The 57,671-nt window shown below is 46.6% G+C and carries 51 protein-coding genes and 2 riboswitches (2 of these 53 cut by a window edge); of the genes, 31 read left to right on the top strand and 20 right to left on the bottom strand.

The window, feature by feature from the left end; all coding sequences use genetic code 11:
• Positions 1-93: the start of an NADP-specific glutamate dehydrogenase gene (gene gdhA, locus ACFODW_RS11825; RefSeq protein ID WP_390306672.1), read on the bottom strand. Its footprint begins 1,287 nt before the window's first position; 93 of the gene's 1,380 nt are visible here — the first part of the coding sequence; it begins with the start codon at positions 91-93; its stop codon lies beyond the left edge, outside the window.
• Positions 94-227: 134 nt separating this feature from the next.
• Here gdhA and ACFODW_RS11820 point away from each other — a divergent pair, with 134 nt between their 5' ends.
• From ACFODW_RS11820 to ACFODW_RS11805, 4 genes are all read left to right on the top strand, one after another.
• Positions 228-1,133, top strand: coding sequence for a LysR family transcriptional regulator (locus ACFODW_RS11820; RefSeq protein ID WP_390306670.1), 906 nt, complete (start codon positions 228-230; stop codon positions 1,131-1,133).
• A gap of 86 nt (positions 1,134-1,219) precedes the next feature.
• Positions 1,220-1,413: riboswitch (cobalamin riboswitch) on the top strand.
• A gap of 154 nt (positions 1,414-1,567) precedes the next feature.
• Positions 1,568-3,802, top strand: a complete 2,235-nt coding sequence (locus ACFODW_RS11815) for a ribonucleoside-diphosphate reductase subunit alpha (RefSeq protein ID WP_390306668.1) — start codon at positions 1,568-1,570, stop codon at positions 3,800-3,802.
• Positions 3,799-4,269 (top strand): flavodoxin, encoded by a 471-nt coding sequence (locus ACFODW_RS11810; RefSeq protein WP_390306666.1) that lies wholly within the window; start codon positions 3,799-3,801, stop codon positions 4,267-4,269. The genes ACFODW_RS11815 and ACFODW_RS11810 overlap by 4 nt, the downstream gene beginning before the upstream one ends.
• Positions 4,214-5,257, top strand: a complete 1,044-nt coding sequence (locus ACFODW_RS11805) for a ribonucleotide-diphosphate reductase subunit beta (RefSeq protein ID WP_390306663.1) — start codon at positions 4,214-4,216, stop codon at positions 5,255-5,257. Before ACFODW_RS11810 ends, ACFODW_RS11805 begins: the two co-directional genes overlap by 56 nt.
• Positions 5,258-5,606: 349 nt before the next feature.
• On the opposite strand, the gene ACFODW_RS11800 is transcribed toward ACFODW_RS11805, so the two are convergent.
• The 3 genes from ACFODW_RS11800 to ACFODW_RS11790 form a co-directional block, all read right to left on the bottom strand.
• Complete coding sequence (locus ACFODW_RS11800; protein ID WP_390306661.1) at positions 5,607-6,872, bottom strand: hypothetical protein; 1,266 nt, start codon at positions 6,870-6,872, stop codon at positions 5,607-5,609.
• Positions 6,873-7,253: 381 nt separating this feature from the next.
• The gene (locus ACFODW_RS11795) at positions 7,254-8,351 is read right to left on the bottom strand and encodes an N-acetylmuramoyl-L-alanine amidase (protein WP_390306659.1); all 1,098 of its coding nucleotides are present in this window, start codon (positions 8,349-8,351) and stop codon (positions 7,254-7,256) included.
• 164 nt (positions 8,352-8,515) lie between these two features.
• Positions 8,516-8,917 carry a GntR family transcriptional regulator gene (locus ACFODW_RS11790; protein WP_390306657.1) on the bottom strand — a complete coding sequence of 134 codons (402 nt, stop codon included), beginning with the start codon at positions 8,915-8,917 and terminating at the stop codon, positions 8,516-8,518.
• 374 nt (positions 8,918-9,291) lie between these two features.
• Here ACFODW_RS11790 and ACFODW_RS11785 point away from each other — a divergent pair, with 374 nt between their 5' ends.
• Together ACFODW_RS11785 and ACFODW_RS11780 are read left to right on the top strand one after the other, a co-directional pair.
• A complete protein-coding gene (locus ACFODW_RS11785; RefSeq protein WP_390306655.1) occupies positions 9,292-9,801 on the top strand; it encodes a DoxX family protein in 510 nt (169 codons plus the stop codon).
• Between the two features lie 106 nt (positions 9,802-9,907).
• Positions 9,908-10,573 carry a superoxide dismutase family protein gene (locus ACFODW_RS11780; protein WP_390306653.1) on the top strand — a complete coding sequence of 222 codons (666 nt, stop codon included), beginning with the start codon at positions 9,908-9,910 and terminating at the stop codon, positions 10,571-10,573.
• Between the two features lie 222 nt (positions 10,574-10,795).
• Here ACFODW_RS11780 and ACFODW_RS11775 read toward each other — a convergent pair whose 3' ends face one another.
• Entirely contained in the window at positions 10,796-11,170 is a 375-nt protein-coding gene (locus ACFODW_RS11775) for a PH domain-containing protein (protein WP_390306650.1), read from the bottom strand.
• 232 nt (positions 11,171-11,402) lie between these two features.
• On the opposite strand from ACFODW_RS11775, the gene ACFODW_RS11770 reads away from it, so the two are divergent.
• The 3 genes from ACFODW_RS11770 (at position 11,403) to ACFODW_RS11760 (ending at position 16,302) form a co-directional block, all read left to right on the top strand.
• Positions 11,403-12,590: an MFS transporter gene (locus ACFODW_RS11770; protein WP_390306647.1), complete on the top strand. Its 1,188-nt coding sequence runs from the start codon at positions 11,403-11,405 to the stop codon at positions 12,588-12,590.
• Positions 12,591-12,687: 97 nt separating this feature from the next.
• Entirely contained in the window at positions 12,688-15,900 is a 3,213-nt protein-coding gene (locus ACFODW_RS11765; RefSeq protein ID WP_390306644.1) for an SNF2 helicase associated domain-containing protein, read from the top strand.
• An 84-nt stretch (positions 15,901-15,984) separates the two neighbouring features.
• Complete coding sequence (locus ACFODW_RS11760; RefSeq protein ID WP_390306642.1) at positions 15,985-16,302, top strand: hypothetical protein; 318 nt, start codon at positions 15,985-15,987, stop codon at positions 16,300-16,302.
• 155 nt (positions 16,303-16,457) lie between these two features.
• On the opposite strand, the gene ACFODW_RS11755 is transcribed toward ACFODW_RS11760, so the two are convergent.
• The 5 genes from ACFODW_RS11755 to nikC form a co-directional block, all read right to left on the bottom strand.
• Positions 16,458-17,750, bottom strand: a complete 1,293-nt coding sequence (locus ACFODW_RS11755) for a hypothetical protein (RefSeq protein ID WP_390306639.1) — start codon at positions 17,748-17,750, stop codon at positions 16,458-16,460.
• Positions 17,751-17,918: 168 nt separating this feature from the next.
• Positions 17,919-18,929: an ABC transporter ATP-binding protein gene (locus tag ACFODW_RS11750; protein WP_390306637.1), complete on the bottom strand. Its 1,011-nt coding sequence runs from the start codon at positions 18,927-18,929 to the stop codon at positions 17,919-17,921.
• Positions 18,901-19,941, bottom strand: a complete 1,041-nt coding sequence (locus ACFODW_RS11745) for an ABC transporter ATP-binding protein (RefSeq protein WP_390306862.1) — start codon at positions 19,939-19,941, stop codon at positions 18,901-18,903. Before ACFODW_RS11745 ends, ACFODW_RS11750 begins: the two co-directional genes overlap by 29 nt.
• Before the next feature lie 30 nt (positions 19,942-19,971).
• Complete coding sequence (locus ACFODW_RS11740; protein ID WP_390306635.1) at positions 19,972-20,928, bottom strand: ABC transporter permease; 957 nt, start codon at positions 20,926-20,928, stop codon at positions 19,972-19,974.
• 19 nt (positions 20,929-20,947) lie between these two features.
• Positions 20,948-21,850, bottom strand: a complete 903-nt coding sequence (nikC, locus tag ACFODW_RS11735) for a nickel transporter permease (RefSeq protein ID WP_390306633.1) — start codon at positions 21,848-21,850, stop codon at positions 20,948-20,950.
• A 299-nt stretch (positions 21,851-22,149) separates the two neighbouring features.
• Between nikC and ACFODW_RS11730 the strand changes: the two genes are divergently transcribed.
• From ACFODW_RS11730 to ACFODW_RS11690, 9 genes are all read left to right on the top strand, one after another.
• A complete protein-coding gene (locus ACFODW_RS11730; RefSeq protein WP_390306630.1) occupies positions 22,150-23,778 on the top strand; it encodes a glutathione ABC transporter substrate-binding protein in 1,629 nt (542 codons plus the stop codon).
• A gap of 242 nt (positions 23,779-24,020) precedes the next feature.
• Positions 24,021-25,025, top strand: coding sequence for a TAXI family TRAP transporter solute-binding subunit (locus ACFODW_RS11725; protein ID WP_390306627.1), 1,005 nt, complete (start codon positions 24,021-24,023; stop codon positions 25,023-25,025).
• 121 nt (positions 25,026-25,146) lie between these two features.
• Positions 25,147-25,692, top strand: a complete 546-nt coding sequence (locus ACFODW_RS11720) for a DUF1850 domain-containing protein (RefSeq protein ID WP_390306624.1) — start codon at positions 25,147-25,149, stop codon at positions 25,690-25,692.
• Positions 25,685-27,679: a TRAP transporter permease gene (locus tag ACFODW_RS11715; protein ID WP_390306621.1), complete on the top strand. Its 1,995-nt coding sequence runs from the start codon at positions 25,685-25,687 to the stop codon at positions 27,677-27,679. The genes ACFODW_RS11720 and ACFODW_RS11715 overlap by 8 nt, the downstream gene beginning before the upstream one ends.
• Positions 27,680-27,880: 201 nt before the next feature.
• Positions 27,881-29,224, top strand: coding sequence for an MATE family efflux transporter (locus ACFODW_RS11710; protein ID WP_390306618.1), 1,344 nt, complete (start codon positions 27,881-27,883; stop codon positions 29,222-29,224).
• Positions 29,225-29,228: 4 nt separating this feature from the next.
• Positions 29,229-29,690, top strand: a complete 462-nt coding sequence (locus ACFODW_RS11705) for a hypothetical protein (RefSeq protein ID WP_390306616.1) — start codon at positions 29,229-29,231, stop codon at positions 29,688-29,690.
• On the top strand, positions 29,671-30,288 hold the full coding sequence (locus ACFODW_RS11700; protein WP_390306614.1) for a lysozyme family protein: 618 nt from the start codon (positions 29,671-29,673) through the stop codon (positions 30,286-30,288). The genes ACFODW_RS11705 and ACFODW_RS11700 overlap by 20 nt, the downstream gene beginning before the upstream one ends.
• A gap of 51 nt (positions 30,289-30,339) precedes the next feature.
• Positions 30,340-30,717: a RidA family protein gene (locus tag ACFODW_RS11695; protein ID WP_390306612.1), complete on the top strand. Its 378-nt coding sequence runs from the start codon at positions 30,340-30,342 to the stop codon at positions 30,715-30,717.
• Positions 30,718-30,734: 17 nt separating this feature from the next.
• The gene (locus tag ACFODW_RS11690; protein ID WP_390306609.1) at positions 30,735-31,904 is read left to right on the top strand and encodes an iron-containing alcohol dehydrogenase; all 1,170 of its coding nucleotides are present in this window, start codon (positions 30,735-30,737) and stop codon (positions 31,902-31,904) included.
• 61 nt (positions 31,905-31,965) lie between these two features.
• Here ACFODW_RS11690 and ACFODW_RS11685 read toward each other — a convergent pair whose 3' ends face one another.
• Together ACFODW_RS11685 and ACFODW_RS11680 are read right to left on the bottom strand one after the other, a co-directional pair.
• Positions 31,966-32,211, bottom strand: coding sequence for a DUF1450 domain-containing protein (locus ACFODW_RS11685; protein ID WP_390306606.1), 246 nt, complete (start codon positions 32,209-32,211; stop codon positions 31,966-31,968).
• Positions 32,212-32,667: 456 nt separating this feature from the next.
• Positions 32,668-33,873, bottom strand: a complete 1,206-nt coding sequence (locus ACFODW_RS11680) for an MFS transporter (protein ID WP_390306860.1) — start codon at positions 33,871-33,873, stop codon at positions 32,668-32,670.
• A gap of 231 nt (positions 33,874-34,104) precedes the next feature.
• Here ACFODW_RS11680 and ACFODW_RS11675 point away from each other — a divergent pair, with 231 nt between their 5' ends.
• Together ACFODW_RS11675 and ACFODW_RS11670 are read left to right on the top strand one after the other, a co-directional pair.
• Complete coding sequence (locus tag ACFODW_RS11675) at positions 34,105-34,983, top strand: DUF1002 domain-containing protein (protein ID WP_390306858.1); 879 nt, start codon at positions 34,105-34,107, stop codon at positions 34,981-34,983.
• A 308-nt stretch (positions 34,984-35,291) separates the two neighbouring features.
• On the top strand, positions 35,292-36,077 hold the full coding sequence (locus tag ACFODW_RS11670) for a LysM peptidoglycan-binding and 3D domain-containing protein (protein ID WP_390306604.1): 786 nt from the start codon (positions 35,292-35,294) through the stop codon (positions 36,075-36,077).
• Positions 36,078-36,189: 112 nt separating this feature from the next.
• Here the strand turns inward: ACFODW_RS11670 and ACFODW_RS11665 are convergent, their stop codons facing one another.
• The gene (locus ACFODW_RS11665; RefSeq protein ID WP_390306602.1) at positions 36,190-36,321 is read right to left on the bottom strand and encodes a hypothetical protein; all 132 of its coding nucleotides are present in this window, start codon (positions 36,319-36,321) and stop codon (positions 36,190-36,192) included.
• A gap of 246 nt (positions 36,322-36,567) precedes the next feature.
• Here ACFODW_RS11665 and ACFODW_RS11660 point away from each other — a divergent pair, with 246 nt between their 5' ends.
• The 5 genes from ACFODW_RS11660 (at position 36,568) to ACFODW_RS11640 (ending at position 41,430) form a co-directional block, all read left to right on the top strand.
• A complete protein-coding gene (locus ACFODW_RS11660) occupies positions 36,568-37,758 on the top strand; it encodes a glycine C-acetyltransferase (RefSeq protein WP_390306600.1) in 1,191 nt (396 codons plus the stop codon).
• 25 nt (positions 37,759-37,783) lie between these two features.
• Positions 37,784-38,722 carry an L-threonine 3-dehydrogenase gene (locus ACFODW_RS11655; RefSeq protein WP_390306598.1) on the top strand — a complete coding sequence of 313 codons (939 nt, stop codon included), beginning with the start codon at positions 37,784-37,786 and terminating at the stop codon, positions 38,720-38,722.
• A 352-nt stretch (positions 38,723-39,074) separates the two neighbouring features.
• Positions 39,075-39,218: a cytochrome c oxidase subunit 2A gene (locus ACFODW_RS11650; protein ID WP_390306596.1), complete on the top strand. Its 144-nt coding sequence runs from the start codon at positions 39,075-39,077 to the stop codon at positions 39,216-39,218.
• Positions 39,219-39,245: 27 nt separating this feature from the next.
• A complete protein-coding gene (locus ACFODW_RS11645; RefSeq protein WP_390306594.1) occupies positions 39,246-39,749 on the top strand; it encodes a cytochrome c oxidase subunit II in 504 nt (167 codons plus the stop codon).
• Positions 39,750-39,819: 70 nt separating this feature from the next.
• The gene (locus tag ACFODW_RS11640; protein ID WP_390306592.1) at positions 39,820-41,430 is read left to right on the top strand and encodes a b(o/a)3-type cytochrome-c oxidase subunit 1; all 1,611 of its coding nucleotides are present in this window, start codon (positions 39,820-39,822) and stop codon (positions 41,428-41,430) included.
• 143 nt (positions 41,431-41,573) lie between these two features.
• Here the strand turns inward: ACFODW_RS11640 and ACFODW_RS11635 are convergent, their stop codons facing one another.
• Positions 41,574-43,199 carry an ABC-F family ATP-binding cassette domain-containing protein gene (locus tag ACFODW_RS11635; protein WP_390306590.1) on the bottom strand — a complete coding sequence of 542 codons (1,626 nt, stop codon included), beginning with the start codon at positions 43,197-43,199 and terminating at the stop codon, positions 41,574-41,576.
• A 283-nt stretch (positions 43,200-43,482) separates the two neighbouring features.
• On the opposite strand from ACFODW_RS11635, the gene ACFODW_RS11630 reads away from it, so the two are divergent.
• Positions 43,483-44,118: a hypothetical protein gene (locus ACFODW_RS11630; protein WP_390306588.1), complete on the top strand. Its 636-nt coding sequence runs from the start codon at positions 43,483-43,485 to the stop codon at positions 44,116-44,118.
• Positions 44,119-44,876: 758 nt separating this feature from the next.
• On the opposite strand, the gene ACFODW_RS11625 is transcribed toward ACFODW_RS11630, so the two are convergent.
• The 4 genes from ACFODW_RS11625 to rarD all read right to left on the bottom strand — a co-directional run bounded on the left by ACFODW_RS11625 (position 44,877) and on the right by rarD (position 49,879).
• A complete protein-coding gene (locus tag ACFODW_RS11625) occupies positions 44,877-45,512 on the bottom strand; it encodes a YpmS family protein (protein ID WP_390306586.1) in 636 nt (211 codons plus the stop codon).
• A 5-nt stretch (positions 45,513-45,517) separates the two neighbouring features.
• Positions 45,518-46,423 (bottom strand): SGNH/GDSL hydrolase family protein, encoded by a 906-nt coding sequence (locus ACFODW_RS11620; RefSeq protein ID WP_390306584.1) that lies wholly within the window; start codon positions 46,421-46,423, stop codon positions 45,518-45,520.
• 320 nt (positions 46,424-46,743) lie between these two features.
• Positions 46,744-48,453, bottom strand: coding sequence for a PLP-dependent aspartate aminotransferase family protein (locus ACFODW_RS11615; RefSeq protein WP_390306582.1), 1,710 nt, complete (start codon positions 48,451-48,453; stop codon positions 46,744-46,746).
• A gap of 114 nt (positions 48,454-48,567) precedes the next feature.
• Positions 48,568-48,689: riboswitch (SAM riboswitch) on the bottom strand.
• Positions 48,690-48,958: 269 nt separating this feature from the next.
• Complete coding sequence (gene rarD, locus ACFODW_RS11610) at positions 48,959-49,879, bottom strand: EamA family transporter RarD (RefSeq protein ID WP_390306580.1); 921 nt, start codon at positions 49,877-49,879, stop codon at positions 48,959-48,961.
• Positions 49,880-50,116: 237 nt separating this feature from the next.
• Between rarD and megL the strand changes: the two genes are divergently transcribed.
• Positions 50,117-51,301 (top strand): methionine gamma-lyase, encoded by a 1,185-nt coding sequence (megL, locus tag ACFODW_RS11605; protein WP_390306578.1) that lies wholly within the window; start codon positions 50,117-50,119, stop codon positions 51,299-51,301.
• 256 nt (positions 51,302-51,557) lie between these two features.
• On the opposite strand, the gene ACFODW_RS11600 is transcribed toward megL, so the two are convergent.
• On the bottom strand, positions 51,558-53,090 hold the full coding sequence (locus ACFODW_RS11600) for a multicopper oxidase family protein (protein ID WP_390306576.1): 1,533 nt from the start codon (positions 53,088-53,090) through the stop codon (positions 51,558-51,560).
• A gap of 285 nt (positions 53,091-53,375) precedes the next feature.
• Here ACFODW_RS11600 and cls point away from each other — a divergent pair, with 285 nt between their 5' ends.
• The 3 genes from cls to ACFODW_RS11585 all read left to right on the top strand — a co-directional run bounded on the left by cls (position 53,376) and on the right by ACFODW_RS11585 (position 56,923).
• On the top strand, positions 53,376-54,815 hold the full coding sequence (gene cls, locus ACFODW_RS11595; RefSeq protein WP_390306574.1) for a cardiolipin synthase: 1,440 nt from the start codon (positions 53,376-53,378) through the stop codon (positions 54,813-54,815).
• Positions 54,816-54,847: 32 nt separating this feature from the next.
• Complete coding sequence (locus tag ACFODW_RS11590) at positions 54,848-55,366, top strand: acyl-CoA thioesterase (protein ID WP_390306572.1); 519 nt, start codon at positions 54,848-54,850, stop codon at positions 55,364-55,366.
• 132 nt (positions 55,367-55,498) lie between these two features.
• The gene (locus ACFODW_RS11585; protein WP_390306570.1) at positions 55,499-56,923 is read left to right on the top strand and encodes an alanine/glycine:cation symporter family protein; all 1,425 of its coding nucleotides are present in this window, start codon (positions 55,499-55,501) and stop codon (positions 56,921-56,923) included.
• A 97-nt stretch (positions 56,924-57,020) separates the two neighbouring features.
• Here ACFODW_RS11585 and ACFODW_RS11580 read toward each other — a convergent pair whose 3' ends face one another.
• On the bottom strand, positions 57,021-57,356 hold the full coding sequence (locus tag ACFODW_RS11580) for a winged helix-turn-helix transcriptional regulator (RefSeq protein ID WP_390306568.1): 336 nt from the start codon (positions 57,354-57,356) through the stop codon (positions 57,021-57,023).
• 212 nt (positions 57,357-57,568) lie between these two features.
• Here ACFODW_RS11580 and ACFODW_RS11575 point away from each other — a divergent pair, with 212 nt between their 5' ends.
• Positions 57,569-57,671, top strand: the start of a protein-coding gene (locus ACFODW_RS11575; RefSeq protein ID WP_390306566.1) for an aminopeptidase. It continues 1,142 nt past the right edge of the window; the window shows 103 of its 1,245 coding nt (coding positions 1-103); its start codon is at positions 57,569-57,571; the stop codon falls past the right edge of the window.

The raw sequence follows: 57,671 nt of genomic DNA, 5'->3' as shown, positions 1-57,671 counted from the left end.
AGGGTTTCTTTCTACAATATTAGAATAGACTTCGTCTACATATTGCTGTACTTTCTGATTCTTTTCTGGGGCTACGTTCGTTAAATTCGTCATAATAGCATCTGTGACCTCCTTGTTTGTAGTTGAAACAATATACTGTTAATTTTACATGTTATGATAGATATCAACAATATGAATTATAGATTGCTTTAATGCTTTTTTGAGATGAATGAAATGAGGTGCTTTCTATGGAATTGAAACAGATCAAATATTTTCTGGAAGTGGCTAAGCGGGAGCACGTGACGGAAGCGGCCAATGCTTTACATATTGCCCAGTCGGCTGTAAGCAGGCAAATTTTCAACCTGGAGCAGGAACTTGGGGTCTCCTTGTTTATCAGAGAAGGCAGAACGGTCAAACTCACTCCAATCGGCAGGGTATTTAAAGAGCATATGGAACAGGCTATCCATGCCATCGATGATGCTGCCCAGGTGATTGAGGAATATACCGACCCGGAGCGAGGCACAGTGCATGTCGGATTCCCCAGCAGCCTGTCGGCATACATGCTGCCGACCGCTGTTTCAGGCTTCCGGGAACGTTACCCCGATGTGAAATTCAAACTAAAACAGGGGTCCTATCATGAACTGAAGAAGGCCGTAACGAACGGGGAGATCAACATGGCCCTCCTTGGGCCGGTGCCCACGAATGAAAAGAAGCTGAAGGGGGCTATTCTGTTTACCGAAAACATGGTGGCTCTTCTGCCGGCAAGCCATCGATTTGCCCAATCGCCATCCTTGACCTTGAATGATCTGCGAGGCGACCAGTTTATCCTGTTCCCGGAAAATTATATCCTTAGGACATTGATCATCAATGCTTGCAACCAGCTGGGATTTGATCCGGAAGTCTCCTTTGAAGGGGAAGATATTGATGCCATCAAAGGGTTGGTTTCTGCGGGTCTTGGTGTTACTCTGGTACCAGAGATTACACTGGTGGACAGTCTGCCCAGAGCTACCGTTAAGGTTCCAGTAAGAGAACCAAACGTGGCAAGGACGGTGGGCGTCATTATACCAAAAGACCGGCAGCTCCTGCCTACTGAGAAAGTATTCTATGACTTTCTGAAAGAATTCTTTACCAGACTGGAGCGGTTTCAGAATTAAGGAAGGGTATTTGTTGCATATATGTTTACCCATAAGCTAATTTAGGGTACGATATATTGTGAATCATTAATATTAAAAATACTATATGTAGTGTAGTGAGTTATGGTGGCATGTGATGCCTTAATAGGGAATCCAGTTGGAATCTGGAACTGCCCCCGCAACTGTAAGTGTGGACGAAAGGGAATGGCCACAATGCAATCTGCTGATAAGAAGATTGTGTTGGAAGGCCCCTGGAGGTGGAAGCACGAGTCAGGAGACCTGCCGTAACTCCATGTTTCATTTCTCCGGGGTGCGGGATTATTGAAACGGCCGACGTCAATGGTCACGTATGCCGTTTTATGCCGTTTATCCTGTGAGGGTGAGCGGCTTTTTATGTTGCGCCGGACCCTGGGGGCGGTCTCCTGCAGTAACAAGTCTATCAGAGGAGGATATACATGATTACAGAGAAAGCGGTCATCCAGGAAGAGTTGATCGAGCGAATCAATCAAGCGGCAGCTGGCCTATCTATCGATACGGAAAGGTATATGGAGAAAGCCAAACAATCAGTCAACCCAGGGGATACAGCAAGTAAAACTTCAGAAATTCTAATAAAGCAGGCATTGGAAAACATAGACGAGGCGAACCCGGATTGGACCTTCCTGGCATCCAGGCTCTATTTGGATAATTTGTATAGGGAAGCGGGAAAGAACAGGGGATTTGAACCTTCCCTGAAATATGGCGGTTTTTATCAGTTGCTGGATACCTTGACAAAAAAGGGCATCTATTCGCCGCATCTCCTTGAGACATACAGCAGGGAAGAGATTGAAGAACTTGAAAAGATTATAGACCCGGAAAATGATCTGCTTTTCCACTACCTTGGCCTCTATACGCTGGCGACCCGCTATTTGGCCACGGATCATGAGAAGAATGTGTATGAACTTCCACAAGAACGCTGGATGGTCATCGCGATGCATCTGATGCACCAGGAAGTGCCCGGGCAGCGATTGGAGCTTGTAAAAGAAGCTTATTGGGCCTTGAGCAATCTATACATGACAGTGGCTACTCCTACATTGAATAATGCAGGCAAAACACATGGGCAGCTTTCCAGTTGTTTCATAGATACAGTGGATGATAGCCTCCAGGCGATTTACGACAGCAATACCGATATTGCGAAGCTCTCTAAAAATGGCGGCGGCATTGGAGTTTATATGGGGAAAATCCGGAGCCGCGGAAGCTCCATCAAAGGATTCAAAGGGATGTCGAGCGGTGTCGTTCCATGGATTAAACAGCTGAATAATACAGCAGTGAGTGTGGATCAGCTGGGGACAAGAAAGGGCGCCATCGCCATTTACTTGGATGTATGGCATAAGGATATTGAATCCTTCCTAGATCTGAAGCTGAACAATGGGGACGACCGGATGAGAGCCCATGATATTTTCACTGGTGTATGCCTTCCAGACTTGTTTATGGAGCAGGTGGAAGAGCGGGGTGATTGGTATTTATTCGACCCGCATGAGGTACGCCGTGTCATGGGCTATTCTCTTGAAGATTTTTATGATGGGACTCGTGGGGATGGCGAATGGAGGAAAAAATACAGGGAATGTGTGGAATCGAAGGAGCTGTCGAAAAGGAAGGTTCCTGCCATCGATATCATGAAAAGAATGATGAAGTCACAGTTGGAATCAGGCACTCCGTTCATGTTTTATCGGGACGAAGTGAACAGAAAGAACAGCAACCCACATGAAGGGATGATCTACTGTTCCAATCTCTGTACGGAAATCACACAGAACCAGTCTCCGACAGAATTTGTCGAAGAGTGGCTGGAAGAGGAAGGAAGCCTCATGAAGAAATATAAGCCGGGGGATTATGTGGTCTGCAATTTGAGCTCGATCAACCTTGGCAGAGCGGTGCCGGACAAAGTGCTGGAGAGGCTGATCCGCATCCAGGTACGCATGCTTGATAATGTAATAGATATCAATACACTGCCCCTGCCTCAGGCAGAGCGTACCAATAGGAAGTACCGTGCGGTAGGATTGGGGACTTTCGGGTGGCATCATCTTCTGGCTAAGCTGAATATTGAATGGGAATCCGAAGAAGCTGTCCGTTATGCCGATGAACTGTATGAGCGGATTGCCTATACAGCCATCAGACAGAGCCAGGAATTAAGCAGAGAAAAAGGGAGCTACCCAGCCTTCTCCGGCAGCAAGTGGGAAACAGGCGAGTATTTCCGCGAGCGGGATTATACGGGTGATGACTGGGAGGAATTGCGGCAGCTGGTTCAGGAAAACGGCATACGGAATAGTTACCTGATGGCAGTCGCACCGAATTCATCGACATCTATGATAGCCGGTTCTACTGCAAGCATCGATCCGGTATTCAAGCCGTTCTATCACGAGGAAAAGAAGGATTTCAAGGTCCCGGTAACTGCCCCGGAACTGGATCACCGCACATATGATATCTATCGCCGCTCCGCGTATATAGTCGATCAACGCTGGTCGGTGAGACAGAATGCGGCAAGGCAGAGGCATGTTGACCAGGCTATTTCATTCAACTTCTATGTACCGAATACGATTCGGGCTTCCGTGCTGCTGGACCTTCACCTTCAGGCATGGAAAGAAGGCTTGAAAACGACCTATTATGTCCGCTCCACTTCGAATGATGTAGAGGAATGTGAGTGGTGTGAGAGTTGAAGGTGCTGGTTGCCTATCTTTCCTACAGTGGAAACACCGAGGAAATAGCGGAAATGATTGCCGAAAATTGTAGACAAGCATCCATCGAGGCGGAAATGCACCGAATTGGAATTGACCCACCGATTGATCCGCGTAACTATGAGGTGATTTTTGTTGGAACCTTTACTTGGGACAGGGGAAGTACGCCGGATGAAGTGAAGGATTTTGTCTTGGAAATTGGATACAAGCCGAATCATATGGCCATCTTCGGCTCAGGTGATACTCAATTTGGGGGAGATGAATTATTCTGCCGATCTGTGGATAAGTTGTGTACATTTTATAAGAGCAAGTGGCCTGGGCTGAAAATTGAACAGTCTCCCAGAGGGGGGCAGGAAAAGAAAATAATAGAATGGACGGAAGGAGTGCTGGATGATGTCCGAAGCATTGCTGGAAAGAGCAAAAACACTGGAGCCCCGCCATCCAAATAAGTCTACGGCACTATTTGGAGGAAAATCAAGCGGAATATTAAATTGGAACGATATAGCTTATCCACACTGGTATAAACTATATAAGCGGCTTGTGGGCAATTACTGGCAGGCGGATGAGGTTAATATGTCCGCAGATGTGAAGCAGTTCCCCACATTAACAAAGGAAGAACAGGATGCTTACCTGAAGATCATTGGATTGTTATCCACATTGGATGGCCCCCAAACAAGAACAGCCCTTCTGCTTTCTTTGTACGCGACAGATCCGGCTGTACAGTCTATTATGGCAGTCATCTCCCAACAAGAGGCTGTGCATAATGAGAGCTATTCCTATGTGCTGTCTTCGGTAGTGTCGCTTGATGAACAGAACGAATCCTTCCAATTGGGCAGAAGGGATCCCGTACTGCTGAAGAGAAACGAGCATCTGATTCAGCAGTACAACCGATTTGTCGAAGAGCCAACCATGGAGAATATCTTGAAAACGCTGGTGTATACTTCCTTATTGGAAGGGATGTTCTTCTATTCGGGATTCGCCTTTTTCTATAACCTGGCACGGAACAATAAAATGGTCGGTACTTCCACGATGATCAGCTATATCAACCGGGATGAGCTGGAGCATGGCCGGTTCATATCGGAGCTGTTCCGTGCGGCTCTTGCAGAACGGCCGGAGTACAATACAACAGAGCTGACAGGATGGGTATATGAGCAGTTCCGCCTGTCGGTGGATTTGGAGATAGAATGGTCCTCCTACGTATTGAAGGAAATAGAGGGAATCGATTTGGAGGAGATGAAAGGGTATATTAAATACCGTGCGAATAAAATGCTGCGGATGATGGGGTTGAGTGAGATTTATCCAGATTATGTGGATAACCCCATGAAATGGATCCGCGCATATGTGGATAACTTTGATGATACGAAAACGGATTTCTTTGAGCAGAAATCCAGGCAATATACGAAAACAAGTGATTTAAATGGATTTGATGACCTGTAGATGGAGAGGTTGATTGAGAGCCATGTAACATCTTCCTCATCAACAAAGGCGCCAAGCTGCTGTGGGGTAATATACGGACCGGACAGCTGTAGGTAAAATATTTAATTTAGAGGTTGGGACATAACTAAACTGTTTAATGAAGGAAGACGAATGAACGGATTTAGCGGAGGAAATATGCGCAGACTCCTACGGGAGGAAAGGCCTAGGCGAGACACCGCAGTGCGAAAGCACAAGGTGGCTCACCAGCCGCCCGTGGAATCGGAGCATATTTCCGTAGCGGCTAACTCCACTATTAAGTTTCTAGTCAGTTCGTATTTCTTTTGTTAAAACACTTTTGTCCCAACCTTTTTTATAATTCATTCAAGGCAACGAGTTCACCTGTCTGTGCATCCACACCATACTCGGAGTCGATTTTGCCGCATAGGATATAGGAGGAATGATCTGCATCATATACATACACCGGAGTAACTTTGATATGGTTCTTCAATGTTTCGAATGCCTCTTCTGTGGATAGTTTCACTGGGCCAGCCGGGTCGAATTGGCTGAAGATATCCACAATCACCTGATTATCAAGATAGCTTACAGCATGGAGGTCCTCTTTATCCAGAACAAGCCTAATTTTCCGCTCAACTACCCTGTTGCTTGGCTTAGATGGCTGCAGCTCGACAAATACATAGCCATTCTGCCTGTAGATACTGGTAAGTCTCCAATTTCCACTGTCATCAGGAAATACGCGTTGAAGGAAACGGACAGCCTCTTGGACTGCTTTATCTTGCTCCCCTTCTGTCAGTGGGTGGGCATCCGGGTCCGGTTTGCGGGCGAGTGCTTGTTCTTCGTTGACTTCCAAGGAGAAGTCCACTTCCTCTTCAGCGAATATGTCGTCTGCAGGTTCTTTCCACATTAAAAGCTCATCTTTCTCCACGAAAGAAACACGTTTTTCCACTTCTTCGAACGAGAAGCTGCGTTTTCCATCATTGGTCAAGAAGGCGGTTGTCGGGCCGTAGACAGGCAGCCATCTTTTTTCTGCTTCAACAGGAATTTCCAGCAGTTTTATTTGCTGCCTGGAAACAGGTTCTGTTTTCTCAAGTGTCAGGTTGAAGGGCTCCCAACGGATCTGGTCCTCCTGTGGGAAAGTGCCGTCTATGGAAAAGAGTGTGAGCTCGCCTTGAGCATTAAACTGGATTTCAATCGTGCCGGACGGATAAACAGGGACATTGTCCACAGCTGCTTGGAAAAGCAAGTTATCCTCACCTTCATCCACAAGGCGGAATTGCCGTCCAAACTCCAGGCCGGTCATCTCCTCCATCCATTCGATGGCCGTTTCCTTCTGTGGATCAGGGAAAAATCCACTTTCTGCATAGGTTGTATCTTCTGAGAAAATGATCCGTCTGATACGGCCACTGTGGATATCTGCATCAATAACAGCTGTGCCAGGCGGATTGAAGCCATCCTCGCTGTGTGGAGAATTATTGGGGAACCATTCCATATTTAATATATAGATGGTTTCGTTGAACACATTCGATTGTCGAAAAATGGAATGGTTCTTCAAATGGTATTGCTGGAGCCCGAATTGATCGGCAATTCGGTCCGTCAATTTTTGCAGGTGTTCATTCATCTTATAACCTCCATTTTTTGTTCATTGAACAATGAAGCAGCATTTCAAGCGTTCTTCCACTTGTACAGGAACAGCCACATGCAGTTATTGCTAAGTAGCATGCCAGCATTTTTTTCAGTATAACATGACTCATCATCCCGAAAAATAAAAGACTGCCAAGTGAGAAAGCTGTTCTTACCTGTTATTTCCTACATGGCTATCCAGCTAAAAAGGGATACTGACCGGCATGCGGTTAGTATCCCTGATTTGTATGTTGTTTATTGATTTTCTCTTCATCCATTCATTCGTTACTACTGTATAAGCAGCAAAATTTCTAAGATGATGAGCAACCCATTCAGAGGTACCCATCTTCCACTACCAAAATCTGCTCCAGTTTAGAATTTAGTTGAAATACTGTTTCAGTCCATTGGTAATGGCCTGAGCCGCATTCGACTGGTAGTAAGGTGTTTGAACTTCCTGCAAATCATTTGGGTTGGAGATGAAGCCAAGTTCCAAAAGGACTGCAGGTGCAGCAGTATTACGCAGAACCCGGTAGTCTCCATAATGGGTTCCCCCGTTATCTAACGGTAGATTAGAAGCAAGGGATCCTTGAAGCTGCTGAGCAAGAGTTTGCCCATTGCTGTTATAGTAGGTACGGATTCCGTTCGCGGCCAGTATTGGAAAAGAATTGTAATGCAGACTGATGAAGGCATCTGCCGCTTGAGTATTGCTGATGCTACTCCGCCTGCCTAACGATACAAAATAATCACCGTTTCTGGTCAAGGTTACATCTGCTCCGGATCTGCGGAGTTCCTCGGCTACATATTCGGCAGTAGACGTGATCAAATCTTTTTCATGGACGCCATTTAAGCCAATAGCACCCACATCCTTTCCACCGTGCCCGGGATCTACGACAATCTTCAATCCGGATAGAGACCCATTAGAGGTCTGAGCCGATGCAGGGGAAGGGACTGCTTGACTGTTTGCTCCACCTGCCGGAAAATCAGTCAGCCAGGAGGCGACCCAGCCGGCAGATCCATTTCCAAGTACTATCTTATGCCACTCGCCGTCTGTCCCGGAAATTTGAAATGTATCGCCTGCAGCAGCAATATCAATAACCCGATAGTCCGTTCCGGGGCCTGTACGGATTCGGACCCCATTTGCCTGTATAGTAGCCGATTCATTATAGGACTGCCTGGTAGATTGGCTCTTTTGTGACGAGTGAGTCAAAGGGATCAGGTAGTGCTTGGCTACCCAGGCCTCTTTTCCGCCATAATATGTTTGGACCCATCCGTGTTTCTCCTGAAAAACAGTTATGGTATCACTGCCGCTCAAGGTTCCGATGATGTTTGCATTCCTTGATGGGGCTTCTCTTACGTTTAGTACCTGATTGCCTACTTCGTATGTTTCTTTGCTGTTTGCACTGCTCTCTGCCGGGGAGAATAAAATAAATAATAACAGTAAACCTGCCCCGAACATCCAGTATTTTCTCCAGTACATCAAATCCTCCTTTTAGTGCCTATACTTGTAGCTGATAGATATATATTAATATGTTCGCTGCCAGGCCACAAGAAATAAGGGAAAAACATGGAAAATATCGAACGACCGACCCAGCAGCTTATGCAGAATCTCCTTCGAATTACATGAGAATTGGGTCCTATATGTCATATGCTGTTTTTCTGTGCGCGCAATATCTCACGCATTATTTCTTCTATTTGTTCAATGGTGTAATCGTAGGAGATGGCAGTGGCGACTGCTTGTTCGAGGGCTTGATATACCGTTGAGATTTTGAGCTGCTGTTTCAGGGTGGAATCTAGATGGGCTGTGAATGTCCCCTTTCCCTGGATGGTCCGTACAAATCCTTTATGTTCTAGGTTCTGATAGGCACGGCGGGCAGTAATCATGCTGACTTCCATATCCTTGGACAACATGCGGATAGAGGGCAGCGGCGTTCCTGGGGGAAGCTGCCCACCGGCAATCAAAGCTTGTAGCTGCTTTTCTATCTGATGATAAATAGGTTCACGGGATTCACGGGACAGCTGGATCGGCGGGATGATCATCTTCATTCCTCCCTATTAGGATATAGCAAAAGTTTAAATAGGATGTTGTCGGAGTCTAGCGAGAACAAAGTATATGTTCATCTGTTATACTGTGTATATGTTTATACACAGTATATAACAGTCTGAAAATTACAGCAATAATATATTGCAACTTTACCCTAAGTTTAGTGATAGGCACTTCTTTCGTTTAGAAAAGCTCAACCAGAAAATCTAATGGGTAACGGGCCCTAGATGAGGAAATAGTGAACAAACTAATATACAGCAGGACAAATCGTGGTATTCTATACATGTACCAAGGAGGTACCTTTACAATATATTGTGAAACGTTGAACAATTTAATTAATCAATCAATTAAATTATAAGATAGGGAGATGACAGCAATGATGGAATTCATTCGAAACAACAAGGCAATGGCAGGTATTTTAACCTTTTTAAGGATCTATATCGGCTATCAATGGATAACAGGAGGGTACGGGAAAATAACTAGCGGCGAATTTAATGCAGGAGGATTCATTCAGGGAGCGATCGCCCAGGCGGGCGGAGAACATCCGACAGTACAAGGCTGGTGGGCTGCATTCTTGGAAACAGTAGCCCTTCCAAACGCAGAAATATTCAGCTTTATGGTGATGTGGGGCGAACTGTTGGTAGGTATTGCACTTATCTTGGGGATCTTTACCAACTTTGCAGCATTAATGGGTATTACGATGAACTTCGCTTTCCTATTCAGTGGCACTGTCAGCACCAATGCCCAAATGGTATTGATTACCGTATTCTTGATCATAGCAGGATATAATGCCGGACGATTTGGGCTGGACAGATGGGTCGTACCTTTCTTGAAAAACCATACACCAATTATGAAGAATAAAGAAAAGAAGGTAGCAGTTGCATAAGGAAGATCAAAGGCTGGTCCGGGAGCGGGCTGGCTTTTTCTATGTTTAAAAATACTGCTATCCGTGAAGTATATTGATAACTTGTTTATGGAAGGAGATGGAAGTAGTGAAACGTTGGTTCCTGCTTATCACGGCCTTGTTACTTACTGTTATTCTAAGTGCTTGTGGAAACGGTGGGCAAGAAGAACAAGAAGGGCAAGAAGGACAAGAAGGACAAGAAAAGTTGAATGAGGAAAATGAGGGAAGTATCCAGCAACAGGAAGGCAATGAGGATCTGGAAGGGTCAGAAGAAAATAATGCTGCCCAAGATTCCGGCCAGTCAGAACAGCAGGCCCTTGTATCGCTTGAGGATCCTGATGGAAACATAGTCGCTACGGCAACATTGGAAGAAAGCAATGAAGAAGTAACCATCCAATTAGAAGGAACGGATCTCCCAGCAGGTACCCATGGCTTCCATATCCATGAAACTGGCGCTTGTGAAGGGCCTGACTTTGAATCGGCAGGCGGCCACTATAACCCTACCGATGCCAACCATGGCTTTGACGACCCTGAAGGACCGCATGCCGGAGACTTGAAGAATATAGAGGTCGCTGAAGATGGAACAGTAAATACGGAAGTGACAGCGGACATGGTGACTTTACAAAAGGATGGGGAGAATACCCTGTATACGGACGAAGGAACAGCGTTGGTCATCCATTCAGAAGCAGACGACTATCAATCTCAGCCGTCAGGTGATGCAGGTGAACGTATTGCGTGTGGTGTCATTGAATAACTCCTATAAGTGGGGAAGTTAGCTTGTCTAACTTCCCCACCAGCGTGAGGAGCCTCGAATATAGGAGCGGAAAAGCTAAAAAAGCTGGGACAAAACTGTAATACCGTTTATTGTTCACCTTTTGAGCAAAACGGTTTAGTTTTGTCCCAACCTTTTGAGTCGCCAGTTCGCCGATTGACATGTTAACGGCAGGTGGTTTGTGTGCAGCTGACTATTCGGTGATCAGCAAACATATTCAGCAAGCACGCTTTGGACGTGGTAGATGTTCAACTGTTTATTGAAGGTTTTTTCGATTGGCGCCGAGCTTCCAGATACCCAAATTTTTAATTCCGCGTCCAAATCGAAGGTGCCGGCTGTTTCTACGGAAAAGTGATTGATATGTTTATAGGGGATGGAATGATATTCCGCTTTTTTCCCTGTCATCCCCTGTTTATCAATCAAAATTAGGCGTTTGTTGGTGAAAATCATCAAATCGCGGACAAGCTTATAGGCATGTTCTACACGTTCCCCGCTTGTCAATAGATCCGTGAGATCCTTTTCTGCCTTATTCACGTCCATTTCGGATGCGTGCCCCATCATACTATCAAAAATACTCATACATACCCTCCTTCATCCTTTCCTACATTATAAGCGACAGGAAGTGGTGCTTTCCAGTCATAGCGGAGTTCCGGACGGTTTTCCCTTCGTCATTGGTAAGCATTTTATCCATTTTATAAGTCATAAGCCCCCTTTCTTTCGGGCTGAATAACGGTAATGGCTATCAGTTTGTTTCAATCAATCTATTGGTGAGGTATAATATATTTCGAGTATCGAAGAGAGGGAGTTATTGATGGATGCTGCAAGCAGTAAAGTAGAAAGTAAAACAGGTAGGATTTGGACGCGTGATTTTGTACTGATATGTTTGGCCAACTTTTTTGTGTTTTTAGGTTTCCAGATGACATTGCCTACCATTCCCTTATTTGTAAAAGAGCTGGGTGGGAATGATCAGCTGGTGGGCATGATTGTCGGTGTCTTCACCTTTTCCGCATTGCTCCTGAGACCTTACGCTGGGCATGCATTGGAATCCAAGGGACGTGGATTCGTCTTGATGACCGGCCTGTCCGTCTTTGTGTTATCTGTCGGTTCCTACGGTTTCATCGGCAGTATCTTGTTATTATTCATTATTCGTGTGATCCAAGGGGCCGGCTGGGGATTTTCCACCACAGCAGGAGGTACGGTAGCAACGGATTTGATTCCACCAAAGCGGCGGGGAGAAGGAATGGGGTATTTTGGCCTGTCGGGTAATATTGCGCTGGCAATCGGCCCTTCCCTTGGTCTGGCGCTTGTCGGGGTCATATCATTCAGCAGCCTCTTTTTGCTTTGTGCGGCATTTGGACTGATCGCCTTATTATTAGCTTCCCGTATCCGCTATAAAAAGGTGGAGGTCACAGAAAAAACGACAACGGTTCGGTTTGATATTTTTGAGAAGACGGCCTTGGAGCCGTCCATCCTGCTTTTCTTTATTACAGCTACCTTTGGCGGGATTGCCACTTTTCTTCCGCTTCATGCGATCGAGCAGGGTGTTGCCGGCATTGAACTGTATTTCCTTGTCTATGCCATCTTTTTGATGATTTCGCGTACGTTTGCGGGGAAAATCTATGATAAAAAGGGGCATCTATATGTGTTTCCCCCTGGCACTTTGATGGTATTTGCAGCCATGCTTTTGCTGGCGTGGCTGCCAAGTACGCTGGTATTGCTGGCTGCTGCCGCTTTGTACGGGTTGGGATTCGGCAGTATACAGCCCGCACTGCAGGCATGGGCAGTGGATAAGGCGGCCGATAATAGAAAAGGAATGGCCAATGCCACCTTTTTCTCGTTTTTTGATTTGGGAATAGGGATTGGGGCCATTGCCTTTGGGCAGTTGGCATATATCTATGGGTATGGGTCCATCTATATCGTTTCCGCATTATCTGTGCTCGCTTCCTTGTTCATTTATGGATATCTTTATGTCCGCGCAAGGAAGAATTCCAATCTATAGGAAAGATGCCTTTCCTAAAAGGGGAAGGTACAGGCGGTGAAATATCGCCACTAATAGTTTAAAAACGTGCATTTCTCGTTTACAATAGAGGTAATGAATGGAGAAGGCAGGTATAGGTATTTTGAAAAGCATTAGTGAAATCAATGTCCAAAAGCTATTTCCATCCGTCATCTACCGACGGGGATTAGAGTATGTAAAACAGAATAGGGTCAGCGATCTATTGTATGACGTTAATTTTAAGGTGTGGACGGCTACTGTTCAAGGGACGGAGGACTACTTCGTCGAAATAAATATGCAGGAGTATGACCAAGGTTCGATTGATACCTACTGTGATTGTCCGGCGTTCGATACATTCGGGTCCTGCAAGCATGTCGCCGCAGTCTTAATCAGTGTTGTCCACAAAGAGGCGGAAAAAGACGGGAGCAGGCCGAGGAACACTCCGATCACCGAGAGCTATAATTATTATCAAGCAGACCGTTTCATCCAGGCGGTCGCCTCGATAGACCACGCGGGAACGGCAGATGACATCCTGCCGAGAAAAACTCCGATGCGGGTGGAATATATATGCAGATGGTCCTATGACCGCAGCCTGCTCATCGAGATGAAGGCCGGTGTGAAACGGGCATTCGTCGTCAAGGATTCCTATGAATTCCTGGAGGCTGTTCTCGGACATGAGGAACACTACTTTACCAAAACATTTACCTATAGTCCGGAAAAGCATTACTTTCTGCAGGCGGATTTGGAAATATTTGAACTTCTTCATTCCATCAAGAAGAATGAGCAGGTGTTTCAGAATTTCACTTTTTACAATCATGAAGGAAATAAAGAGAAGAGGTCCATCATTCTTCCGCCGCTTGCAGCCAAGGAATTGCTGAAAAAGCTTACTGAACGAGATTTGACAGTGGAAACGCCGGGAAAGACCTACCATCGTCCGTCCATAGAGGAGGAAGAGCTGCCGTTTCAGTTCGCTGTCACAAGGAACGAACGGAAGGACCTGCTGCTTAAGATGGCGGAGACCGAAGAGATCACCTATTTTCCACCGTATGAACTATTGTTTTATCAAGGTACTTTCTATTTTCCGAAGAAAGAACAGATTCCGATTCTGGAACAGGTCAGTCAATTTGGCATGCAGAATCTGCAATTTCCGATTTCGCCATCCAAGGCAGACACCTTCCTTTCCGAAGTGTTGCCATCCTTGAAAAAATTGGGGGAAGTAGAAATCGAAGACGAGGTGGCCAAAGAGATTATTCAGGTGCCGCTCCGTGCCAAGCTCTACCTTGAGGTAAAGGGCGAGTCGATTACTGGCAGCTTGGAGTACCACTATGGCAGCCAAGTGATTGATCCTTTCAACGGTCGGGAAACCAATGATCAAATCATCATTCGTGAGGTAGAGAAGGAACAGCAGATCATGCGGCTCATTGAACATGCCAACTTCCATTACAATGGAAAGGAATTATATATAGACTTGGACGAGGAAGAAATGTACGACTTTCTTTATCATGTGATGCCATTATTGGATGAGTATGTGGAGCTTTATCTGACTTCTGAAATCCGGAATATGATGGTGGAGAATGATCCTGTTCCAAGTACAAGTGTCCAGCTGGAGTCTGCTACTAATTTACTGGATATCGGTTTTGAAATCGACGGAGTAGATGATTCGGAAGTCGATAAGATCATTGAGGCGATGATTGAGAAAAAACGGTATTACCGGCTTGGAAATGGGGCGCTGCTTTCCTTGGAAGGGGAAGAATTCACTGCGATGAAGCAGTTCTTTGATGAAATGAACCTGGATAAGGACGATGTACACGAGGGGAATGTACAGATGCCCGTCTACCGGGGCGCCCAGGTAGATGAGCTGATCGGGACAAAGAAAGATTATGGTCCGGCATTCCGGAAGTTGCTGCACCAGCTTCGGAACCCGGAGGAACAGGAATACCCGCTCCCTGAAAATATCCAGGCAAGCCTCAGGAGCTATCAGCAGACAGGATATCAGTGGTTCAAGTCACTTGCTGAATATCATCTCGGCGGTATTCTGGCAGATGATATGGGACTCGGGAAAACCCTTCAATCCATAACCTATATCGCTTCCGATCCAAGCGACAGGCCGCATCTGATTGTAGCACCCTCCTCTGTGGTGTATAACTGGAAGAATGAGTTTGATAAATTTGTCCCGGATATGCAGGTGGCTGTATTGACGGGCACCCCTTCTGAACGCAGAAAATATATCTCGGAGGGGCCGAAAAAAGATGTGTGGATCACTTCCTATGCTACTTTAAGGCAGGATATCGAGTGGTATAGGGAGATTCCTTTTCGCAATTTAATATTGGATGAAGCACAATTTATTAAGAACTATGCCACTAAAACATCGAAGGCTATCCGGGAGATCAAGGCAGCAAGGAAATTTGCCCTTAGCGGGACACCGATTGAAAATTCAATTGATGAGCTATGGGCCATTTTCCAGGTAGTCCTTCCCGGCCTGATGCCGAGCCAGCGGGAATTTAAACAATTGTCGAATGAGAAGATATCCGTGATGACCAGACCGTTCATTCTCCGGCGTCTGAAGGAAGATGTACTGAAGGAGCTGCCGGAAAAAATTGAGTCTGTCAGCGTCTCAGAGCTGACAAAGGAGCAGAAGGATCTCTATATAGGCTATCACCGACGTTTGCAGCAGGAGGCCGCCCAGTCTATGAAGGATAACGGCTTCCAGCAGAACCGGATGAAGATATTGGCTGGTCTTACCAGGCTGCGACAGATATGTTGCCACCCTTCCTTGTTCCTGGAAAATTATGAAGGGAAGTCCGGCAAGCTGGACCAGTTGATGGATACTGTGCGAAATGCTGTAGGGAATGGCAAGCGGATGCTGATTTTTTCCCAGTTCACCAGTATGCATGACATTATCCGGCATAAACTGGAGGAGGAAGGGATCGGCTATTTCTACCTCCATGGGGGAACCTCTTCTAAAGAAAGAATGGAAATGAGCGAACGGTTTAATGGTGGGGAGAATGAAGTATTCCTCATCTCCTTGAAAGCCGGCGGCACCGGTCTGAACTTGACCGGCGCCGATACAGTCATCCTCTTTGACCTATGGTGGAACCCTGCAGTAGAGGACCAGGCGACTGGAAGGGCACATCGATTCGGACAGAAGAATGTCGTTCAAGTGATTCGCATGGTCACGGAGGGGACGATTGAAGAAAAAATATATGAATTGCAGCAGCGGAAACGCGAACTGATTGATCAGGTGATACAGCCGGGAGAAACAATGCTCTCCAGCCTGAGTGAAGAAGATGTCAGAGAGCTGCTCAGCATCTAAGAAGGCGCCGTACAGGTGTCTTCTTTTGTTTTTTACCTGCAAATGAGGGGAACATAGTTAAAAAGGAGAAAGGATGATTTCTTCATGAAACCAATCCAAGCGTACTTTAAATCAGAAAATGACGCAGAGGCTGCACGGACAGCCCTTCAACGCTTGAAAACGGAGCATGTCATGGTCGATTCCATCCCCAATGATCAGAAACAAGCAAGACTTATACCATTGAATAACCCCGGTGCTGGAGCAGGAACGGTCGGTTTTATGGGTCGTGCAGAAGCGGAGATGCTGCAAGGTGACGATCAAACCAGTATTACCCATGTGTTGGAAGGTGAGGTCGGTGAACAGGAGTATGAACAGGCCACCGAGATATTGAAACAGCATAATGGCTACGATCTGGAAAAATGATGACTCTCCGAGCGTATTTCAAGCCCTGCTCGTTCGTAATCAGGAATGTTTAGTTCCTAATGCCAAGGATTGGGGCCAAGTCGCCCAAAATAATAAAAGCCGGGCTTACGTAAGCCGGCTTTTGAGTAGAGGACTTGCTGGGTTGTTCTGCACTCTTATTGATTTAAGGAAAAAAGCTTCCTAGGCCTTCCTTTCACGTATGGTTTCTCTTCCCCGACTACTTTGATTACATCGCCTGTCAGCAGTTTATTGATGGTTCTTTCTGCACTTCGCTTGGTCACACTGTAATAAGTGGCAATGTCGTTGGAAGAAAATGGTTCATTATTTCTCACCTTGATGAAGTCGATGAAATTATATGACAGTTCATTGTTCAATCTGGCTTTATGAATGAGCTGCTGGTAAAGCTTGGAGGTATTGAATTGCTTTTTCACTCCTAGCGGCCCGATGGTGTCCTGTCGGTCATTTACAATGTAACAGCTGCTTCCCTCGGTTTTTTCACATTTTTCCAGAGCGAGCTTTGCGTGGTTTTCCGCCTGTTTAGCCGTTAGCCCCAACCCAAACCCGATATGGACTGGGATGGTGAGGTTCCGTTCCACATCCCGAATCAACGGAAAGTCGCGATAGTGGTTGGTAATATGGTCGAGCATCCCCCTTGTTCCTAGCAGGGCAAACTCATCATCATTACAGGCCAGCACAGTGGCATAGGTTTTCTTTCCAAAATTATCCAAAATACGATGCAGATCTTCCTTGATGGCTGCGGCTTCTCTTTCTCCTTTCATTTTCTTCAAGGCCGGATAGTCTTTAAGCCGTACATAACCAGCTACAATTTGGGAGCTCTTGCTTTGATTCAGGTTTGCTATCGATTTGGCTTTTTCGATGGAGCGGGTAATATTCAATTTGGGGACAGACATCCGGATGACTGGAATATTCCTTGCTATCAGCTGTTCTTCTACCTGCTCAATGGAAGTGATCACGTAATCTATTTTATTCTCTGTCCAAAGCTCTTCATGGTGAGCAACAATCTTCTCCAAGTCCGATGCCCCTTGTGCTGCATAACTGTATGTATAGATTTCCTGTGGGTCAATCTCCAATTCCCGGAGAACACCGTCTACGCAAGACTGCTCCAGAATATCGATGGAAATACGGGTGAGTTGTAAGTTGTGGTGGTTCTTAGCCCGGTAGAAAGAGGAAAGAATCATATATTCATCAAATGCCACCTGAACTGCTGGAAGACGCTTCGATTTTATCTTATCGGATGCATACAGGTAGGAGAGCGATTCAGTAAAAAGGTATACATCACACATGAAAGCCTTTTCAATTAAGGCCGGAGTTTCTTCTGCTTTGATATAAGGAAAGTAGGCCATTTCTATGTCATTTTGGTCGCTTGTATAGGTACGGATGCGGTCGAGCAGTTGTTCTGTGCCAAAAACAGCTATTTTTACTCTCACAGTACCAGCTCCTCTTCGAATTTTTTAATATTTTTGTCAATTTACTTTATGATATAGAATTTTTAAAAGCTTGTCAAGATGGTTGTCGTATAAAGCAGAATAAAGTAATGACAAAGCAGAAAAAAGGCGACCGAAAGAGAATTTTCTTAGGGTCGCTAAATTAGAATTTTATTTAGTTGGTTGATGTTCACCTGATTGTATTTCTTCCATATAGTGGCATGCGGCCTGATGACCGCCCTGCATATAATCGGCGGTGCGGAGTTCAGGTGTCTCTGTTTTGCACAAGTCCGTTGCGAATGGGCAGCGGGTATGGAATCGGCATCCTTGTGGCGGATCGATTGGTGAAGGTACATCACCCGTCAGGATGATCCTTTCCTTTTTCTTTTCCATATTTGTAGTCGGGATTGCTGACAGCAGTGCTTTGGTGTACGGGTGTTGTGGATTGGTGAACAACGATTTTTTGTCGGCAATCTCTACAATCTTACCTAAGTACATGACAATCACCCTGTCAGAAATATGCCGGACCACTCCAAGGTCATGAGAAATGAACAGGTAGGTCAGCTTATACTCCCGCTGCAGCTTCTTCAGCAGGTTGATGACCTGTGCTTGGATGGAGACGTCCAAAGCAGAAACAGCTTCATCTGCAATGATCAGTTTAGGGTTGACTGCCAATGCACGCGCAATTCCAATCCTTTGACGCTGTCCGCCGCTGAATTCATGCGGTAGCCGGTCTGCCTGGTGTGGTCCAAGTCCGACAGTTTCCATCAGTTCGATAATCCTGTCATTCCGTTCCTTCTTCGGTACAACGTTCTGTATCTCCATTGCTTCGTTCAATACCTGACGGACGGTCTGCCTCGGGTTGATCGACGCATAGGGATCCTGGAAGATCACCTGCAAATGCTTGCGAGTTTTATTCATTTTTTTCTTGTTAAAAGAAAGAAGGTCTTCCCCATCAAATTCAATTTCACCGCCTGTAGGCTCATCCAGGCGCAGGATGGCCCTTCCAGTTGTTGATTTGCCGCAGCCGGATTCTCCAACGATGCTGAGGGTCTCTCCTTCGTATATATCAAATGTTACTCCATCTACTGCTTTTACATGGTTGACTGTCCTTCCCAGCAACCCGCCTTTAATCGGAAAATGCTGTTCTAGGTTATTTACTCTTAGCAGCTCTTTGGCCATTTACGTTCACCTCCGGGTCGCCGTCCCATTCATCGGTATAGATCCAACAGCGAATTTGATTGCCTTTTTCATCGGTCTCGAGAAGAGGGAGATTATCCCTGCACAGCTCTGTAGCGAATGGACAGCGCGGTGCAAAGCGGCAACCGACAGGCATTTCGGCCGGGCTCGGGACAGTTCCTCTAATGATAGGGAGGTCTCCATCTATATCTTGGTCAGCTGGCGGAATGGAATTCAATAGTCCGACTGTGTAAGGATGTTTAGGAGAGTTGAATAATGTTTTCACATCGGCATATTCAACGATTTGCCCCCCATACATGACGGCTACATAATCACAAACTTCCGCCACGACGCCCATATCATGGGTGATCAGTACAACCCCCATCCCCAAACGCTCTTGGAGGTCCTTCATCAAGTCCAGGATCTGCGCTTGAATGGTCACATCCAAGGCTGTCGTCGGTTCATCAGCAATAAGCAGTTCCGGGTTGCAGGCAAGTGCCATGGCGATCATGACCCGTTGTCTCATTCCGCCGGACAGCTCATGTGGATACTGGTCGATCCTCTTCTCAGGAGAAGGAATGCCGACAAGCTTCAGCATTTCAATGGAACGCTTTCTAGCCTCTTTTTTGCCAAGTCTTTCATGGATTTTATAGGCTTCGCCAATCTGCTGGCCTACCGTATAGGTAGGGTTAAGGGATGTCATCGGTTCCTGGAAGATCATGGATATTTCATTCCCACGGATTTTCCTCATTTCGGATTCCTTTTTTTCTACCAGGTTCTCTCCCTTAAAGAGAATTTCCCCACCAACTATTTTTCCTGGATCTTCTATTAACTGAAGGATGGACAGAGCGGTGATGCTTTTGCCTGAGCCGGATTCTCCAACGACGCCCAAGGTTTTCCCTTTAGGAAGGGAATAGGTAACACCGTCAACTGCTTTCACTTCCATTTCATCCGTGAAAAAGGAAGTCTGCAGATTATTTATCTCTAATATATTTTCATAAGAATTATCTTTCATTGCTGCCATATTAATTCACCTTTCTTACCTTTACTCAAGGTCAATTCGTTTGTTTAGGAACTGATAGGCTATGTCGACCAACAGGTTTACAATTACAAATAAAAGGGCAACAACTAAAATGGTTCCCTGTACTACTGGGAAGTCCCGGGCATTGATGGAGTCAATGATTAGTCGCCCCATTCCGTTAATGGCAAAAACGGTTTCGGTAAGCACCGTGCCTCCCAGCAGAGTTCCGAACTGCAGGCCGGTAACAGTAACAACCGGAATCAAAGCATTCTTGAGGGCATGCCGGTAAGTGACCACCCGTTCTTTCACACCTTTTGCCCGCGCTGTACGGATATAGTCCTGGCCGATGACGTCCAGCATACTGGAACGGGTCATCCGGGCGATGACGGCAGCCCCGGCAGTCCCAAGCGTAATGACAGGAAGCCAGATTTGGGAGAAACTGCCCCAACCGGATGCCGGGAACCAGCTGGTGTTGTCAATAAACGGCACCCAAGACGGCAAATCAATTCCAATGGAGAACCATTGGATCAACATGAGTCCGAGCCAGAAGTTGGGCATGGAAAGCCCGAACAAAGCGATGATCATTAAAAATGTGTCAGCGAAAGAATAGCGTTTCGTTGCTGATACGATACCGGCGATCAGTCCCATAAAGATACTCAGTATGGTACTGTAGACGGCCAGCTCTACCGTCACCCAGAATCTGCCACTAATCTCTTCTGTCACATCCCGGCCGCTACGAAGGGAGTTTCCAAGATCCCCCTGTACTGCACTCCATACATAATTGAAGTACTGGACGGGCAAAGGATCGTTCAGACCAAGCCTCTCCCTGATGTTTTCCACGGTTTCTTCCGGTGCACTTTCGCCGGCCATGATCTGCGCCGGATCACCCGGTATCAAATGCATTAAGCTGAATACTAGAATCGAAACCCCGATAAGTACGGGTATTGTCTGGATCATTCTTCTTATAAGGAACTTAAACATTTTTCATTGCACCCCTTTACTAGTCTTTCGTTTTAGGGTCAAGTGCATCTCTCAACCCGTCTCCAAGAATATTGAACGCCAGTACGACGGCTACAATCGCCAGACCGGGGAAGGTGGCTACATGCGGCGCATTGAATAAGTAATTCCGGCCGTCACTCAGCATGGCTCCCCATTCAGGGGTAGGCGGCTGTGCACCAAGTCCCAAGAAGGACAGACCACTGGCTGATAAAATAGCTGTTGCAATGCTTAAGGTTGCCTGTACGATAATGGGAGAGGAGACGTTCGGCAAGATATGCTTGAAGATGATCCGTGTGTCGCTCGCGCCCAATGCTTTCATGGCGTCGATGTACTCCAGTTTTTTTACGGAGAGCGTCGAGCCCCTTACGATCCTTGCAAAAACTGGAACAGAAGAGATGGCTACTGCGAGGATGACATTGAAGAGATTTCCGCCAAGTACACTGACGATGGCCAGGGCGAGAAGGATACCTGGAAATGCGAGAAGCACATCCATGATTCTCATCAAGATCGTGTCTGTACGACCTCCATAATAGCCTGAAACTACCCCGATCAGTACTCCCAATGTTGCTCCTAGAAAAACGGAGAAGAAGCCGACATAAAGGGTAATGGACATTCCGTGGATGATTCTGGAGAATATATCACGGCCGAAATGGTCCGTTCCAAACCAGTTTTCTGCAGAAGGCGGAGCCAGCTTATTGACAACATCCTGTGTATTTGGGCTATATGGAGTGAAATAAGGACCCACTATTGCGATAATTATGAATAACAAAATCAAAAATCCGCCAACCATGGAGGCTTTGTTCTTCTTTAATTTATTGAAGACAATCTTCCAGTTTTGAAGTCGCGGGTTCGGCGGCTTCATAGACGTTTGGGGATTGTCTATGGTCTCGATTTGTTCACTCATGGTTATTTCTTCCTTTCCGGCAAAATTTTCACACATTTTAAAGATATATATGCTTGAAATATTATATCACGTATTCGACATTTTACAACATAGGAAAAATAGAAAAATGCCTACCAAATACCCAAATTCTTCATTTGGAAAATTATTAGTTAATTTAGCGTATATATAATAGTAGGGTTTCTTCGGAATTGATATAAGATTTTTAAATATCTTGTATTTTGTGAAACTATATTATATATTTATTACTAGTATTGTACTAGTATCTAGTACACCTATTGACATATTGAGGGGGTTGGAAAATGAAGATGACCAAGAAATCACTTTTGCTGCTGGCATTTGCTTTGATGCTCAGCCTTCTGCTTGCTGCATGTGCCAGCGAGCCGGACGAGGGCGGAGATACAGGCTCCGATGGCGGTGAAGATACAGAGAACACTGAAGGAGATACAACAGAAGCAGGCGGTAATGATCTGATAATCGCCAATCTGTCCGACGCAGTATCACTTGATCCTGCTGGTTCGAATGACACACCGTCAAGTGATGTCCAGGCCAATATCTATGAAACCTTAGTTACCCAGAACCAGGATATGGAATTGCAGCCGGGCCTAGCTAAAGAGTGGGAACTGGTGGAAGATAATGTGTGGGAGTTTAAGCTGGTCGAAGGAATCCAATTCCATGATGGAACGGAATTCAACGCAGAAGCGGTGAAAGCGAATATCGAGCGGGTGATTGACCCGGAAGTTGCTTCACCAAGGGCGTTTTTGTATGAAATGGTTACAGAAGTAGAAGCAGTTGATGAATATACAGTTCGAATCACTACAGAATATCCATTTTCTCCTTTACCTTCCCACCTGGCACACCCGGGCGGAGGAATGGTTTCTCCTGCTGTAATTGAGGAAGATTATGCGGCAATGGAAGAGGGGGAAGAGCCGGGAAGCTACATTAATGAAAATCCGATCGGCACCGGCTATTTCAAATTTGAAAGCTGGGAACCAGGAAGTGAAATTGTTCTTGTAAAGAATGAAGACTATTGGAATGGAGAAGCAAAGCTTGATTCTGTCACCTTCCGGGTCGTGCCGGAAGACCAGACACGTATCGCTGAGCTGTTGAATGGAGACGTCCATATCAGCAATCCGCTGAGCCCATCCGATGTGGCGCAGGTGGAGAATGAAGATGGTGTACGTGTAAACCGCCAGGGAAGTGTAAGCACGAACTATATCGGATTCAACACGCAGAAGGAACCGTTCGACGATGTACGTGTCCGTCAAGCTATCTCAATGGCTATTGACAAAGAGCAGATTATAGAAGGAATCTTTGATGGTGTTGGTGAACCTGCCAATGGGCCGCTGGCACCCGAAGTATTTGGTTATAACGAAAACCTCGAACCGTTGGAATATGACCCAGAACGGGCGCAGGAGCTGTTGGCTGAAGCAGGCTATGAAGATGGATTCTCTACAACCATCTGGACGAATGACAAACGTGAACGTATCGATGCCGCAACAAACATTCAGGCTCAATTGTCCGAGATTGGCGTTGAGGTGGAAGTGGAACAGCTGGAGTGGGGTGCGTACCTGGAGCAGACTGCCAATGGAGAGCATGATATGTTCGTGCTTGGCTGGACAACTGTAACAGGGGATGCCGACTACGGGCTTTATCCATTGTTCCATTCCAGCCAGCAGGGTGATCCAGGGAACCGTACCTTTACAGACCACGAGGAACTGGATAATCTGTTAGAAGAAGCACGCCGTGAAGAAGATCAGGCAAAGCGTGAGGAATTGTACGCGGAAGCACAGCAGTTCATCGTTGATGATGCTCCGTGGATCTTCCTGCACCATTCAGAGTACCTGCTTGGTGTAAGGGAAGAAGTAAAGAATCTTGAACAGACGCCTACGCAAATTCTGAAGCTTAAAGATGTCACAATAGAACAGTAATAGGTATTAGAGAAGCCCTCCCGATTGGGAGGGCTTCCTTGTCTTTAGGAACTATAAAATGATGGAAATACGGATCACTTGTTGACAGATACCTCCAACATTTATTCTATCGATCCTTCATTCGTCAGGTTTTACAGAATCTGTCGATAATAGTTTTAGAGTCCACTTTGACAAAAGTTTGACAGTTTTATATGGATGAGTGTAAAATTTAGTTACAAAAAAATTTAAAAGGGGGAGTTCGTATGAAAAAGAATAAATTATTATTTTCTGCAATCCTGCTTTCCATGATGGTTTTGGTTCTTGCTGCGTGCGGAGGGAGCGGCAACAGTGACGGCGGCAGTGAAGGTGAGTCATCAGAAGGAGACAGTGAAGCTCCACAGTTCCTGAGCATGCTGACTGGCGGCACCAGTGGTACATATTACCCATTGGGCGGCGAAATGGCTCAGATCATTACAGAAGCCACTGGCATCCAGACAGATGCGATTTCATCCAATGCATCAGCGGATAACGTGGCCGAACTTCAGGAAGGCCAGGCAGAGCTGGCATTTGTCCAGACGGACGTAATGGCTAATGCTGTAGAAGGAATCAATTCCTTTGAAGGGAATCCTGTGGACAATGTACAGGCACTTGGTTCCCTATACCCTGAAACCATTCAAATCGTAACCTCCAAGGATTCCGGAATATCTTCCGTTGAAGACTTGGAAGGAAAATCTGTGTCTGTGGGTGCCCCAGGTTCCGGCACATATGTAAACGCAGAACAAATTCTGGAAGTCCATGGATTGACAATGGATGATATCAACGCGCAAAACCTATCATTTGATGAGTCTACTAGCGGAATTCAGGACGGAAACATTGATGCCGCATTCATTACAGCAGGAACCCCGACAGGTGCAGTAGAAGGGCTCGGAGCTACGGTAGACGTGGCCATTGTGCCAATTGAGCAGGACAAGATCGACGAACTTATAGAAGAGTATCCATACTATGCGGAGGATACCATTGAAGCAGGCACATATGGCCTGGAAGAAGATGTGACAACAGTGGCTGTACTCGCCATGCTGGCTGTTACGGAGGATGTACCGGAAGAAACGGTCTATGAAATTACTAAATCCATCTATGAGAACGCAGGTGAGATGGCCCATGCAAAAGCTGAATTCATTACACTTGATACTGCTTTAGATGGTATCGGCATTGAGGTGCACCCTGGTGCCCAGAAGTATTATGACGAACAGGGAGTCACTGCGGAATAGGCCCAGCTGACAAAAAAAGATCGGCCGGCTGTCCAGCCTTGTTGAAGGGATTGGCTGCCGGCTCTTTTTTCGGTTGAAAATGAATAGTAACGGTACAGCAGAACATATAGGTGGAAGAAAAATGAAGAAAAATATAACTTGGATGATGACCATCTGCATAATTTTGGCAGCTGGCCTCACAGCCGTATTGCTTCCTTTTCGTACTGCGTTAGTTTTCTATGAGGAGAACACGGAACACTTGGAAGCCTTCCTGCCGCTTGAAGCAGGTGATACATTTCAAATCATTTTTACCCACTCCATCCATTTGACGGATGTGGTGGAGAAATATGAAATTATGGATAACTATGAGATCAGACAGAATGAAATTATCTATGAAGAGTTTGGAATAGGCATGCCCTCCAATGCCGAGGAAGGAGCGACCTTCACGTATGAAGATGGCAAATATCATATAAAAGGTTTGGATAATTATTTTGCCTCCATGAACATCCGCAATGGAAAGGCTGTCTCTGAACACCGCCTGGTTTGGAATGCCTCCACAAATAACACCTCTGAAGCAAAAAATATGGTTTGGTTCAATGAATACTTTGAACCGGGCGCATGGTTTACCCTTAAGGTCGAGAAGCTTACCTTGTGGGAGTACTGGAAAGGAGTGAAAATCGATGACTGACAACAGAGCAGAGAATCAAATGACAAATGATCAACAGGAAATACTTCAGAAATATGATGCCGAATCAAATACGCGAGATGTCACCGGTTTCATGGCAAAGGTCATCTTCTTTACGCTGATTGCCTTTTCCTTGTTTCAAATATACACGGGGGCATTCGGGCAGTATACGGCATACATCCAGCGGACTGTTCACCTTGGATTCGCCCTGACGCTGATATTTCTATTGTTCCCTGCCAGAAGGAAAACACAAAAATCCACCATACCCTGGTATGATTACATACTAGTTATTTTGTCCATTGCCGTATGTGCTTATTGGCCGGTGTATTATGACACACTGGTACAGCAGATTGGCAGTATTACAGATGTGCAGCTCGTTATCGGTGGAATAGCAATTCTGCTGGTACTAGAAGGTGCCCGGAGAGCGGTAGGGCTTCCTATTACAATTATTGCTATAGCTTTCCTGTTGTATGCCATATTCGGGCGTCAGATGCCTGGTATGCTGGCACACCGAGGCCTCAGCCTGGAACAGCTGGTGAACTCGATGTTCTTTACAACAGAAGGTATACTCGGAACGCCACTTCAGGTATCGTCTACCTATATCTTCCTGTTCCTATTGTTCGGGGCATTTTTAGTACAGACTGGTGTCGGTACCTACTTTAACGACCTGGCTCTGGCATTGGCGGGGCGCCGCACGGGCGGCCCGGCGAAAGTGGCTATTTTCTCCAGTGCATTGAATGGTACCATTTCCGGAAGTTCGGTAGCGAATACGGTTACGACCGGGTCCTATACCATCCCAATGATGAAAAAACTCGGCTATCGGAATAACTTTGCCGGTGCAGTAGAGGCCGCTTCCTCTACTGGGGGGCAGATCATGCCGCCAATCATGGGTGCAGCTGCATTCCTGATGATTGAATTTGCAGGTGTCGGCTACTGGGAAATCGCCAAAGCGGCTACCATCCCGGCTATCCTTTACTTCTCAGGAATCTGGATCATGACCCACCTGGAAGCGAAACGGCTTGGCTTGCACGGACTTAAGAAGGAAGAGATTCCAAGCAAGATTTCCGTTCTGAAGAAAATCCATCTTCTGATACCGATCCTTGCAATTGTGTTAATGTTATTCCAAGGATTCAGTATTGAACGAACTGCTTTATATGGAATAGCTATCACGATTCTTGTCAGCTTGTTCCTTAAAGAGACTAGAATCACCCCAAGCAGATTCATTGTGGCCCTGCAATCAGGTGCAAGAACTGCTCTTGGAGTGGCCGCTGCCACTGCGTGTGCCGGTATCATTGTCGGAGTAGTAACAAAGACCGGTCTCGGCTTGAAATTAGGTAATGGTCTGGTCGGGCTTGCTGAAACATTCGCAACCTCGGTGAATATGCAGCTGATGCTGACATTGTTCTTTACCATGATTACTTCCATCATTCTCGGAATGGGGTCACCGACGACAGCGAACTATATCATTACATCTACGATTGCATTGCCTGCAATTTTGGCTTTGAATGACCAGTTGGAAGTGGCAATTCCAGTGCTTGCTGGCCATATGTTCGTATTTTACTTTGGTATCGTTGCCGATATCACCCCGCCGGTTGCCCTGGCAGCATTTGCGGCGACAGGGATTTCCCGAGGAGAACCGATACGGACCGGGGTCAATGCTTCGAAACTGGCCATTGCCGCCTATATTATCCCTTACATGTTTGTTTTGAATCCTCAACTTTTAATGATTGAGGGGACGGTGGCAGGGATAACCTGGTCACTGTTCAGCGCACTTGTCGGGATGTTGGCCATCAGTGCCGGGATGATTGGTTTCTGGTATCGGAAGCTGAATTGGATGGAAAGGATTATTACCGTCGTGACGGGGCTTGTCCTCATCTATCCAGAAGGAACCACGGATATAATCGGTCTCGTTGCCTTTATTGTGCTGTTTGTAATCCAGTTATTTACACGCCAAGATAAGCAAGTCAAGGCGTCTGGCAGCGAGGCATAATTTAATAGAGCTTTTGTGAGACAGCCGGAACCCATGCCGGCTGTCTTTTATCGCTGTTTAGGAAAACTAGGAAATTCCGAGAGGGTGGATGAAGCCGGCAGTATTCCTGCTCCTGACGGCAAATGGGCCTTCTGCCACCTTCATTCACTCTATGAATGTGCTAAAATAGCAGAATAAAGTAGTAGAAAGATGGGTTTTTATATGGCCAGACAATATGATTTTACCGAAGGAAATATATTAAAACAGCTATTCTATTTTTCAGGCCCGATTATGCTGGCAAACCTGCTGCAGACCTCCTATCAGTTTGCAGACAGTCTTTGGGTGGGAAATCTGCTCGGAGCGAATGCACTGGGAGCGGTGGCTGTCTCTGGTACCCTCATCTTCACGGTGCTTTCTTTTGTGATCGGTCTAAATAATGCTGCCCTGACGATCCTTTCCCAGCAAAAGGGAAAGGATCATGAGAAGGGATTGGAGCGTTATCTGAATGCATTCGTAGTCATCTTGGCAGTAATGGCCGTTTTCCTTGGTGCCCTGGGATACTTATTTGCGGAGCAGCTTCTCCGTCTGTTGGGAACGCCCGAAGAAATGCTTGGAGAAGCAGCTGCTTATCTGAGGATTAACTTCCTTGGGATTTTATTCCTGTTCGGATATAACTTTATCAGCACTGTTTTACGAGCACTCGGAGACAGTAAGACGCCGCTCAGGTTTGTGACGATTGCGGTGATTCTTAATATCATAGTCAATCCATTGTTCATTGCAGGATTCGATATGGGAATCGAAGGGGCTGCCTATGCAACGGTCGTTGCCCAAGGGAGTGCTTTTCTCTACGGTTTGATTTATGTGCTGTATAAGAAATCGGCTCCATTTCGAATTCCCTACCTCCCTACATGGAAGGAGGTCGGCCTTATTCTTAATTTGGGTATTCCTGCCGGTCTGCAAATGGCAGTGATATCGGCCGGTTCGGCGGCAATTATGAGTGTAGTAACCAATTTCGGGGGTGGCGTTGTTGCCGGCTTTGGTGCATCCCAGCGGCTGGACAGCCTGTTATTGCTTCCTGCCCATGCACTTGGAACAGCGGTGAACAGTATGGCCGGACAGAATCTTGGTGTGAGGAATCTGGTCAGAGTCAGGGATGTCGCAAAGTACGGTGTCATCTATAACTTTGCCATCATGTCGGTCATCGGCCTGTTCGTAGTCGTTTTCGCCGAACATGGTGTACGACTGTTCGTTGAAGATGAAGAAGCCGTACAATTCGGCACAACCTACTTACAGATCATTGCACTGTGCTATCCGTTCCTGGGAATCAATTTTGTTCTGAACGGCATTGTACGCGCGGCAGGAGCGATGTATCAAGTACTGGTCCTTAACGTGATTTCTTTCTGGGTGCTCCGTTTTCCGCTGACAGCCCTATTTTCCTGGCTGTACGGAGAAACCGGTATTGCTATCGGCATGGGGGCAAGCTTCCTAGTCAGCAGTCTTGTTGCCTTCCTGTATTACCGGTTTGGAAATTGGCGGAAGAAGGAATTATTTAGTGAGCGGGGTTAGTCAAATGAGTGGAAAGGCTATGAAACTATTGAAAATAGCTGCAGCTGGTATGATTGCTGGTGCCCTGCTAGGTTTCTTTCTGAAGTGGTGCGAACATATCACAGGAAAGGCTGTCTATACCTTGCTTTTAAATATTGACTACCTTCCACTTCTTTCCGATTGGAAGCTGAATGAGCTTGGAGAGTTTTTCCTCCATCTCATCGTATCGGCGGCAGTTGCCCCGGCTCTTTATCTATTATTCTCAACTTGGGGCTGGGAAAAGAAGGCTTCTGCTTATGTGTTGGGAAGTACGGTCATCGGTTTGGTTTATTATCCTTTCACCATGCTTTCGGAAAGGACGCCGGCATTGCTGGATGCTGCTTCTATTCTGCTTTGGCTTTTAGGACATATTCTTTTTGGATCTATACTTGCTGTTTTATTAATCTATGGGGAAGGGAATCGCCATCGTGAGAAAAAACACCGCTAATGCATTAAAACAAACAGGGTTCGTCGTGCTGCTCCTTTGCAGTATGTTTCTTATCTTATCCTATGTATCAGAAGAGCAAACAGTCATTAATGAGTCTGCTTCAAGCCCAGTGGTCAGCAAGGAAGTATATCAGTACCGGCCGATGGTGGAAAAGTACGCAGACCAGCATGGCGTGGCTGAATATGTCGATGTGATCCTAGCGATTATGATGCAGGAGTCTGGTGGAAGGGGGAGCGACCCGATGCAATCCTCGGAGAGCTACTGCGGGGAACGTGGCTGTATAGAAGACCCGGCAGTGTCGATCGAGCAGGGTGTCCGTCACTTTTCATCTGTGTTGGAAGAAGCGGACGGCGATCTTCAACTGGCTGTCCAGTCCTATAATTTTGGTAGGGGCTTTATTGCCTATATGGAAGAAGCTGAACAAGGATATTCACAGGAGGCGGCAGTGGCCTTTTCCCAGGAGATGTTTCAACGTGTCCCCAATCCTGAAGAGTATCGCTGTTTAAGAGAAGGAGCCGAAGAAATAGGCGCCTGTTATGGCGATATTTATTATGTCCCAGCTGTATTTGCTTATCGGGACGTCATTGCTTCAGAATGATGGGTTTAAATGGTATCATGGTGAAAAGACTTTCTATTAGGAGGAATTACTATGGTAAAAGCAATACATACTGAGAAAGCACCAGCAGCTATTGGGCCGTACTCACAAGCAATCGAAGCAGGGGACTTCGTCTATGTCTCCGGCCAGATTCCGATCAATCCAGCAACAGGGGAGATAGCTGAAGGAATTGAGAATCAGACAAAGCAAGTACTGGAGAACCTGAAAGCTATCCTGACAGAGGCAGGAGCTGATTTCAGCCAGGTTGTCAAGTTTACCATTTTCCTTGATTCTATGGAGGATTTTGCTACGGTCAATGACATCTATGGTTCCTATTTGAGCGAGCCGTATCCTGCACGGGCAACGGTGGAAGTAAGCCGCCTGCCTAAGGACGTGCTGGTGGAAATGGACGTTATTGTTTATAAAAAATAAGGCAGGAGGAATGACCGATGAATAACTTTACTTACCATAATCCAACAAAACTCATCTTTGGAAAAGGGCAGCTGGATGCTCTGCCAAAGGAAGTGGAAAAATACGGAAAGAAAGTCTTGATTGTCTATGGTGGAGGAAGCATCAAAAGAAACGGCATCTATGACACCGTCCTCTCCAAACTGAAAGAGATTAATGCAGAGGTCTTTGAACTTCCTGGCGTAGAGCCAAATCCGCGTATTTCTACGGTGCGTAAAGGTGTCGAGATCTGTAAGAAGGAAGGCGTGGAATTCCTGTTGGCCATTGGCGGCGGCAGCACCATCGATTGTACAAAGGCAGTGGCTGTAGGGGCAAAAACAGATGTAGACATGTGGGATGTTGTAACGAAAAAGGAACAGGCAACAGGTGCCTTGCCATTTGGTACAGTATTGACCCTGGCTGCAACGGGCTCGGAGATGAACCGGGGATCCGTCATCACCAACTGGGAAACCAATGAAAAGCATGGCTGGGGATCTCCGTACAGCAGTCCTAAATTTTCCATCCTTGATCCGGAGAATACTTTCTCCGTGCCGAAGGATCAGACCATTTACGGAATCGTTGACATGATGTCCCATGTGTTGGAGCATTACTTCCATCAGGAGACCAACACACCGATCCAGGACCGTTTCTGTGAATCGCTGTTGATCACCGTTATGGAGACTGCGCCAAAACTGCTGGATGACCTGCAGAATTATGAATATCGAGAAACTATTATGCTTAGTGGCACACTCGCCCTGAATGACATGCTAAGCATGGGTTTCCGGGGAGATTGGGCTACCCATAACCTGGAGCATGCCGTTTCAGCGGTCCATGACATCCCGCATGGCGGAGGGCTTGCCATCCTGTTCCCGAATTGGATGAAGCATGTCCTGAATGAGGAAAATGCGCCGCGCTTCAAACAGCTGGCTGTTCGTGTCTTTGATGTCGATCCGAAAGGCAAGTCTGATTATGATGCAGCTCTTGAAGGCATTGAGAATCTAAGGAAATTCTGGACCGTTATTGGTGCCCCTTCCAGGCTCGCTGATTATGATATTGATGAAAGTACTGTGGAGGAAATGGCAGAAAAAACAGTGGTTGCCAATCCAGAGTTCGGCAACTTTAAAAAGCTCACCAAAGAGGACTCCGCCGAAATATTCCGGGCAAGCCTGTAATACAGCATAAAGCGACAAATATTTCCCGGGAAATGTGGGAGGTTAAAAAAAGAACTGGCTGTTATTCGTAAACAGCCAGTTCTTTTTTGATTTCTTCCCGGATTTTATCCAGGCATTCTTCAGGGGTTTTGCCGAATACCCGTTTATTATTGACAAGGGCATATGGTTTAACCCGACAGAGACCGCAGAATGATAGGCATTCATTCATCAGCACGGCCACTTCAGGGAATTCCTGTTCCAGTATTTCCTCTATATTGATTTCCGTGATGGAATTTCCGTCACATACTTCTACAACGACAATTCCCATTTGGATCACTTTCTTTCTTTAGTGGAATATCTGACAGTTTTAACACATCTTTTACACGAAATCAATCATTTCATTTTATTCTCATCTTGTGCAATCCTCGGCTTCCCATACATGGAAAGTTTATCGTCATCCAGTGCCTGTTTTCCCGGTCAAAGGGAGACGGAAACTTTTATCTAACTGCGTGTTGGATATAGCTAGCCCGTTTACAATTGGGATTGCTTTTTGCTCCACAATAATGAGTTGGGGCAAAAGTAAGGTGCTTCACTTCAAAGACGAATAATGAGCTGAAATAGCGGAGGAAACATACGTAGACTCCAACGGGAGGAAAGGCCTAGGTGAGACACCGAAGTGCGATAGCACTCGGGGGCTCATCAGCCGCCCGTGGAAAGCGAAGTATGTTTCCGAAGCGACTATTTCCACTAAACATGATTTCCAGTTTGCCCCAAACCAAAAACATCAACTTCGATAGGTGGAAAATGAACGGGATACCCTGCTGGAATACTCATGTTTATACCAAGCAGCCAGAAGCAGGACCCCACAAACGATCAATAGGCCGCTGGTAACTAGGAATACGGTGGAAAAGCCGAAGAAACCAGCGATCATGCCACCCATAGCCGGACCGATGATATTTCCTAAAAATCGCAGGCTCGTGTTGTATCCGAGCACTTCCCCCTGCATGGATAACGGCGCCTCCTGTCTGATATAGGCAACCCGGAGCGGAATAATGCCGCCGATAGCGGAACCAAGCAGGAAGCGCAGAAGGACAAGCTGCCAGATATTGGTGACAAAGGCACCCGGGGAATAGACAATCCCGGCCATGAACAGGAGGATGATCAGTATTTTGATATATCCGATCCTGTCCCCAAGTTTTCCCCATTTTCTTGTCATCAACAGGTTGCCAAGCCCTGCAGCAGAAAAGGCAAGCCCGGAAAAGAAGGCTATATTGGCTGGCCCATGGATTTCCGCGACAAACAGGGAGAGGATTGGCTGCACACTGAAATGTGCTACTTGAACCAGTGTGGACATCAGCATGACTACAAGGAGTACAGGGTGTGTCACAATATGCCTGATGACTTCCCGGCGGGTATAGGGTTTTGTATCATTTTCCTCTCCTGCAAATTCCACTTTGATTTCTTTTATCCCAAACATCACAATGAAAGAGGACAAAAAGACGGTGATCGACACCCACTTGAAGGTTTCCCCGTAGCCAAAGGCATCCGCCAGGACACCTCCGAGCATCGGACCGAACAGGGAGCCTGTTATGCTTCCTGTCTGCAGGGTGCCAAGTACTTTTCCTGCCACTTTTTGCGGGGTTTGGGTCGATATGAATGCTTGTGACATGGGAATGAAGCCTGTGGCTATCCCCATGAAAAAGCGTAGGACAAAGAGTTGCCATACTGTAGTGGCATAACCCATCAGAAGAACGGAAAGTCCGATGCCGAAAGCGGAAAAGATAAGGATCTTCTTCCTGCCGTACTTATCCCCGATTCTGCCCCATATAGGAGAAAAAAGAAAAGCTGTCACAAAGGTGATGCCGAATGTAAAGCCGGACCACCGTTGCACAAAGCTATCGGAAAAATTTCCGAGTGATTCAATATATAAGGAGATGAACGGAATAACCATCGTCATACTGCCTGCAACAAAAAAGTTAGCAACCCACATGATTGCTAAATTGCGTTTCACTATTTTTTCCTGATCAATGATGACAATGACCTTCTTTCTTGCAATTTATTTCGTTACTCTAAATATACGCGATTTGTTTCATGAGAAAAAGTTATCTGCTCAGAAACCATACCCTTTTCCGTAGGGGGATATACACATTTTCTGGAAAAAAGGTATAATGAAGAGGAAGAATCAACACATATAAAAGGAGAATTTCACGTGACGAAATATATGGGAAAACTTTTTGCTGCTTTCACGCTTGCCTTATTTATTGCGTTGGGAGCAACTTCACCGGCAGGGGCTGCTTCGAATACCATTATGGTTTATGGAGATAAATTGACAGAGCAGCAGCGTGCAGAGGTCAGGGAACTTGTCGGGCTTGATGAGTCAGATGCGGTGGAGGAGTACGAAATCAGCGGGGAAGATTATGCTGCCTATATCAATGGCAATCCAAACTCCAACATGTATTCATCTGCCAGGATTACCTTGGAGGACAGTGGAGCAGGATTGGATATTAATATTGTCACCCCCGAAAATATTACGGAGGTGACCTCGGAAATGTATGCCAATGCCCTTCTGACAGCTGGGGTCGAGAATGCAACAGTGGATGTGGCCTCTCCCGTTGCTGTTACAGGCCACTCTGCCCTCACAGGCATCTACAAAGCATACGATCTCGAAGGAGAGGAATTGGATAAAGAGCGTATGGAACTTGCGAATGATGAACTGAATGTGGCGACAGACCTTGCAGATAATGAAGGGGTCACCCAGGAGGAAGTCAGTGAACTGCTGACGGAGATCAAGCAGATGATTGCCGAGCAAAACCCGGCTACAAGGGAAGAAGTGGAACAGATTGTCCAGGAAAACTTGGAGAACCTGGGAATCACCCTAAATGAAGCGGACCGTCAAATGCTTATTGATCTGTTTGACCGGATGCGGGATTTAAATATCGATTTTAACCAAGTCAGGACACAGTTGGAAGACATAGCGTCTACGGTGACTGAAAAGATGGAAGAAATGGGGCTTGACGAAGGCTTTTGGCAGAAGGTTGCCAACTTCTTCAGTGAGCTTTTCCAGTCCTTGAGCAATTTCTTCCGCGGATTATCCAGTTAATATCATAAGATACAGAAAAGGGCCCCTTAAAAAGGGCCCTTTTTCCTATGGGACATAAAATTGCCAGCAATATTCCATTCATAAGCGGGATTGGAAGGTTTTCTGCATATTACAAGAGCGATTTTCCTGTTACTTTTGTAATATCTTCCCCTCTAGGTCTTTAGTAATATTACGAAACTGTTACAAATGTAACATTTTGGCGAAAAACGGACATTGGTGTAACACACACTTAACCCGCCTGTAACTGTAATTGCTAGATTCGTATGCTAGTATAAACATTGTCAGAAATTCAAAGGAGGAATTTACTAATGAGGAAATTAGTAGCAGCTATTGCTGGAATCATTTTTGCCGGTACAGCTGTAACATCCGTTTCAGCCGCAGAAGTAGAAGTCCAAAAAGGGGACAGCCTTTGGAAGATTGCAAATAAATACAATACTACAGTAGAAGAACTAGTTGATATAAATGAATTGAAATCCACTACCATTTATCCTAAACAGGTTCTGGAGGTAGAGGAGAATGGTGAAACAGAATACTATATAGTACAAAAGGGAGATACACTTACTAAGATCGGCAATGATCATAATGTATCCATAGAAGACTTGAAATCCTGGAATGGCCTTACATCCGATGTAATCATTACTGGTGACGAGCTTGCCGTTAACGGTGAATCTGCAAAAGCGCCAAAAGCTGCAGTACAATCAGTTGAAACAGCACAAGCTAATCAACCAAGTGAAACGCCAGCCAAGGAACAAACCGTTGTAGCTGAGCCAAAGGAACAAGAAACAAAATCCCAGCAAGCAGAGGGTAACACTATCGCAATGGAAGCAACTGCCTACACTGCAGGATGCTATGGCTGTTCCGGCATCACTGCAACTGGAGTCAACCTGAACGAAAACCCAAATGCAAAAGTAATTGCTGTTGATCCGAACGTCATTCCGTTGGGTACGGAAGTATACGTAGAAGGGTATGGGTATGCAATTGCAGCTGATACCGGCGGTGCCATTAAAGGAAACCGTATTGACGTGCATGTACCGACAAAAGATCAAGCATTTAACTGGGGACGTAAAACAGTCGATGTAACAATCGTAGAATAATAGCCATATAGTAAAAGTCTGAAAAAGTCAATGAAAAAGGAAAGTATCTTTTATAGATTACTTTCCTTTTTCGCGTTTCTTAAAACCTGGATTTATCAAAAATCTTGGCCAATTAATATGTTATTGTAGTGGAATGGTTGTGATCATCAATCACTTCTACCGGTTTATCATTAGACTCGGCATACCCGGTAAGCCCGACGCCTACAATAATGAGTATGAATAAGGCTAAAAGCACTTTTCTCATATGAAATCCTCCAAAAATATTCTCTTCCAATAGTATAATAAAGTTCTTGCAAAGTGACTATCTTTTTCACAGATTTTTCGACAAACAGAAGCAAGAATTGACAGATTCATAACTTTTTTTCTACTGCGGGCTTTTCCAGCTCGATAAATCTTTAGTAGTCTGTATGTTAAACTGTTGAAAAACGGGCGCAGGAGCTTTCGATGCTGCCATTTATTTTAAGCGCTTACATTTTGAGGAGGAAATAGTATGACAAGTAAAGCTTTGGATACTTTTTTAAACGAGAATATTGCGGGCTTGAAAGAGCAGGGTCTTTATAATGAAATTGATCCGGTCCAAGGTGCCAATGGGCCGGTCATTAAGTTGAATGGGAAAGAGCTGATCAACCTTTCATCCAATAACTATCTGGGGCTTGCCACCAATGAAACCTTAAAGGAAGTTGCCAAGGAAGCCGTCGATTCCCATGGAGTAGGTGCCGGGGCGGTACGTACCATCAATGGTACACTGGATCTCCATCTAGAATTGGAGAAAAAGCTGGCTGCATTCAAAGGCACAGAAGCAGCTATATCCTATCAGTCGGGATTCAACTGCAATATGGCCGCGATCTCTGCCGTAATGGATAAAAATGATGCTATTCTCTCCGATGAGTTGAACCATGCATCCATTATTGACGGCTGCCGGCTGTCGAAGGCGAAGATCATCCGGTATAAACATTCGGATATGAAGGATCTGCGGGAAAAAGCGAAAGAAGCAACTGAATCTGGTCTGTATCATAAAGTAATGGTCATTACCGATGGTGTCTTTTCCATGGACGGGGATGTTGCCCTTCTTCCGGAAATAGTCCAGATAGCGGAGGAATTCGACCTGATTACCTATGTGGACGATGCCCATGGGTCGGGAGTTCTCGGCAACGGGGCGGGGACCGTCAAGCATTTCGGCTTGCAGGATAAAGTGGATATGCAAATGGGAACACTCTCCAAAGCGATCGGAGTGATCGGCGGTTATGTGGCCGGCAAGGAGAATTTGATTGACTGGCTGAAGGTCCGTTCCCGCCCATTCTTATTCTCTACAGCTGTGTCTCCAGCAGATGCCGCTGCCAGCGCTAAGGCAGTTGACATGCTGATGGAGAGCACAGAGCTGAATGAAAAGCTTTGGGAGAATGGCGATTATTTGAAAGAAGGCTTGAAGAAACTGGGTTTTGACATTGGAAATAGTGAGACACCAATCACTCCTTGCATTATTGGAGATGAAAAGGATGCACAGCAATTCAGTAAACGCCTTTATGAGGAAGGTGTCTATGCCAAATCCATCGTCTTCCCGACCGTACCAAAGGGAACAGGGCGTGTACGTAATATGCCGACTGCTGCACACACCAAAGAAATGCTGGATGAGGCCATTGCTGTTTATGAAAAAGTGGGCAAAGAAATGGGCTTGATCTAGAAAGATAACAAGGGAGCAGAGAATCATGAAAAAGATTTTAGTTACAGGGGCGGCTGGACAGATTGGTTCAGAGCTTGTACAGAAATTGCGTAAAACTTATGGGGAAGCAAATGTCTTGGCTACCGACATCAGGGAGCCTGAGTATGTTCTTGGCAGCGGCCCTTTTGAACAGGTGGATGTGACGGATGCCGACTGTCTCCATCAAGCAGCCAAGGATCATGGGGCAGATACGATCATGCATTTAGCTGCACTGCTTTCGGCCAAGGCGGAAGTGGTCCCCAAGTTTGCTTGGGATTTAAATATGGGTGGACTGGTAAATGCTTTGGAGGTTGCCCATAATCTTGATTTAAAGCTGTTTACCCCTAGTTCCATCGGGGCATTCGGGCCGACTACACCAAGGGACAGCACACCACAGGACACGATCCAACGCCCTACAACCATGTACGGTGTAAATAAGGTTGCCGGTGAGCTGCTTTGTGATTATTATTACCATCGCTTCGGGGTGGATGCACGAGGGGTGCGCTTTCCTGGCCTGATCTCCTATGTTACCCCACCCGGTGGAGGAACTACTGACTATGCAGTGGAAATTTATTATGAAGCAGTCCGGAATAAGTCTTATACATCTTATATTGGAGAAGGAACGAAAATGGATATGATGTATATGCCGGATGCGCTGAATGCGATCATCCAGCTGATGGAGGCAGACCCGGATAAGCTGATCCATCGGAATGCGTTCAATATATCGGCATTCTCAGCAGCGCCCGAAGACTTTGGCAGCGCCATAGGGAAACATATTCCCGATTTTGAACTGAGTTATAAGGTGGACCCTGTCCGGCAGAAGATTGCTGACAGCTGGCCAAATTCCATTGATTCCTCTGCAGCACAGGAGGAATGGGGGTTCCAAGTGAGGTATGACCTGGACAAAATGACGGAAGATATGCTAGATAAAGTAAAGAAAAAGTAAACAGAAAATGTCCTCTTTCTATAAGTGAAATGCTCCCTGTAAGGTAGACGAATTTTTCTCCTTAGGTAGAAGCATTTCACTATAAGGGAGCGGACATTTTTTTGGCTGAAATGAAAGATAGAATCATTATTGGCTAGTGGCGAGAAGAATCGTGCCAAAGAATAAATTCCTTTACAAAAAATCCCTTTTATTAATAATCATTCTAATTACCCAGTCTTATTTGCTCACTATTTGAAAAAAGTTCACAAATCCTTGGCCATTTAATGAAATCGCTTTCAAAACCAGTGTATACAAGAAAAAGTCTAATATAATGGGGATATCGACGATACTTGTGAGGGAGGAGTGGTTGGCCATGAAAGCACAGAAAGCAGAAGAAAGTATAGGAAAGGAGGAAAAAGGCCCCAGCTTGAAGGGAACGTTGATTTCCGTATCGGCCTTGGGCATTTTCATTGTGCTCAGCTGGTTGGGTGCATTTCTGTTATTTATAGGAAGGTAGAAAAGAGTAGTGAGGGGGTGAATGGATATGCATTTGCATAAGTTCGAAAAAATTTGGCTGGTTTCCGGCATGGGGGCTTTGATTTTGTTTCTGGCCGTTCTCGGCTTTGGAGCCTTCTATATGGGGACACATCCACAGAGCCATGGGGTGACGATAGACCCGGAGAATATTGAGGCGAATGATGCCTTTAAGCAGGAGAATCTGGGGCTTACGAAAGTGGCTGAAGATAAATATATCGTCAATATTGTTGCTTCAGCCTTTAATTATAATTTTGGAACAGATGAGGACGGGAAGGCGGTTAGACATATTCGGATTCCAAAAGGATCCACTGTGCTTTTCCAGATAACCACCACGGATGTGGTCCATGGCTTTAATTTGGCAGGTACCAATATCAATATGATGGTGGAACCCGGATATGTGAGCAGCATGGAAGAAGTGATGAATAATCCGGGAGAGTATACGGTGGTCTGTAATGAATATTGCGGCACCGGCCACCATCAAATGTTTGCTACAGTGGAGGTGTATGAATAATGGAATTGGAAGCATTGGAACGGTATAAGCATGATGACAGGCGATAACGAAAAAAGAATCAAGACTTTATATGTCCTATATGTATGTTGCATTCATTGCTTTATTTGTCGGCGGCCTGATGGGGCTTTTGCAGGTGTTCGTCCGCTCCGGCCATTTTCAGCTGCCATGGGGTATCGATTATTACCAAGTGCTCACGGTGCATGGCGTCATCCTTGCCCTTGTCTTGACCACCTTCTTCATTATCGGCTTTCAATATGCATTGATGGGAAAAACTGTCGGCATATCGGAAAGGCAGCGTAGAGTTTCCTGGCTTGCCTTCTGGACCATGACCACAGGGACGGTGCTGACGGCTGCAACCATCCTGCTTGGAAAGGCAAGTGTCTTATATACATTTTATGCACCATTGAAAGCACATCCGGCCTTTTATATCGGGCTTGCTCTTGTAGTGATTGGAAGCTGGGTTGCCGGATTTGTTAACTGGCATCAGTTATATACGTGGAAGCAGAAGCATCCCGGGGAAAAGGCGCCGCTTCTGGCATTCATGGTCACCATTAATATGATTATGTGGTTTATTGCATCTCTTGGTGTAGCGGCAACTGTACTGCTTCAATTCATTCCATGGTCTCTTGGCTATGCTGAGACAATCAATGTCCTGGTAAGTCGTACACTTTTCTGGTATTTCGGCCATCCATTGGTCTATTTCTGGCTGTTGCCAGCATATATGGCGTGGTATGCAATCATTCCAAAAATCATTGGCGGGAAGATATTCAGTGATTCTCTTGCAAGGCTGTCATTTGTACTTTTTCTATTCTTCTCCATCCCGGTCGGCTTTCACCACCAGCTGACAGAACCGGGGATTGATCCGACGTGGAAGTTTGTCCAAGTAGTGCTCACCTTTATGGTGGTCGTGCCAAGTCTGATGACTGCTTTCTCCATGTTTGCAACGTTTGAAATAACTGGGCGGAGGAAAGGGTTTGGCGGGTTGTTCGGCTGGCTGAAACACCTTCCGTGGAAGGATGTCCGATTTTTGGCTCCGTTCATTGGAATGCTTGCCTTCATTCCAGGAGGAGCAGGCGGGATCATCAATGCTTCCCACCAGATGAACTCCATTGTCCATAATACCATATGGGTGACCGGCCATTTTCACCTGACAGTGGCAACCACCGTCATCCTTACCTTCTTTGGTGTTGCATATTGGCTGATTCCCCATTTGACGGGCAGGAAGCTGACCGAGTCCATCAACCGCCTCGGTATCATCCAGACAATTGTATGGGCGGTAGGCATGTTGATCATGTCAGGATCCATGCACATTCAGGGTCTGTTGGGGGCACCGCGCCGTTCTGCCTACTCGGAGTACGGAGGAACAGCCCAGGCAGCAGAATGGGGCTGGTACCAGCTGGCACAGGCTGTCGGGGGAACCATTCTGTTTGTCGGCATTGTTCTGATGGTCTATATTTTCATAAAGCTAGCTTTCTTCGCACCGAAAGGGGAAGAAGAGTTCCCGATTGCCGAGGAGGAGGAAGATGCACCGGCAACTCCAATGTGGCTCGAGAACTGGAAGCTATGGGTTGCCATTACTGCGGCTTTAATTCTGTTTGCCTACACGATTCCGTTTGCGGATATCATCCAGCATTCACCGCCGGGTTCGCCGCCGTTTGACTGGCCGATTGGTAATTCTTAAGGCTGAACCCCATCTGGCATCATAGTTAGAGAGGAATTATCTCAACCAATAATAAGAAACGACCACCACATAATGGATGGTCGTTTCTTATTACGTTCTATTATAGGTAGCAAAGCCAGCCGTATTGTAAATGTTTTGGACTGTTATACTGCCGCGTACATTTCGCTGATCTGCTTCTGCAATTTATCATCCTGAACATATTCATCATAGCTCATTTCCTTGTCAACGAGGCCGGATGGAGTGATTTCAATCAGGCGGTTGGCAATGGTATTGACGAATTGATGGTCATGTGACGTGAACAGAATGGATCCTTTGAACTTCGCCAGGCCATTGTTCAATGATTGGATCGACTCGAGATCCAAGTGGTTGGTCGGCTCATCCAGCAGTAATACATTCGCGTTGGAGAGCATCATCTTCGACAGCATGCATCGTACTTTTTCTCCACCGGAAAGGACGTTTGGTTTCTTCAGTGCTTGTTCACCGGAGAAAAGCATTCTGCCAAGGAACCCGCGAAGGAATGTCTCTGTCTCATCTTCAGGAGAGTATTGGCGCAGCCAGTCTACCAATGTCGGCTCATTGCCTTCAAAATACTCCGCGTTATCTTTAGGGAAATAGGATTGGGAAGTAGTCACGCCCCATTTATAGCTTCCGGCATCCGGCTCCATTTCACCCATCAAGATCTTGAATAAGGTAGTCTTGGCAATATCATTTTTCCCGATGAATGCCACTTTGTCATCCTTGTTGAGGGTGAAGCTCACATTGTCCAGAACTTTTTTGCCATTGATCGTCTTGGTCAATCCTTCCACACGCAGCAGGTCATTGCCGATTTCCCGCTCCGGAGAGAAGGCGATATACGGATATTTACGGGATGAAGGCTTAATATCATCCAGTGTAATATTATCGAGCATTTTCTTTCGTGACGTAGCCTGCTTGGATTTAGAGGCATTTGCACTGAAACGGGCAATGAAGTTCTGCAATTCCTTCATTTTTTCTTCTTTTTTCTTGTTCGCTTCCTGTGCCATTTTCATGGCGAGCTGGCTGGACTCATACCAGAAATCATAGTTTCCGATATAAATTTCGATCTTCCCATAGTCAACATCCGCTATGTGCGTGCATACTTTATTTAAAAAGTGTCTGTCATGGGAGACAACAATAACGGTATTTTCAAAGTTAATCAGGAACTCTTCCAGCCATTGGATTGCTTTGATGTCCAAACCGTTTGTCGGCTCATCAAGCAGCAGGATATCCGGGTTTCCGAATAAAGCTTGGGCCAAGAGGACCTTTACTTTCTGGGATTCTGACAGTTCACCCATCTGCTTGGAGTGCAGATCTTCACTGATACCGAGGCCTGACAGCAGAACTGCGGCATCCGATTCAGCTTCCCAACCGTTCATTTCCGCAAACTCACCTTCGAGTTCAGCAGCACGGATTCCATCTTCTTCTGAGAAATCTGCTTTCATATAGATCGCGTCTTTTTCCTGCTTTACCTCATAGAGTTTTTCATGGCCCATCAGGACGGTCTCTAGAACTGCATTCTCTTCATAAGCATAGTGATCCTGCTTTAGCACGGCGAGACGTTCACCTGGTGACATGGAAACATGGCCGGACTGGGGTTCCACTTCACCGGAAAGGATTTTTAAAAACGTGGATTTCCCGGCGCCATTGGCTCCAATCAGGCCATAACAGTTCCCTGGGGTGAATTTTATGTTGACGTCTTCAAACAGTTTCTTGTCGCCATAACGCAAACTTACGTCCTGTACATTGATCATATAATATATTTTCCTCCTTATTTAAAAAAACTTGGCCTATGCCAAGTTTCATGCACGGTACTTGGATATTCAAACGTGCCGTTGGGCAGCATCTATATTTAAAACCTGTTGATTTCTTTATTTATCATAAAAAGGCATCACCGTAAGCTTACGGCATTTCAGGTGTTTAGTCAATATGGTGGAGCACGATAAACGGAGAAAATTGTTCCTAAGATCGCCGTCTTTTTGTGCTTTGAGGATGTCCGGAGTGTCGGGAATTCTGCGAAATGTGGGAGGAGTTAGGATGGGGGAGAAAATGATTTACTTTTTGTTCACGGATACAGGAACATGGCTTAATCGCTTGATCAATTTTTATACGAAAACCACCCTTAATCATGTTTCCATCGCACTGGACCCGGCACTGAGGGAAGTGTATAGCTTTGGCAGGAAGCATCCGGATAATCCTTTTCGGGCCGGTTTTGTTCGAGAGGATATTGGCCATCATCTGTTGAAGAATGCAGATTGCGCATTATATGCCTATCCTATGACGGAAGAGGAATATGAACAGATAATGGGGGAGATTGCCATATTCAAAGAGAAGGAGGATACCTTTAAATATAATTTCCTCGGCCTTTTCGGAGTGGTGCTGCGAGTAGAATGGAAAAGAGAGAAAGCCTTTTTCTGCTCCCAATTCGCAGCGAAACTATTGGGTGGCCTGAAGGATGTACGCCTTGGAAAGCCTGCATGTTTTACTACACCGGCAGACCTCCGCCGGCTTGATGGGATGAGGCTGATTTATCGGGGAAAGCTCGGCGACTACGAACCACAGCAGGAAAAACAGGAGAGTCGGCTGGCTGCAGGCGAACAGGAAGCGATGAGCAAGCCACAGTCGCTGTTTGTGTCTTTGTCGTCAAAGGTAAAGGAATTTGTCATCCGCTGAGTAAGGGAAGGAAGAGGAGTCATGGAAGGAAAACTGATGGGTTAGCCGTTTCGGAAATACACTTCGCTTTTTTAGCGGGCGGCTGGGGAGCCTCCTCGTGCTAGCGCACTTCGGTGTCTCGCCTAGTCTTTTCCTTCGCTGATTCTGCTCATCATTCGTCTGAGAAAAAAATAGTTTATAACGACATCAGGTTCTACTTTGGGAGAAGCCGAGTAACACAATAGCTGTCTCAGCATCACCAGCCTGGCGATCCTTTACAGATTTTCCGAACGAGAAAGCCCATGCAGGGCGTAGCCCGTCTTTAGACATGGGATGATAGTGAGGTCAGACAAGGGGGAGCTTTTGCTACCTTAATTGTCTGAAAATATGCTATACTTGGCATATAGACAAGCAAAAGTCTCTAAAACATTCTCGTTCATTGAAAAAATAGATATTGTAAAAGGTTCGATAGCCGAATTCATGCTATCGGTAAAACAATATGTGTCGTCAAGCACAAGACGATAAAACACATACGAACGAAAAAGCTGTACGCTATGGTCATAGTAGCGTAGCCCATGAACCTATATGGTCTGTCATGGGAAGGGTGATGGCACACCCTCATCTAAAGGCCTGTCCAAAACAGAAATGGATTGCGGACGCTAAGGTACTTTAGAATCCCACTCGAATCAGGAGGATTAGAGCTTGCGGCTTTAGCCGTGGGAGTGTCAAACGTGAGTCTACACAAGCCAACTAGGGCCCTTGCTTTTATTGCCTGCTCTTTAAGGCTCCACCATATCGATGCCTAAGGAGCGGTAAGGGACCCGAAGTTTAAAGGATAAATGATTTGCTTCCAGGTCAATATGCTCCACTTCCACTTGGAAATTGCTTTGAAGGTTCATTTCCGTTACAGCAATATAAATTTCTTCCTCCCTAGGGTTTACGGTCACCCAGCTTGGCATGGGGAGATGATCGTCCATATATCCCATTATCCGCTGATTCGGCAGCTCCAGCAGTCCGAGAGAGATGGATTTCAATTTCAGAACCAAATCCCCGTTATCCTGCACCAATGGCTCAAAGTGAACGGAAAGGGGTACAGTGGTGGAGAAAACGGGAAGTTCCCCGATTAGATGGACATCTTCCTCCAGGGAGATATGGTACTGATGGCGTGAGCCTGTAAGCGCCTGATCCAAGTAGCCGTTGACCAGGTCATTCAGGTTTTCTTTGGTTGTACGGATTGTGAATTCCGAGCTTTCCACAGCAGGGCGTTCTTGGCTTGGACGCGGAGGCCCTTCTGCAGCCGGCCAGAAAACAAGGGCTATAATGACGAGCACAACTATGACATTGATCAGCAGCAGCCCGTAGAACAACTTCTTGTACCTCCCCTTATTCCGGTTCTGTTCTCCTCTTGTCGCCATCGCGATCATTCCTCTTCTTCAACATTCGTTATATATTCTAATACTCTTTTGGCAATACGCTGGTATCCAAGATCGTTCGGATGGAAATTGTCTTCGGCGAACAGGTGGACATCTGTGTCTTTAAATAGGTCGGCAATCGGGATATACGTACCGCCTTCTTCTTCCACTACTTCTTTGCCGGTGGTATTCCAGTTCTGTACAATCATTTCCAGTTCTTTGACGTTCTGGAAATATGCTTCGAACGGGTTGTAGAAACCGATTAGGAAGACCTCTGTTTCCGGGTTGATTTCCTGGATGGTTTCTATGATGGACTCCAGCCTGTCTTCATAGCGCCGAAGCTCCTGGTTAAAATTCTCCATCTGCAAGTTGGTGAAGTTCTCTTTGGCAACCTTCATAATATCGTTGGCCCCTATGGTAATCAGGACCATATCTGATTGTGCGATGGACTCCGTTATCTCCGGCTTCTCCAGACGCTTCAGCAATTGGTCGGAGCGGTTGCCCCTTTTCCCATGGTTATCAAATTTCACCAGAGGCAGACGGTCATTCACCGCCCTGTCCAGTATTCCGACATATCCGCCCTCTTCGTGGTATGCCCCCACTCCTTGGGTAAGTGAGTCGCCCACTGCTGTGATATGTCTGCTGCGAGGGGATAGGGAATGGATCGCCCGCTGGATTTCCTCTTTGATTCGAACTGAAACCTGGCCCTGCTGTGGCTGGGTTTCTTCTTCCTGTTCCATCCCTTCTTCCGGAGGTTCCTCCTCTGTTGCAGCCTCTTCCTCCGGAGGCTCTTCCGGTGGAGAAAATTCTTCTTCCTGAGGGATTTCCACATTTTCAAAAGGGGATTTCTGAGCAGCCAGAATCCATGAGGTCCCGGCTGCCAATAAAAGTATTGTAATAATGGTCATGACCATATTTCTTCTCCTCAACGTAACCACACCCATGCAGCGCAAAATATATCTTTCTATTATTATAATATAAGTCTTCCCTGAAGCCTATTCGATAATAGCTGAATCTAATGATAGGTAAATTAAAAAAACGCCTTGGGAAAAGGCGGTCTTTCATGGGCTATCATGTATGTTTCCCGTATGAATGGAATTTAAACATCTGCCGGAAGCATGGAAATCCTCGATTTCAATGAAAAAATCAGGGGATGAGCTCCGTAGAGCAGCGTCCCCTGATTTGTATGGTGCGGTACAGGTTGATCGGTGGGATTCATTATTACCAGCCTGGTTTACACTTCCACTGTCCTGTGTGCCGAACGGTTGTTTCTCAACTGTACTGCCTCTTCATAAGCATTCTTATCGCTGATGATTGTAAGGCCTGCCGCCTTGGCGTTTTCCAATGCGTCTTCCGCATCCCCCGGGTTGTCGACCCAGATGATTTTAGCTTGTTTATTGATGAACTGGTCGACGGCTGTTTGTGAAAGCTGTTTCCCGTCAGCCAGGATGGCATCGACTGCCTCAATATCTTCGCCGAGGTCGGAAGCATCGTTGACAGCTATTACCTCAAAACCGAGATTTTTCAATTTGCTGCTGGATGGGTGATCGCCTAGTGCAACAATCACTTTTTTGCGTACAGCGCCGCCGCTCCGGTCAAATGGGGAAGCGAGCAGCCACTTGACAGCATTCTGTTCATTGGAATCATGCAATCCCTGTTCGCCGGTAGCTTTGGAAATGGCCTGGTCCAGATCTGCCAGTACATCCTGCGGCGATTCAATGCCGACGGAGAGGCGTACCAATTCTTCTGTTACCCCGCTCTTCTGCAGATCTTCCGCTGTCAGCTGCTGGTGCGTGGTGGAGGCAGGATGGATGATCAGCGACTTGGCATCCCCTACATTTGCCACGTGGGACCAGAGTTCTACATTATCAATAAGTGTCCTTCCTGCATCTCTGCCGCCCTTTATACCGAATGTGATCACCGAGCCATAGCCAAATGCAAAGTACTTCTTCGCCAGCTCATGTGATGGATGGGATTTTAGGCCTGGGAAGCTGACCCATTCAACAGCAGGATGCTTCTCCAGATAGGAGGCTACTTCTTCTGCATTCTTTGTATGGCGTTCAATGCGCAGATGCAGGGTCTCCAATCCTTGCAAAAGAAGGAAAGCATTCTGCGGGCTTAAGGAAGCACCGATATCGCGCAGGAGCTGCACACGCAGTTTGGTGATGAAAGCGGCAGGGCCCAAGTTTTTATACTGAAGGCCGGCATAGCTTTCATCCGGTTCTGTAAATCCAGGGAATCGTTCGTTGTCCCAATTGAAGCGTCCGCCGTCGACAACAACCCCGCCGATAGTCGTGCCGTGGCCGCCAATCCATTTGGTTGCTGAATGGACGACGATATCGGCTCCCCATGTAAGCGGCTTGGCTACGTATGGAGTGGCAAATGTATTATCAATGATCAGCGGGATCTCATGCTCATGCGCAATTTCGGCAACCTTCTCAACATCGAATACATACAGGCTTGGGTTGGTGATGATTTCTCCAAATACGGCTTTCGTCTTCTTCGTGATGGCGGCGCGAATTGCTTCCGGATCGGTTCCATCTACAAATTTTACATCGATGCCGTAGCGTGGCAGGGTGTTGGCAAACAGATTGTATGTACCGCCGTAAAGATTGCTGTCGGCGACAATTTCATCGCCTGAGCTGGCCAGATTGAGGATCGATAAAGTAATCGCAGCCATCCCGGAAGACGTAGCTACCGCACCGACACCGTCCTCCAGCTGGGCCATCCGCTGCTCAAAGGCGTCTACGGTCGGATTCATAATCCGGCTGTAGATGTTGCCCGGTTCTGCCAGGCCGAAAAGATTCTGCGCATGTTCGGTATCACGGAAAACATAAGAAGTAGTCTGATAGATCGGAACCGCACGGGAACCTGTTGCAGGATCAGGCTGCTGTCCTCCATGTAGTAATACGGTTTCCGGGTTGAATGAATGAAATTGAGACATAAATAATTCCTCCTTGGTTTTGAGTTAACTGATGGTTACCATTCCCGAAGATGGAGGAAGGAGATAAAAAAGCCCTCTTCCTAAGAAGAGGGCTGTGGTTATCGACCGGTCCTCCTCTTATCTTCCAGATCGGATATGGATCTGTAGGATGTAGCACCTTTAAAGGCAAGTTGTACACTCGCTTTACGGTTGCCGGGCTTCGCGGGGCCTATTCCCTCCACCACTCGTGATAAGAGATATTAATCTTACTAAATTACTAAACATTATAGACTTTAATTTACAGTCATGTCAATAGATTTAGAAAATTAATTGTGAGATGATGCTTTAGTTAGCGGGAGGGGCGCGTGAAAATATCGCCCGGACGTTCGGGGAATCAGCAGGAGAGCGGAGATATCGCTCGGACGTACGGGGAATCAGCAGGAGCGTGAAAATATCGCCCGGACGTTCGAGATACCTCACTCGTGCGACCCCCATCTGAATCGGAGCAATAAAAAGATCGCTCTTTTTATTTAGGTAATGGACTCTGGGACCTTTTCGTCCGAAGATTCCTTCTGTAGGTGGACGCCATGTAGATGATCAGTGCAGTCCAAATCAAGAGGAAGGCTACGAGATGTGCCTGGGTAAATGGCTCTTGATAGAGGAATACACCTAACAGCAGCATGAGTGTCGGTGCGATATACTGCAAAAATCCCACCATAGCTAGCGGAATCTGCTTGGCTCCACTGGCAAACAGCAGCAGGGGAATGGCGGTGACGGCTCCACTACCGACTAGGACAAGGTTTGTTGCTGATAAAGGTTCTGCCCAGGTAAAAGAATTGTCCGTGATGAGAGATAGATAGATAAGGGCGATCGGTGTGACGATCAGCGTTTCGATGGTCAGCCCCGCCATAGTGCTTACCCGGACCATTTTTTTCAGCAGGCCATAAAAGGCAAAGGTGAACGCGAGAATCAGAGATACCCATGGGAATACACCGTAACTGACGGTGAGGTAGAGAACGCCCGCGGCTGCCAAGATGAAAGAAAGCAGCTGGCTGCCGGTAAAGCGTTCCTTCAAAACGATGACGCCAAGCAGGATGCTGACCAGCGGATTGATATAATAACCGAGACTGGCCTGGATGACATGGTCGCTGTTGACTGCCCAAATGAATGTGAGCCAGTTGAGGCTGATAAGGACGGAAGCGGCTGTGATCCCCCAAAACTGCCTTTTGTGTTGGATAATGGACTTGGCCTCCTGGAGAATGGTATGCCGTTTTCCGGTAAGCATGATCACAGCAGCCATAAATACGAAGGCCCAGATAATGCGGTGGGCAAGGACCTGGCCTGCAGGCACGTGATCTGCCAATTTCCAGTAAATCGGCAGGAAGCCCCATAAGAAATAGGCTCCCGTCGCATACAGGATTCCAAGCTTTTCCTGGTTGTCTTTCATGGTAAGACTCCTCTCTATGTAAAAACTCCCTCTGCGCAGGGAGCTGCTTTCTTTTTACTGCCTGCTGAGACAGGTGGATTCATGGTACGACGAGCAAATAAGACAAGTTTAGGAGCAAATATAAATAAAAGCAATAGGCAAGATTGAATAATTTATAGAAAACGCTTTCAAAAATCAGATTTCCAGAATAGAATAGTAGTAGATATGTTTTTCAAAACTAGCCCGGGGGGTTCCGTGATGGCAGATAAAACGAACAGGTTCGAGACAGAAGTGATTCATGAAGGATATGACTCCAAAGAAATGCTGGGCAGTCTTTCGGTCCCGTTGTTCCAGACTTCGACATATACCTTTGATACGGCAGAACAGGGGGAACGGCGTTTTTCCGGAGAGGAGGAGGGATTTGTCTATTCGAGGCTTGGAAATCCAACGGTTGCCGTATTGGAGGAGCGTATTGCCGCACTGGAAAAAGCGGAGCGGGGGCTGGCATTTGCCACTGGCATGGCGGCGGTCTCTGCGGTGCTTGTCTCATTGACAAAGGCGAATGATCATATTCTTTGTTCCTCCGGCCTGTATGGTTGCACATTTGGCCTGCTGACGATGCTCGAGGAAAAGTATAATATCCAGCATGATTTTTCTGAAATGGATACCAAGGAGGAGATCCGTTCACAGATTCGGCCCGAAACGGTGGCTGTGTATGTGGAAACACCGGTCAATCCGACGATGAAGCTGATTGATTTACAGATGGTGGCAGAGGTGGCCGGAGAATTCAATATCCCTGTCATCGTGGACAATACCTTCTCCTCGCCCTATCTGCAGCGGCCCTTGGAGCTTGGCTGTGATGTGGTGGTTCACAGTGCGACCAAATATATCGGCGGCCATGGGGATGTCGTTGCAGGACTGGTGGCTGGCAAGAAGGATTTTCTTGATGAGATGGCGATGACGACACGGAAGGATATGGGAGGTATGATGTCACCATTTGATGCCTGGCTGCTGTTGCGCGGCCTTAAAACATTGCCGATTCGCATGGATCGCCATTGTGATAATGCAGAGAAAGTCTTTGCGAAGCTGAAGGGCCATCCCAAAGTGAGCCGAATCTATTATCCGGGGGATGAAGAGCATCAAGATCACCATATTGCAAAAAGGCAGATGAAGCGGGGCGGTGGACTGGTTTCTTTTGAGATCGAAGGGACAAAGGCAGATGCCCAGCGGTTTCTCAATAACCTCCAGTTTATCAAAATTGCCGTCAGTCTCGGCGATGCGGAATCATTGATTCAACATCCGGCTACCATGACCCATGCCGTGGTGCCGGAAACAGCAAGGAAACAGATGGGTATCACCGATTCACTGCTACGCTTATCCGTCGGCTTGGAGAATTGGGAAGATATCTGGGATGATCTAGTGCAGGCGCTGAATCGGCTGTGAGCTTGGCATTTGAAGGGAAGGAAGCTGCTCTAGACAAATGTTACTGCTTATGCTTGGAATGCTTGATAGTGGCCCGCATCAAGTTCATGGGAAGGAAACTAGACTGGATAGCCGCTGAATAAGCTAAAAACAGGAGGGATTAAAGGCTGGTATTGCCGCCAATCAAGGCGGCAATACCTCGCTCCATGTGAGATGCATAATTGCCATGCACGATCTAGAAAACGCCTCACCACTAGGTGGCCAGGCGTTTTTTCACTTATTCTTTTGGATTCCTTACTCTGAACGGGCGCATCATATCATGATCTTCATGTTCCAGTATATGGCAGTGCCAGACATAGTCACCGGTAAATGGTTCAAATTTGGCAATCACGCGGGTTATCTGTCCGGAAGGGGCTGCAATGGTGTCTTTCCATCCCCGTTCATTAGGCTGGGGAGGCACAGGCGGGCCTGTGAACTGGAGCGTGCCATCCTCATTGTATCGGTCCAGGTCGAACGGCTGGCGGTCGAGGACTTGAAACTGGATAAGGTGAATGTGGATGGGGTGCGGGAAATTGGTAAGGTTTCTGATCGCCCATATCTCCGTATCTCCAAGTCCTGGCTTTTCTGTGATCGGGTCTTCCCATTTCCTGCCGTCCAGCAGGAGTAGGGGCCTGCCGAATTTATCCTCCTCGCCAGACAGGCTTAGGTTCCGGATGGTCTTGATATTGTTCTGGTCCTTCAGGGAAGGAATGGTGGACAGGTACGCAGGGATTCTGCTGGTATCCTTGCCGGAAAGCGGCAGGCTGACCCTCCACTCCAATACTTCATCGGTTTCATCCTCTGGGTCGGCATCTGGCCCCAGGTCATTTCGAAGGATGATGCGGCTGTCCTTGTATCCAGTGAAGTCGATGATAACATCCATTCTTTCAGAAGGTGCGATCGACAGTACCTCTTGTTTTACTGTTTTTTGAAGGAAGCCCCCATCAGATCCGATTTGATAGAATGGCTGGCCGGAATCAAGCGAGAGCCTGTATGTCCGTGTATTGGATGCATTTAGGATCCGGAAGCGGTATTTGCGCGGCTCCACCTCCTGATAGGGCCACACTTTTCCATTTACAAGAATGGTATCCCCATTAAAGGCAGGAACAATGGAAGGGTCAGGCAAATGATCTCCCGCATCATCCGGCTGCCGTGGATAGGAAAGGGAGCCGTCTTCCTCAAAAGAACGGTCTGTTATTATCAATGGTATTTCGTAGTTGCCGGATGGAAGGTTCATGTCCTTTTCTTTCTTCCCCCTGATCACATACATGCCAGCCAGGCCGGCATAGACGTTTAGCCGCGTGATGCCCATGGCATGGTCGTGGTACCAGAGGGTCGTGGGACGCTGTCTGTTCGGATATTCATAGATTTCCCGTTCAAAAAAAGGACCGGTCTGGCGGAATCCCCGTGTGAACCATGCTTCCGGGTAGCCGTCACTATCCGGTCTTGTTACACTGCCATGAAGGTGGGTGACTGTCCTTACCTCCGGATGGTGTGCTACATCATGAATTGAGCGGTCAACTGGCAGCAGATGACGGTCTGGCAGGTTGTTTATCCACTTTACCTGGACTTTCTCCCCTTCTTCTGCTTCAATGGTCGGGCCTGGGAATTCTCCGTTATATCCCCATAATCTGGTCGGCCGAAGATCCCGATGCAGTTTCTGATGGAATTCTCTCATCTCTACCTCGTAATATGTTCCGTCTTTATTCCGGCTTACCGGCTTAAGTTTATCCATGGTCGGCAGCCGGTCTACAAACTTCTGTAGCCGCATGTAATCATCTCCTGCATTATTAGGCTGTACTACAGTAAATGATGAGAGAGGGTGGAAAGGGAGGGCGTTTTGCCCAAATTATCAACTTTAACATTCCGTCAGGGTCAGGGGAAGGACCGGGGTCTGTTCTTCCGGCTTTAGCCAGGTGTTTTCCAAAGAGGAATTGAGGGTAAGGTTCCATACTCCGCCTAGCTGTAATATAATGATGCAAAGCTTTTTTATGCTATATTATCAATAGAGATAGGGGAAGATTAGGGAGAGAGATGGAGTAGAGGGGGGAAGCATATGGAAATTATGACGATGTTGTTAGGACTTACTTTTTTTCTTAATATCGGATTGGCCGCATCCATTGTCTTTCTGGAAAGGAAAGATGCTACGTCTGCATGGGCTTGGCTGATGGTGCTCATGTTTATCCCCATAGCAGGTTTCATTCTCTACCTGATATTCGGGAAGCCGATTTCCAACCGCCAGATCTTCTCGTGGGATACGAAAAGCAAGCTAGGGGTGAAAACGGCTGTACAGGCACAGCTGCGTGCGTTGGAAGATGGAACACTGAAGTTCATGCATCCGGAAATCGAGGAGTATAAATCCCTGTTATATCTCCATTTGCGGAATGATGATGCCATCTTCACCCAGAATAATGCGGTGGAGGTTTTTACGGACGGCGAGAAGAAATTTTCTTCCCTCATCCAGGACCTGCAGCGGGCGAAGGATCATATTCACCTGCAGTATTATATCCTCCGTAATGATGCGCTCGGCAACCGTATTGCAGAAGTGTTGATCAAAAAAGCCAATGAAGGTGTACAGGTCCGGCTGCTGTATGATGATATGGGATCGCGTCTCTTGAAAAGGAAATACATAAAGCGGTTGAAGAATGCTGGGGTTGAGGTGGAATCCTTTTTCCCGTCCATGTTCAATGTCAATTTGAAGATCAATTACCGGAATCACCGGAAGTTGGCGATTCTTGACGGGAAGACCGGCTATATTGGCGGGTTCAATATCGGTGATGAATATCTGGGTAAAAGTAAAAAGTTTGGCTATTGGCGGGATACCCATCTGCGCGTGACCGGAGATGCGGTTGAAAACATGCAGACACGATTCATTTTGGACTGGAACCAGGCCTCGCATCATGACATTCTTTATGAGAACCGTTACTATAATGCATCGCCAAGCGGAGACGTAGGTGCTCAGATTGTTTCCAGCGGCCCGGATTCAGATTGGGAACAGATCAAGAATGGCTATATTAAGATGATTCTCTCCGCGAAGGAGTATATCTATATCCAAACCCCATACTTCATACCGGATGAGAGTCTGAGGGATGCCCTCCGCATTGCGGTGCTGTCCGGGGTGGATGTGAAAATAATGATCCCCAATAAACCTGACCATCCATTTGTCTATTGGGCCACCTTATCGCACACTGGCGATCTGTTGAAGGCGGGAGCCGATATATATATCTACCAGAATGGCTTCCTGCATGCGAAGACGATTATAGTGGATGGAAAAATAGCCTCCGTCGGCACGGCGAACATTGATGTACGCAGCTTCCGGCTGAACTTTGAGGTGAATGCTTTTCTATATGATAAGAACATTACCGAGCGTCTTCTGGAATCATTTGAAGAGGATATCAGACTGTCCACACAGATGACCAAGAAGCTGTACGAGAAGCGATCTCTGGGGATCAGGTTCAAGGAGTCTGTCTCCCGTCTGCTTTCCCCTGTACTTTAAGATGACAGAAAGAAATTTGGAGGAACAAACACATGAAAAGTAAACCATGCAGAGAATCATTTGTAGTAAAGACATCCCATGTACTCCCGCCGGATACGAATAATTTCGGCACCTTGTTCGGAGGAAAGCTGATGGCGCATATCGATGATGTAGCAGCAATAGCCGCGGTCCGGCATGCCAGAAATCCAGTTGTCACCGCCTCTACGGATTCGGTCGACTTCCTGGCGCCAGTGAACCTCGGACATTCGATTTGCCTGGAGGCCTTTGTGACATGGACACGTCAAACATCCATGGAGGTGTTCGTTAAAGCAGTCACGGAAGATCTCCTGTCCGGTGAACGCAAAGTATGCACGACGGCTTTTTTAACCTTTGTTGCGGTGGACGATGACGGAAGGCTGGTGGAGGTCCCGGAGGTATACCCTGAAACGGAGATGGAGAAAAAACTCCATGCCAATGCACCCATCCGGGCGGACCAGCGGAAGGAACGCAGAAAGCAGTCCAAGGAATTTGCGGAAGAATTCGGCACGGCTTTTCCATGGGATAGAGCATAAGGGAGAAGGCTTTGCCCGGGAAGGGAAACTCCTCCCCTGGCAGCCATTGTTGAGCACGGACGGTTAGCAGCCGGGCTGTCCGGGTAAAGGTAAGTTAAAAAATGTTCTAACGTGAGAGGGGAAATAATTATCATGGCTTTCTTAGAATCAGTCATCGGCATTGTCAATGATTTTCTTTGGTCGGGAGTACTGATTGTCGCGCTTATTGGTTTAGGTTTATATTTTACGATCAGGACAGGCTTTGTCCAGTTCCGAAATCTCCCGGATATGCTTAGGGTGGTATTCGACAAGCGTATGGTTCAGGCATCTGGAAAGAAAGGAACCTCTTCCTTCCAGGCGTTTGCCATCAGTGCCGCTTCCAGAGTAGGCACCGGAAACCTTGCAGGTGTAGCATCAGCGGTGGCGCTTGGAGGGCCGGGCGCTGTCTTCTGGATGTGGCTGATTGCGCTGCTTGGTGCTGCGTCAGGATTTGTGGAGAGTACACTGGCACAGGTATATAAAGTCCCGGAGAAAAATCAATACCGCGGCGGGCCCGCCTACTATATGGAGAAGGGCTTGAACAACCGAGTGCTTGCGGTCATCTTTGCTGTAACCATTACATTCACCTATGGACTTGTCTTTAATTCGGTACAGTCCAACACGATCAGCTTGGCGTTTGCCGGACAGTATGATGTGGAACCCGGCCTGATAGCAGCTATATTGGTCGTGCTGACAGCATTGGTTATATTCGGCGGATTACACAGTATTGCGAACGTCACGCAGATCATTGTCCCGGTCGTCGCTATTCTTTATATTGGTATTGCTTTATTTGTTTTATTGATTAATATTACGGAAGTACCGGCGATGGTTTCCCTGATTGTTGCCAATGCATTCGGCATCAGAGAAGTGGCAGGCGGCGGCTTTGGCGCTGCCATTATGATGGGGATCAAGCGAGGGCTCTTTTCCAATGAAGCCGGAATGGGAAGTGCGCCGAATGCTGCTGCAACAGCTGAAGTCACACATCCAGTCAAGCAGGGGTTTGTCCAAGCATTGGGTGTATTCTTTGATACCATACTCATTTGCAGTGCCACGGCCTTTATTATTATTGCTGCGGGAAACTATGCAGGCAGTGAAGTAGACGGGATCCAGCTGACACAGAGCGCCTTTAACTTCCATATCGGCGACTGGGCCGGCGGTTTTATCGCTTTTGCCATTTTCTTGTTTGCTTACAGTTCTATCTTAGGAAACTATTATTACGGAGAAAGCAATATTGCCTATATCCGAGAGTCCAGCCTCGGTTTATTCATCTATCGGATTGCCGTTCTTCTCATGGTCGTATTCGGAGCAATAGCTACATTCGACCTCGTCTGGGCATTGGCCGATTTGACGATGGCTATTATGGCCTTGATCAATCTGTATGCAATTACCAGGCTGTTTCGGATTGTCAAGCCGGTATTGGAGGACTACCGCCGGCAACGGAAGGCTGGTAAGGATCCAGTGTTCTACCGTGATGTTCTAGAGAACCAGGAGGGAATTGTCTACTGGGGACGTGAACAACAATCCAATGAAAAGCAATAAAGGAACAAAAAAGCCGGAAAGCTCTATGATTACAAGCTTTCCGGCTTTTTAAAAAGGAATAAAAAAAGAGGCTGTTATGACAGTCCTCCTGGGTACTTTATACATTTTGTTCGTCTGTTTGCACTTCTTCCTGAGTAATATGGGTTTCGGCCCAATCCTGGATATCCCTGATGACAGGTTCCAGAGCCTTTCCTTTATCAGAAAGAGAATATTCTATACGGACAGGGAATTCGGAGTAGATGGTCCGTTCCACAATTCCTTCTTTCTCGAGCATTTTCAGTCGGTCGGAGAGCAAACGTCCGCTGATGGGAAGATCTGCCTCCATCTCGGAGAATCGCTTGGTGCCTTTCAGCAGGTCGAATAAAATAAGGCCGACCCAGCGAGTGCTTAAGAGGCCCATGGCTTTTTCAAAACGGGGACATAGTTTTTCCATGATTTCACCTCACTCTGTACATGGTATCCATTCGGCTTACATCTATACTGACTGAACTGTAGTTACTTATTATAACTGTCCATCTATAGTAACATATTCGCTCAAGAACGTAAACTTTCGGGTAAAAAGTACTACCTGATGGATTACTTTGGAAAATTGTTATCGATTGTGAAATAATGACGTTACAAACTCAACTTTCTGGAGGTAGAATTATGGTAAGCCAGCAGACACAGGAGAAATATGCTGAATTAGCATTACGTACTGGAGTCAATTTGCAGAAAAACCAGGCACTGATGATCAATGCACCGATAGAGG

The sequence above is a fragment of the Virgibacillus sediminis genome (assembly GCF_042643265.1).
Taxonomy (GTDB): Bacteria; Bacillota; Bacilli; order Bacillales; family Amphibacillaceae; genus Virgibacillus_O; species Virgibacillus_O sediminis.
The sequence above is the reverse complement of the archived record's forward strand: the minus strand, read 5'-3'. Positions and strand labels throughout refer to the sequence as shown.

Bases quoted from the DNA above. Each gene is read 5' to 3' on its own strand.
- ACFODW_RS11625 (WP_390306586.1), bottom strand. From the start codon at position 45,512: ATGGCGACAAGAGGAGAACAGAACCGGAATAAGGGGAGGTACAAGAAG.
- ACFODW_RS11645 (WP_390306594.1), top strand. From the start codon at position 39,246: ATGCATTTGCATAAGTTCGAAAAAATTTGGCTGGTTTCCGGCATGGGG.
- ACFODW_RS11765 (WP_390306644.1), top strand. From the start codon at position 12,688: ATGGAGAAGGCAGGTATAGGTATTTTGAAAAGCATTAGTGAAATCAAT.
- ACFODW_RS11600 (WP_390306576.1), bottom strand. From the start codon at position 53,090: ATGCGGCTACAGAAGTTTGTAGACCGGCTGCCGACCATGGATAAACTT.
- megL (WP_390306578.1), top strand. From the start codon at position 50,117: ATGGCAGATAAAACGAACAGGTTCGAGACAGAAGTGATTCATGAAGGA.
- ACFODW_RS11770 (WP_390306647.1), top strand. From the start codon at position 11,403: ATGGATGCTGCAAGCAGTAAAGTAGAAAGTAAAACAGGTAGGATTTGG.
- ACFODW_RS11630 (WP_390306588.1), top strand. From the start codon at position 43,483: ATGGGGGAGAAAATGATTTACTTTTTGTTCACGGATACAGGAACATGG.
- ACFODW_RS11670 (WP_390306604.1), top strand. From the start codon at position 35,292: ATGAGGAAATTAGTAGCAGCTATTGCTGGAATCATTTTTGCCGGTACA.
- ACFODW_RS11785 (WP_390306655.1), top strand. From the start codon at position 9,292: ATGATGGAATTCATTCGAAACAACAAGGCAATGGCAGGTATTTTAACC.
- rarD (WP_390306580.1), bottom strand. From the start codon at position 49,879: ATGAAAGACAACCAGGAAAAGCTTGGAATCCTGTATGCGACGGGAGCC.
- ACFODW_RS11795 (WP_390306659.1), bottom strand. From the start codon at position 8,351: ATGTACTGGAGAAAATACTGGATGTTCGGGGCAGGTTTACTGTTATTA.
- ACFODW_RS11820 (WP_390306670.1), top strand. From the start codon at position 228: ATGGAATTGAAACAGATCAAATATTTTCTGGAAGTGGCTAAGCGGGAG.
- ACFODW_RS11720 (WP_390306624.1), top strand. From the start codon at position 25,147: ATGAAGAAAAATATAACTTGGATGATGACCATCTGCATAATTTTGGCA.
- ACFODW_RS11775 (WP_390306650.1), bottom strand. From the start codon at position 11,170: ATGAGTATTTTTGATAGTATGATGGGGCACGCATCCGAAATGGACGTG.
- ACFODW_RS11665 (WP_390306602.1), bottom strand. From the start codon at position 36,321: ATGAGAAAAGTGCTTTTAGCCTTATTCATACTCATTATTGTAGGCGTC.
- nikC (WP_390306633.1), bottom strand. From the start codon at position 21,850: ATGAGTGAACAAATCGAGACCATAGACAATCCCCAAACGTCTATGAAG.
- ACFODW_RS11725 (WP_390306627.1), top strand. From the start codon at position 24,021: ATGAAAAAGAATAAATTATTATTTTCTGCAATCCTGCTTTCCATGATG.
- ACFODW_RS11640 (WP_390306592.1), top strand. From the start codon at position 39,820: ATGTCCTATATGTATGTTGCATTCATTGCTTTATTTGTCGGCGGCCTG.
- ACFODW_RS11660 (WP_390306600.1), top strand. From the start codon at position 36,568: ATGACAAGTAAAGCTTTGGATACTTTTTTAAACGAGAATATTGCGGGC.
- cls (WP_390306574.1), top strand. From the start codon at position 53,376: ATGGAAATTATGACGATGTTGTTAGGACTTACTTTTTTTCTTAATATC.
- ACFODW_RS11590 (WP_390306572.1), top strand. From the start codon at position 54,848: ATGAAAAGTAAACCATGCAGAGAATCATTTGTAGTAAAGACATCCCAT.
- ACFODW_RS11615 (WP_390306582.1), bottom strand. From the start codon at position 48,453: ATGTCTCAATTTCATTCATTCAACCCGGAAACCGTATTACTACATGGA.
- ACFODW_RS11815 (WP_390306668.1), top strand. From the start codon at position 1,568: ATGATTACAGAGAAAGCGGTCATCCAGGAAGAGTTGATCGAGCGAATC.
- ACFODW_RS11740 (WP_390306635.1), bottom strand. From the start codon at position 20,928: ATGTTTAAGTTCCTTATAAGAAGAATGATCCAGACAATACCCGTACTT.
- ACFODW_RS11805 (WP_390306663.1), top strand. From the start codon at position 4,214: ATGTCCGAAGCATTGCTGGAAAGAGCAAAAACACTGGAGCCCCGCCAT.
- ACFODW_RS11685 (WP_390306606.1), bottom strand. From the start codon at position 32,211: ATGGGAATTGTCGTTGTAGAAGTATGTGACGGAAATTCCATCACGGAA.
- ACFODW_RS11750 (WP_390306637.1), bottom strand. From the start codon at position 18,929: ATGGCCAAAGAGCTGCTAAGAGTAAATAACCTAGAACAGCATTTTCCG.
- ACFODW_RS11730 (WP_390306630.1), top strand. From the start codon at position 22,150: ATGAAGATGACCAAGAAATCACTTTTGCTGCTGGCATTTGCTTTGATG.
- ACFODW_RS11620 (WP_390306584.1), bottom strand. From the start codon at position 46,423: ATGGTCATGACCATTATTACAATACTTTTATTGGCAGCCGGGACCTCA.
- ACFODW_RS11695 (WP_390306612.1), top strand. From the start codon at position 30,340: ATGGTAAAAGCAATACATACTGAGAAAGCACCAGCAGCTATTGGGCCG.
- ACFODW_RS11585 (WP_390306570.1), top strand. From the start codon at position 55,499: ATGGCTTTCTTAGAATCAGTCATCGGCATTGTCAATGATTTTCTTTGG.
- ACFODW_RS11655 (WP_390306598.1), top strand. From the start codon at position 37,784: ATGAAAAAGATTTTAGTTACAGGGGCGGCTGGACAGATTGGTTCAGAG.
- ACFODW_RS11715 (WP_390306621.1), top strand. From the start codon at position 25,685: ATGACTGACAACAGAGCAGAGAATCAAATGACAAATGATCAACAGGAA.
- ACFODW_RS11580 (WP_390306568.1), bottom strand. From the start codon at position 57,356: ATGGAAAAACTATGTCCCCGTTTTGAAAAAGCCATGGGCCTCTTAAGC.
- ACFODW_RS11710 (WP_390306618.1), top strand. From the start codon at position 27,881: ATGGCCAGACAATATGATTTTACCGAAGGAAATATATTAAAACAGCTA.
- ACFODW_RS11760 (WP_390306642.1), top strand. From the start codon at position 15,985: ATGAAACCAATCCAAGCGTACTTTAAATCAGAAAATGACGCAGAGGCT.
- ACFODW_RS11800 (WP_390306661.1), bottom strand. From the start codon at position 6,872: ATGAATGAACACCTGCAAAAATTGACGGACCGAATTGCCGATCAATTC.
- ACFODW_RS11680 (WP_390306860.1), bottom strand. From the start codon at position 33,873: ATGTGGGTTGCTAACTTTTTTGTTGCAGGCAGTATGACGATGGTTATT.
- ACFODW_RS11635 (WP_390306590.1), bottom strand. From the start codon at position 43,199: ATGATCAATGTACAGGACGTAAGTTTGCGTTATGGCGACAAGAAACTG.
- ACFODW_RS11745 (WP_390306862.1), bottom strand. From the start codon at position 19,941: ATGAAAGATAATTCTTATGAAAATATATTAGAGATAAATAATCTGCAG.
- ACFODW_RS11790 (WP_390306657.1), bottom strand. From the start codon at position 8,917: ATGAAGATGATCATCCCGCCGATCCAGCTGTCCCGTGAATCCCGTGAA.
- ACFODW_RS11705 (WP_390306616.1), top strand. From the start codon at position 29,229: ATGAGTGGAAAGGCTATGAAACTATTGAAAATAGCTGCAGCTGGTATG.
- ACFODW_RS11650 (WP_390306596.1), top strand. From the start codon at position 39,075: ATGAAAGCACAGAAAGCAGAAGAAAGTATAGGAAAGGAGGAAAAAGGC.
- ACFODW_RS11675 (WP_390306858.1), top strand. From the start codon at position 34,105: ATGGGAAAACTTTTTGCTGCTTTCACGCTTGCCTTATTTATTGCGTTG.
- ACFODW_RS11690 (WP_390306609.1), top strand. From the start codon at position 30,735: ATGAATAACTTTACTTACCATAATCCAACAAAACTCATCTTTGGAAAA.